Here is a 55052-nt window from a genome sequence, read left to right as displayed (position 1 = left end):
TTTTTACTGAGAACGGTATACAATCCCCAGCTAATCGCTGCTACGAACAAAATCAGGTTGCCTGCCAGGGAAGACTGGGCGTCAGCTTGATCTGGAACACCGATGACGATAATCACACCAATCGTCGCTAGCAAAATACCCGCTGCCTGCTTTAGATGGATGCGTTCTTTTAATAGCCAGACCGCAAAAATGGCAATAAAGGCAGGTGATGCAGAGGTAATCAATGCACCCATGTGGGCAGTAGACAGCTTGGTACCAAGAAATTGCGCGGCTATGGAGATCGTGACCCCGACGAAGGCGATGACTATCAGCAGAGGATAATCCTTTTTCGAGACACGCTCCTTGCGAGCAACGGTAAATGCCCCCAACACGACTAAAGCAATGCAAAAGCGCAAAATCAATAGCGTGAACGGTGGAATCACTTCCAACACGACCTTGCTGACGACATAAACACCGCCCCAGATCGCTGCGGCGAGAGTTAGGCAGACAGCCCCAAAAAACATTTGCTTCCATTGTGATTGTGACATAACAAGTCCCTCCCGGAATAATGATTTAATCATTCTAGTGTTATTCCGTAGCCGGGAGGCAGTAAGAGAACCTCTTCCTCACCGACTAGGAGAGGAGGGTGGGCACATCATTTTCAAAAAGGCGACGGTTCATATCGTTCACCTCCTTACTTTGTAGGGGTTAGCCACTTGGCTACCAGCAGCACTGATTGTGTCAGCCGACCGACTGGTGCCTCCACCTGACGATACTGCTCATAGCCAAGCCGCCCCCAGAAAAGAAGAGCGGGTTCATTATGCGCAATGACACCGTGATGAACATGCTGACTACCATGCTGGATGCAGTAGGCTTCCATGAGTGTAACTACCTCTTTTCCAAAGCCCTGCTGCTGATAATCGGCATGCAGAAGCAAGAGACTAATCCAGCTTTTTGGATCGTGTTCACTGGAGAGGACGATATGGATGACTCCGATGATCGTACCTTCACGAGTAATGGCGAGCCAATGCCCGGAAGGTATGCTTATCGTGGCGTCATATTCGGCTTGCAGTTCAGCAAGACTTACTGTGCTCGTGCCGTTTCGAAGCTGATTGTACCTTGGGTTACTGTTGTAGGTGGCGAGTAAGTCGGGTAAGTCCTCGCGCAGCAATTCGCGAATGATGAGCCGCTCACCTGTCAGAATGAGACTCATTGAGATCCTCCGTACTTGCGGATAAGTCCAATCTGCCCGCCGTGGTAGCCCATATGATAGATCAGACGACCAAGTGCCTGACGGGGAGTCAACGTGGCAATTGGTGCTTCACAGGGGATGTCCCACGCGTCTTTTGGCAGGGCAGCCAAAGAATCCAGCAAGTGATGGTAGGCAGCATCTTTGAAAGCAAGCAAGGTAGACAAGTTGGTAAAATTTCCTTCATCCTTTACAGGTCCAATTGTAGTGAGGGTGATTTCGGACGGGATTGCTCTTCCGAAAAACATCATACAAAATCGATATTCAACTTCCGCGATGTGATGAATCAAAAATCCGATGGAATTGGAGCCCGGAGCCAGCTTCCTGCCAAGCTCGGCTTCTTTCAAATGGACGAGTGCATCCTGATACCGGGAGCGAGCTGTTTGCAAGGTCGGCAATAGTTCTTGTTCGAACATCCAATCTTCCTTTCTGGCGTTTATTTTTATTATAGGAAAAAGTTCAGGAAAGAACAGCATGATCATTCGGAATATTTTGAATGAATGTTCACTCAGCTACCTGAATTCGTTATACTGAAGAAAAACAAGGAGTGAGAACGATGGCTCATCGCTATCATCTAACTGTTCGTTCTACTGATATTGACGTAATCGGACATGTGAACAATGCCAAGTATTTAGAGTACATGGAGTGGGCGCGTTTTGAGTGGATATGGGAGCAAGGATTTACGCTGGATGAATTGAGGCGACGGGCGATCATGCCGGTAGTGGTCAATATAAACATTAACTACCGCAAAGAGTTGAAGATGCGTGAAGAGGTAACGGCGATTACTACGGTGGTCAAGGTGGGTGAAAAAAGCTTCGTCATCCGCCAAGAGCTGTACAACGCTGCAGATGTATTAGTGGCGGACGCCGATGTGACAATGGTCATGATCGATGCGAATACACGCCAGTCTATTTCTTTGCCAGTTGAGTTGAAAGAGACACTGCTTGTGGAATTGCCTAAAAGCTAAAGGTATCAGGATGACTTGCGAATGAAATCGCGGCGGAAATTATTCCATTCGAGAGCACGCAGCGCCAATGTCTCCAAGATACGCTCATGGCGATCTTGACCTTCCTTTAACTCAGAAACATCCTGCTTTAACTCAGCAACATCTTGCTTCAGTTCGGCAACGTCGGCTTTTAACAGGTGAACGTCCATAGTCAAAGCGTCCATCTTGGCATCCAATTCGTCCTGCCGATCCATAAGAGCATGAGCAACCAGACGCAACTCATTCATACCCTCTATCAAAATATCCAGTTTTTCGTTAGACATGTTTCCACCTCCTTTTTCCGTTACAATGATCATAACAAAAGACAGAGTCATATGCACAATGAAAACAGCAAGAAAAAAAGGAAGGGGAAGCAATCCAGCCATGTCCAAATTTACGACAATCCTATTTGATCTCGACGACACTCTCTTCGATTTTTTAGCTTGCTGGGAGAAAGGGATGCAGCAGACGATTGCGACCCATGCACTTACAGCAGAACTAGACCAAGAGAAATTTCTTGAGGCTCTGCGGCGCCACGGAGATGATTTGTGGGTCGATGTCATTGCCAAACGCTACGATTTTACGCAATACAGAAGGTTGCGTTTTCAGCGAGCCATGGCTGAATGTAACCGACAGATTGAAGCGGAGCAGGTCGACGATTTTCAACGCGTCTATCAGGTGGCATGTATGGATGCAGTCCAGCCAGATGCCACTGTTCAGTCTACCATTGCGAAGTTGGCAGAAGAGCATACACTAGGGATTGTCACCAATGGTCCTGTCGATATGGCATTTATCAAGCTGGAGCGGTTGGGATTGCCTACGTATTTTCCTCGGGAGCGGGTGTTTATCTCCGAAATGATCGGACATCATAAGCCTGATCTACGCATATATGAACATGTTCGTGAAAAGCTCGGTGTTGAGAGTAAGCAGGTGCTGTTCGTTGGAGATACGTGGGAGGCAGATGTAGCAGGCGCGATGGACGCAGGCTTCTCAGCAGTCTGGATCAATCCTCGAGGGAAGAAGCCTACTTCCGAGCATCAGCCACTCGCTGTCATTGAACGGCTGGATCAGCTTCTCGCAATCTTGTAGAAAAAAGCAGCCCATTGCCCCATAGCCGCATAACTTGCAGGCTGTTTTCGGTGGCAATCAAGCTGCTTTTTTCTAAATATTTTCTTGCTTCTTTTGTTCCTGGCGTTTTGCGTACTGCTTTCTCATGAAAAGGATGAGAGTAACAATAATCAGCCCAATTAAAATCCCGATAGCTCCCGGTGTAAGATTACCCCAAAAGATTTTATACAACAAAATCCCTGTCAGGATAATGGCAAACTCCAGATACCTACTGGCCATGCGAATCTTCCCCCATTTACATGAGCCTGATTATCGTTCGTATCTACTAACCTGATCTTTCATTTTTTCATGCTGACTCTTCCTATACTTTGTGATGAAAAAGATGAGATTGAGGACAATCAGGCCAATTGTGATTGACATACTTCCGGTGGTCATGCTTTTTCCTATCGAGATGTTGAAAAGCAGCATCCCGGATAGGAGCAGGGCAAAAACGAGATTAAGCATCATGAGACTCTTCCCCCATAAAAATTCGTTCGAGCGAAGGGACTTCAACGTTCACGCCATAAATATCCACGCGTGCCTGAACAAGAGCACGAACGAGAGTGGCCACTTTTTGATCATCATCGACCTGGATCGAGAGACGACCGTCTTCCCAAATCGTATTGCGCCCGAGGGACTCAATAAAGGTGCGCAGGTTTCCAGAATCCTCCGTAGCAAAAGCCGAGTGACGCACATGCACAGATCGCCATGCCTGATGGGCAGCTTGCAGCTCATCGAGTGTGCCGAGTGAACTGATTTTTCCGCTTTTCATGATAGCGATCCGGGTACAGATTTTCTCGACTTCATTCAAATTGTGCGAGGTCATGAAGATCGTTTTTCCTTGTTGATGGAGCTTGCGCAGCAAATTTTGAATATGCAGGCCTGATTCGACGTCTACGCCAGAAGTAGGTTCATCAAGGAAGATGAGCTCCGGGTCTCCGACTAATGCTTGGGCAATACCCAGCTTCTTTTTCATCCCGAAGGAAAAGGTTTTGGCTTTGCGGGATGCATGCTCCTCAAGCTCAACGTCTGTCAGGATGCGCATGCATTCTTCCTTTGTCAGTGTGACGCCTTTTACCTGAGCGAAATAGTGCAGGTGCTCCGCAGGAGATAAATGGTCGTAGAAGGTGGAGTAATCTGGCAGTACGCCAATTCGTTTTTTCCATCCCTCTGTATGGGCATCTTCTCCAAACATGCGAATGGTGCCCGCAGTCGGAATCAGAATGCCTGTCAGCATATTGATAAAGGTCGATTTACCTGCGCCGTTTCGACCGAGGAATCCGAAAATCTCCCCGCTGTGCACAGTAAGACTGACGTCATTCACGACCGTGCGATTGCCAAAGCGCTTGTTCAACTGTATGGTCTCGATCATTGCCATTAACAATCCCTCCGTCGGAATAGGTACATAGAAGCGATCAGGAAAGCTGCTGCATAGAGCCAAATGAAGCCGGTCCAGGCGCCGCCTTTTTCCATAAATGAAAAGGGTGTCAAATATTTAATCCATGCTGCTGCTGGGTGACTGGAGAAGGTGCTCCACAGTCCGAGACCCGGCAAGATCAGTGCGATCACAATTCCCAAAAACATCGTGTAGCTGGGGCGAGGTATCACGAGCGAAAGCAGCAGTGCCAGTGAGATGCAATAGATAAGCAGGGATACGCAGAGGTAAAAGGTCTTCGCGTCAAACGTTTGCACGGTGGCGAAAACTACGCCAAACGTAATAATCATGCAGGTTAGCCAGAAGAACGCGACGCCGAGAAATTTCCCTAAAATGATCTGATTGCGTGAAGTCCGGGTGACAAGAAAGCGAATCGTCCTGCCCGCTAGCTCACGATTTATGACATCATGAGACAGGCTGAATACAAACAAGGGCCCGAACAGCATGATGAGTACAAAGATACCAAGCGCGTGTCCCTGCGCCAGCTCCTGTTGTGGGAGAAAGCTTGCTGCCTGATTGACGAGGTCAGAAACCAAGTACGAGATGCCGACGATAAAGGCAACGGTAATTAACGATTTGATACTTTTAAACAACCGAAAAAATTCGTGTTGGCAAATAGCCCACATAGGTGAATCCGCTCCTTTCTTCTTCATCATAATGGCCAGACCTTTCCCCTACTAAAACGCTACCTTACCATTTCCTTATCTTTTTTGTTGGCATCGTTTCTCATGGTAGAATGAATGACAGCAAGGGAGGGAAGGGATATGGAGAAAGAAGCAAGAATCCTGCTGGTAGATGATGAAGAAGCGATTTTGCAGATGCTTCAAACAGTGCTGAAAAAGGAAGGCTTTGTCCAGATCGATACATGTACGACAGCAGCAGAGGCGATTCGTCTCGTGGAGGAGAAGACATACGACCTGTTGATTCTGGATGTCATGCTGCCTGATAAAAATGGATTTGAGCTGTGCGGAGCCGTGCGCCAGCGAACGAAGGCACCGATCTTTTTTCTGACAGCAAAGGGCACGGATTTTGATAAATTAAGCGGATTCGCGTATGGAGCGGATGATTACATAACGAAGCCATTTCATCCACTAGAGATCGTTGCCCGGATGAAGGCTCATCTGCGCAGAACCTTGGGGGGATCTGCTCCAGCCCAGGAAGAAAAGCGCTTTGATTTTGGACGTTTTCAAGTAAATGTGGAGGCAGCCGAGCTGTTCGTGAACGGAGAACGAGTGGACTGCCCGGCGCAAGTATTTTCATTGCTCGTCTTTTTCTGCCAGAATCCGAACCGGGTATTTACGAAAGAACAAATTTACGATCATGTATGGAAAGACGAGTACGGGATGTTTGATGAAAATACAGTCATGGTGCACATTCACAAGCTGCGCCAGCGTATAGAAGAAAATCCGGGACAGCCAAAGCTCCTGGTCACGGTGAGAGGGCTGGGCTACAAGCTGGTTAGTCCGGCAAGACAGTCATGAATTTGCGGAACAAGCTGATCTTTCAATATGTCCGACAACTGTTCGGGTTTCTCCTCGTCTTGCTGCTATTTCTGATTATCGCGATGCTGGGGTTAGGCTGGCGGATCATGAACGAGCAATTGTCCATCGATTTGTCCAGGCTGGATGCGTCTGATTTGACGTTGAAGATTGATTACGAGGGGGAGCGTATTCACGTCAATCCGGAAATCGAGAAGAGCGTGGCGAGACATCAAGGCTGGTTGCAGATCATCGACAAGCACGGAAAAATCCTGTACAACTATCGGACACCTGCTGATGTTCCCAGTCAATTTGGGCCAGGGGAGTGGATCGCTTATGTAGAAAATCGCGATGCTTCTCGTTATCACATTACACATTGGGTCATTAACCAATTTGACGAGAACATTATCATCCTTTATGGAACACCCGCTCCCGAAAAAGAAATGATGAAGCGCCTGATCGCAGCAAAAACGGGAACGAGCAAGGAGACATGGGATGAGTTGAACAATAACTTTTCCCGGGAAAAGGCATGGTACTTGGTATACGATCGTGCGGGGAAACTCATCCATCAATGGAATCACCCAAACGCTTCCACCCAGTTAGACATGGCGGAAGTTCTTCTTAATGGTGAGACAGCCAAAAATGTTCCTGTTCATATCACTAGTAGATATGACAAAAATAGCGATTTGACATACGTAGTGGGCACTCCAAATCTAACCTATCAGTCTGGTGTCCAAGAGACGTCTGAGGATGCCATGGTCAAGCAAACGTTCCTCCAGATCGGTATTCTTTTGATCCTAGTCGTTTTATTCGCAGGCAGCTGGTATGCGTGGCGAGTAGGCAAGCCGCTCTTGCATATGGTGAATTGGCTGGAACGACTGGCCCAAGGCCGCTATGAGGAGCCCATCGGGAAAAAAGGGAAACCAATCGGAAGGAATTGGCGCGGGAAAGAAAAGAAGTCATTTCGTGTGTTCAAGGATGTGTTTGACGCTCTCCGGCATCTGAGTGAAACCTTGCGTTCCAATGAAAAGCTTCAGCAAGAGATCGAGCAGACGCGAGAGGAATGGATTACCGGGCTCTCCCATGATCTCAAGACACCGCTGAGCTCGATTTACGGTTATGCTACCTTTTTGGAGTCCGAACAGTATGAGTGGGACAGAAAAGAAGTCAGCGAATTTGGGAAAACGATACGGGAAAAGTCAGACTACATGAACGGGCTGATTGAGGATTTGAATTTGACCTATCGACTTAAGAACCAAGCTTTGCCGATGGTCAAACAACCTGTCGCGATTGTAGAAACCATTCGCAGGATTGTGGTGGATATGGTGAACGATCCGAGCTCTTCTTTGCATGACATCGAATTTTCGGCGAATGTCCAATCGATAACGGCCGAGGTTGATCCAATCTGGTTTCGCCGCATCATCGTCAACATTTTGACAAACGCGATCAAGTATACCCCGGCAGGCACACACGTGCTCGTAGAGGTACAGTCGATTGCAGCCGATCAGTTTGTGGTCAAAATTGCGGACAATGGGCCGGGTATGGATGAGACGACGCTGGCCAATCTGTTCGAAAGATACTACCGAGGTGGGCATACAGGAGAGAATACCAGTGGAACGGGGCTGGGCATGGCGATAGCTAAGCAGCTTGTCTTGGCTCACGGGGGAGAGATTACGGTGGAGAGCAAGCTGGGTAGCGGAACTGTTGTCGTGATGCCCTTTCCTGCGGTCACCAGCTAGTTAGTTTTCTTAATAAAAGCCAAGGGATTTGCGCTGTCCCTTGGCTTTTTTCTGCTATGGTCTCGAAAGGAATGTTTGTATGACTTTGCCATCCTCTTGACGCTCTTGATAGAGAGTGGCTGTGTAATCGCGGATGCTGGCACGCCAAAAGCCGATGGCAGGCATGTTGTTTTCCAATTGAAAGACTTCCCAGGCACCCGGGAACATTTTGAAGATTTGATGGGAGGCCGCTTTTCCGATCCCCAGTCGACGGTAGCGCTTCATGATAAAAAATTCAGCAATGGAGTGGATTGATGGCAAATCTGGATCAGGGCTTGTGAGCATGCGGACGAGGACAAACCCGGCTAGCTTACCATTTACTTTGATGAAAAAGGGATGGCGTTCTGGTTCGACCCAATACTTCTCAAAATAGTCATAGCCAAACAAGCCGTCGTCATCTACTTCGAAAGGCTCAAACTCAGTGAAGTCGTACGTATACAGCTCCAACAGTTGCTTGAGAGCGTGCTTCTGTTCAAAAGAAACTCGTTCTATCGAGAATGCTTGATTCACTGAGAAAACCTCCTTTTTCCATGAGATATACGAGTATCGTACTCTATTTTTTAAGTTGTGGAAACATATGGAATACACTTCTTTACAGAACCTCACACGAGCGTTCATTTTGCTCGAGATGGTTACACCCCAATCGAGTATCTAATTACTCCTTTGGGGTTTTCTTCTTTTAAAAGAAAATTTGTAGCCGAATTTGCTGTAAAAGGGACTTCCTTTCATACGTACATACAAAAAAATACCCTATAGACAGACGTTCCCAAACGCCCACTCTATAGGGTACACTTTTTTTCCCTTTAATGAATCGCTTTCTTCTTAAACTGCCCGCCACGTACATCGTGAATATTACCGACAGCCAAGAAGGCATTCTCGTCAACTTCTTCTACGATCAGCTTCAGCTTGGCTTCTTCTAATCGCGTAATGATGCAGAAAATTACTTTCTTGTCGTCTCCAGTATAGCCGCCCTCACCATTCAAATAGGTAACGCCACGGCCCAGACGAGCAACAATCGCATCTCCCAAATCCTTGTGATTGTCACTAATGATCCATACCGCTTTAGACTCCTGGAAGCCTTCGATGGTCAGATCGATCATTTTGAATGCAATGTAGTAGGCGATCAGCGAGTACATCGCGCGATCCCAACCGAATACAAATCCGGCACTGCTCAAAATGAATAAGTTCATGAACATAACGATCTCACCAACGGAGAACGGAGATTTCTTGTTAAGCAGTACAGCGACGATCTCTGTACCGTCCAGAGAGCCTCCATAACGAAGAACGAGTCCTACACCAATCCCGAGAAGTATGCCGCCAAAAACAGCTGCAAGCAGGGGATCATCCGTTAGCCCTTTGACAGGGTGAAGGAGTGTCGTTCCAATTGACATGATCGTAACCCCAAAGAGGGTCGAGAGTGCAAACGTTTTTCCGATTTGCTTGTACCCTATGATTAAGAAGGGCAAGTTAAGCACGAAAAGGAAAACGCCAAGAGGCAACCCAGATAGATGCGAGGTAATAATCGAGATACCTACGATTCCACCGTCGATAATATTGTTCGGTACGAGAAAAATCTCGAGTGCTACCGAAAACAGGGAAGCACCAATCAGGATACCGAAGACCCTCTTGAGCAATTTTCCAATGGGTAATTTCTGATGAGCCGATTTTGCAAGTGGTTGTTCCATCGTTCCTCTCCCCATTGTGAAATTTTTTACTTACTTAGCTATTATAGCATTCATTCTTATGCGATTACTGCATAATTACACTTTTTAGTAAAAATTATTCCATTCAGACTTGTTCAGACTCATTAATACGCTTGAAATCTCGTTCAGGCGTGAATGTTGAGTACAGCGAGTGTTCTGTATTGACTGGTTATACAGAAATTGCTATTTTCAAACTGTTAGGAAAATAGTTGGGGGGAAGCACAATGGGTTTCTTGAAAGCGGAGATAGAAGTATCATCATCTATAGAGCTGGTTTGGTGGGCATGGACACGAAAGGAACGGCTTGTTCAGTGGTTTGCGCCTGATGCAACGATTGAGCCGTATCTGGGTGGAGCGTACGAATTGTACTTCAATCCAACCAATCGCGACCAGATAGGGACGAAAGGGTGCATCATTACCCATTTTGAACCGAAGGAGCGCTTGGGCTTTACATGGAAGGGACCGGATGAATTTGCAGATACCATGAATCACGAGGATGCCTTGACTTACGTGCTTGTCACCTTGTCTGAAGCAGAGGGGAAAACGCAAGTATTGGTCGAGCATTTCGGTTGGAAAGAGGGAGAGGAGTGGGAAAAGGCTCGGGGCTGGCACGAAATGGCTTGGTCTCATGTTTTGGGGAGCCTGAAATCTGCACTTGAATCCGGCAAAGGAGATCTGTGCTGCTCTCCCCAGGCTGTTCATCAAGGGTAGAATTTGAGGATTTGTCCGTCATGGCGAGCTAATGTGATGATTACATATACAGACTATGAGAGACAATCAGATAATAGAAGTGATCTATGCACCTTCTCGTTTTGCTAGGAAAAGAGAAAACATGCGCTTCCAAGCGTCCCTTCCTTCGGGCGGGTATATGCCGCCTGTGGGTGCTATCATCTGCCTGATCGGAGTGAGCGTCATCTTGTGGGCGCCGCGCCACTAACTTTGGAGTGGAGGCTGAAATGAAAAGCTTCGAGGAATTGTACTGCGAAGAGGATTCAGCGATAGAAGAAATAAAAAAATGGCAGTCAGCATCAGACCGAAAGATTACCCTTCTGCCGTCTGAACAGGAGAAAGGGAAAAAACAGCTTGTTGATTTACAAGTAACAACGAGGTCAACTTTAGGTGCTGTTGCTTTCGAAACAGGTGGGATTCTGATTCACCAAGGATGGCTACGGATTCTAGGGTCCGGCCATCCTCATTTACCTCGTTCCATCACTTCTTGGAATCAGCAATGTGCCTTGAACGAGATGTTGTTGGTAGCAGACGATGTCATAGGAGGGTTCTTTGCGATTAATGGTGGAATGTTTCCGGATTCGATAGGCGGTATATGGTATTTCGCTCCGGACAGTCTTGCGTGGGAAGACCTTGAAATTGGCTATACCGACTTTTTGAACTGGGCAATGACGGGGGATATCCATACGTTTTATGCGACATTTTTCTGGAAGGATTGGGAGAAGGACGTTTCCAAGCTAAAAGGCGATGAAATGTTCGCGATCTATCCTTTTTTGTGGTCAAAAGAAGCGCGTGAATTAACGATGGAGGGGTGCTCAAAAAAGCCGGTTCCTGCATGGGAAATTTGGGAGATGAATCAGAAAGTTGTATAGAAGAAAAAAGAGCGGCCCACGAAGGACCGCTCTTTTGCTTTTATTGTTTGGTTGCTGCAACTTCAGCTTGCGCGCTATTATGATGATCCAAGTACTCGTCTGGACCGATAATTCCCGCAGCACGATCTTGTTTTTCCAGTTCAAGTGCTTTTGGAACGGAGAGCCAGTAAGCAAAAGCAATACCGATAATACCTGCACCCAATTTACCAATCATGACTGGCAAGATAATGTTTGGTTGGAAGTTAGCCGAGAAGGACAAGTGGTCACCCAGCAAGAAAGCTGAACAAACCCCGAAGGAAATGTTGATAACTTTGTCTTTCGGCGGCATGGAACGAATGAGACGGAACATCGCCAGGATGTTCGCGCTAGTCGCGAGCAAGCCTGCACTACCAGAAGGGCTCATGCCCAGCTTGTTACCCAATACTTCGAGCGGCTTCGCTGCATATTTACGCAGCATGTATACCATTGGGAACGCACCTGCGAGCATGATACCGATGTAACCAGCGGTCTCCAACGCACGGTATTGATCGGTTGGATCGGCGATGATCGGATCGAAGCCCCAAGCTCCGAAAATCTTCGTGAAGATGCCAGTAAAGTGTTGCACGATCGAGAATACGAGTACGAGCTTGATAGCTGCATCCATTGTCTTTCCGAAAATCATGAAGCCTTTAATCATCAAGTCTGGCAGGAAGCGCAGACCAGCAGCAATCGCTAATACGAAGAACAAAATTGGTGAAAGGTTCAACAGTACCTGACCGAAACCAATAGCAAAAGCATAAGTGGATTCAGCGTTTGTCGAGATTTCATTGCGAACCTCTGCATTTGTCAAAACAAGAATGGCACTGGAGATAAAAGCACCAATCGGAACTGTCAAAATACCGGACATTACGCCAAGCGCCATGTATTTATGGTCGCGCTTGTCCAACATAGCAAGACCCATTGGGATGGAGAACACGATTGTAGCACCGGCCATCAGACCGACGATCATCGCCATAATCCAACCTTCCGTGGAGGTTTTCAGGAGGTTTGCCAACTGATAGCCGCCCATGTCAGATGCGAGAATCGCAGTTGCCGCAATCGCAGGATCTGCTCCAATTTTGTTGAAGATGGGTGATACCGCTTTTTCTACGAACCAAGAGATATACGGGAGGGACGCCATAATACCGGCAGCAGGAACGAAGATGTAACCTGTTGAGTGAATCCCTTCCATGAACTCCTTACCGAGACCCTCATCGCTGTTGCGGATCGCGGCAATGGCACCAATTACTGCACATAACATGATGATGTAAATAATGACGCTTCCAATGTGCTCCATGGATATCCCACCTTTTTGCGGATGTAAACAATAAAAGCACTTAGGATCTCATGAATGAATGAGATATACCCTAAGCGCCTTTGCTTATTTCGTATGAACTTTTGTTTACAGGTAATGTCAATAACAACCAACTGGAACCGCTTTCATAGCTCGCTAAAAATAAACGAAAAAGGCAAGTCGCGTTTATTTCGTTGTGTACATTTTAAAACTTATGCTAGAAAGCGCCGTTGCTTTACTCTGCATTATAAAGTGATTATATGGGGAGGCATGGCTAATGTCAACTGCTCTTTAGGAACAAAGAACGAATTTTGTGAGGAAAAATAGCTGGAAAAAAAAGCCACCCTTGTTATTCGCAAGGGCAGCTTTATGTGTAATTTACAGTTTTGTTACGTTCTCAGCTTGTGGACCACGGTTGCCTTCAACCACGTTGAATTCAACGCGTTGGCCTTCTTCGAGGGTTTTGAAACCGTCGCCTTGGATTGCGCTGAAGTGAACGAATACATCGTTACCGCCTTCAACTGCGATGAAGCCATAACCTTTTTCTGCGTTGAACCATTTAACTGTACCTGTTTGCATGGGTGTTACCTCCAACAAAATAAAATGAATATGTAACTTTTATTTATATAAAATAAAATTCACACATTGCAAAAGGTTCAAACATAAGTGTAAACCCTTTACAATATGTGAACGCTTTAAATAAGAATCTTTTGTTTAAGCTAATACTATCACAGACGATAGAGGAAAGCAATCGCTCAATAAACGAAAGAACGGCCCGAGTAGGAAATCTCTGAGCCGTCCATTACGAACATGGAGCAAAATGTTACTTAGGAAAAGAACTTCACTCTCTCATCCAACGATTGGAATTGTTTTTCACCTGGTTGAGCGGTTGGTTTGCCAAAAGGCATTTGTGCTCTCAGTTTCCATGTGCTAGGGATCTTCCATGCTTGTTGGACTTCTTCATCGATGAGTGGATTGTAATGCTGCAAGGAAGCACCGAAGCCCTCGATTTCCAGCGCAGTCCACACAACATATTGAAGCATACCGGAAGATTGCTCGGACCAAATCGGGAAATTATCTTTGTACGCTGCGAATTGCTGCATGAGGTTTTCGACGACGCTCTGGTCTTCAAAGAAAAGAACAGTGCCGTAGCCGCTACCGAAGGCATTCATTTTTTCTTCCGTGGCCCCGAAATTTTCAGCGGGAACGATTTTACGCAAGGTTTCTTTGGTAATGTTCCATAGCTTATCGTGCTCCGCACCCAAGAGGACAACAACGCGAGCGCTTTGGGAGTTGAATGAGGATGGTGTATACTTTACTGCTTCCTGAACGATTTCTTTAATGCGCTCATCAGATACAACATTTTCTTTGCTGATCCCATAGTACGTTCTTCTGTCTTTTACAGCTGCAATAAAATCCTTACCCACTCTGCATTCCTCCTGCAACTTGTTTTTACACTAACATGATGCATTGAAAGGGAGAAGCTTATTCAATGTTTTGTTCCTTACATTTCGTAATTAAATATAAATTCATGTGCAACTACTGTCAACATTTGGGTATGCTGATAGCGATAAGTATACTTTTTTTCGGTTAAAATGGGATGATCAGGTTCGAGTTAGTAAGGAGGATATCATGATTACCAAAATGGCAACGGTAGCTGTTTACGTAGAAGATCAACAACACGCAAAAGTGTTCTGGACAGAAAAGGTTGGATTTGAAGTCAAGCAAGAGCACCCGATGGGACCAAACAGCAGTTGGCTGGAGGTAGGACCAGCAGGTGCCCAGACTGCTTTGGTACTCTATCCGAAAAGTATGATGAGCAACTGGCAGGAACAAAAAGCCTCGATCGTTTTTGAATGTACAGAAATTGAAAAGACGTACGAAACGATGCGCGCGAACGGTGTTGTTTTTCAAGGAGAACTGAACAAGATGCAGTGGGGGACCTATGCGACTTTTCAGGATGAAGATGGCAACAGCTATTTGCTAAAAGGATAAGCGTAGTGACGACCTCTGGCCAAATACGGCTAGAGGTTTTTTAACAGGAAGAATCAAACAATCGCGCGAACGAGGTAATACATATGCGTAGTTGGCAGACCGTCAGAAGTCGCATAGTGGTCAAAAATCGGCATAACACTCTCCATGTGTTGTTCGATGGTGGACGTGAGAATAGTGGGGCTTTGCCCGAAGCAACGCATGCGAATGACATCGAGCGGGGTCTGATAATACTCGGTGGCGATCACCGTCTGAATATCCACTCGCTGGAAAGCAGCTTGTCTGAGTCTCTCCTGCAGATTTTGTAGGATCGGAGTGTCTACTGGACGTGAACCAAATAAATGAGGAAACCATTCGAATAATTCGGCGGACAACTGATCGCTCGGATGTAATCCGATGAATGAGCCTCCTCTTTTGACGACGCGTGCTACATCTGGATAGGCGGAGGTAGGTCCCTTGCGATTGTAGGCGCAATCGAACGTATCGTCATGGAAAGGGAAGGTATATTTCGTATTGGTGACAACGAAGGAAACGTTTGCGGGTGTTTGTGTACGGGCCTTCTGCACAAAATTTTCTGTCACATCCAAGCCGACAATTTCTTTGGCAGAACGACTCCAGTGCAGTGTGAATGCGCCGTGCCCGCAGCCGATATCGAGAACGGATTGATTCGGAACCATGCGACTAATTTCTTCCATAAAAAGCGACTCGCCATTCGGTTCCGTAATGGTAGAGCGCCACGGGTATACGTATTCACCAGTCATTTCACCCAGCTGAGTGTACCAGGCCAAAGAATGGGGGGCGAGCCAGTCGGGATGGGTGTTCGGATTCGGTGGATGAAGCATAATCGGTCACCTCTTATCTAACGAAAATGCACAGCAGGTTCCATTGTAATAATTTTCCTGTCTTTTGACAAACTCTTTAAACGGCTTTACACGAACGAAAAGTAGCGATAACGTGGAAGAGGGAAAGCGGTTGAAAGGAGCCAGGGCAAATGATTTTGTCACAACAATATAGAAGCATTCTGATCGTGACCTCCGTTGACGCAGAACGGGATGCAGTGATGCGCGGTATTCAAGGGGATGAGCGTTTCACAGTTATCGCTGGGGGAGTAGGACCAGCAGCCGCCGCAGCGAGTACAGCCAGAGCGCTTGCTTGCGCGGACTACGATCTGGTCATTTGTGCAGGAATATGCGGCGGATTCGTGGGACAAGCAGAGATTGGGTCGCTCGTTGTCGCGACAGAGATTATTTGTGCGGATTTGGGGGCAGAAACGCCTGAGGGCTTTTGTAGTGTGGACGAGCTCGGATTTGGATCAGCTCGGGTAAGTGTCGATCAGGAGTTGGTCGAAAGGGCAACGGAAGCAATGAGGGCAGCAGGCTTGACCGCCAAAAAAGGCATTGTACTTACACTATCGACTGTGACGGGCACAGCGGAAACAGCGGCGGCTTTGGCACAGCGGATGCCAGACGCGCTAGCAGAAGCGATGGAGGGGTATGGCGTTGCGACTGCTGCCCAGGCTGCCAGACGACCTGTTCTGGAAATTCGCACGGTATCGAATGCAATTGGACCGCGGGATAAATCAGCTTGGCGGATAAAAGATGCGTTGGAATCTCTGGAAAAGGGAAGCTCTGTACTACGGGAGGTACTATCATGAAAATTGCGTTTTCACCATGTCCGAATGACACTTTTGTTTTTCATGCTTGGGCACATGATTTGATTCCGGGAGCGCCAAAGCTCGATATTATGTACGCAGATATCGATATTACGAATACACTTGCTGCACAGGGGGAAGGCCCTGAAGTAATGAAAATCTCCTATGCGGCATTGCCATGGGTGATGGACAACTACTCGTTGCTCCCTTGCGGCGGTGCACTGGGCAGAGGCTGCGGGCCACTCGTTTTGACCCAAGGAAATTCTGGTGAGAGTGCGAACGATCCAGCACGCCTGTCCAACAAAACTGTAGCAGTGCCGAGTGAGCGCTCCACAGCTTATTTACTGTTCCGGCTCTGGGCTGCACAAAATGTCCCAGGTGGTGTAGGGGAGATCGTCGTCATGCCGTTTCATGAGATTATGCCTGCTGTACGTGACGGCAAGATCGATGCGGGACTCGTGATCCACGAGGCGCGTTTCACGTATCAAAACTACGGGCTGTCTCTTATGACTGACTTGGGCAACTGGTGGGAGTCTGATACTAATTTGCCAATTCCGTTGGGGGCCATTATCGCGAAAAAATCAATGGACATCGAGGCTCTGACCAATTGGACGCGCTCCTCTGTGGAATATGCATGGGCGAATCCGACCGCATCACAAGAATATGTCATGTCCCATGCCCAAGAGCTGTCTCTGGAGGTAGCGCAAGCGCATATTAACTTGTACGTGAATGAGTTTACGAGAAATTTGGGTAACGATGGTTATGCAGCTGTTGAGGCGTTGCTCGGTCGTGCAGCCGAGGAAGGGCTTGTACCAGCATTTGATTTGTCGACATTACGGCGATAGCTGAATTAATAATGGGAGGGGGTAGCTTACAGGGCTGCCCCCTTTTCCTGTTCGAGTGAAGCGTTAGCCAGCGTAGATCAATCCACATGCCAGTCGTTTTCCGCTATTTCCTGCCGGTTGCGAATGGAAGTCATCAGGACTTTGATGGATGATCACGCTTTTGCCGACCACATCTGCTGCACTGATTTTGTTTGTGAAAAAAGTCATTCGTGCATAGCCGTCATTGGAAAACAGCACGGGGAAGTCGCCTACGTGGTTGCCATGTGGCTGATGCGTAGGGTTCCAGTGACTGCCTGCTGTGGTAAAGGGATCATTCGGATTTCCTACCGTACAGACGCCATGCTCATGCAAATGAAAACCAAATGGCCCGATTTGCGGTTGATTGCCAGCGGCTGGCTGGAAAGCGGGGAGACCGCTGACTTCCACGAACACATCGGTACCGTAGGGGACATCGGTAAACACAACATATCCATTCAGATTCGGCGCCAGTGGACCGCCTTGAATTTCGGCAAAAGATTGTCCTGTTCTCCGCCCATGCTGTGAGGACACAGCTCGTAAGTCATATTCATATGGGTATTCATAAGGTTGATATCCGTACATGTTACACCACCTTCGTTCATGATCCAGTTTGACATATCTTATGTAAGTAGTGGGCGCATGGTTACTGGGCTGCGTAGGAGAACATTGACGCTGATAATTATTTTCATCTACAATCAGGTGGAATTCCCCGGCATGGGCAAAAGGGTGGGCAAAACGTGAAAAGAGTGCTGCTAATAGAAGATGAGATCAATATGGCCCGATTTATTGAGCTGGAGCTGCGCTACGAATCGTTTGCGATTACAGTCGCGCATGATGGACATAAAGGACTCGAGCTCGCTTTACAGGAAGAATGGGATGTCATATTATTGGACGTCATGCTTCCGGGGCTTGATGGTATTGCGGTTTGTCAAAAAATTCGTAGCGTGAAAAAAACGCCGATTATTATGCTGACAGCAAGAGACAGTATTACGGACCGTGTCTCAGGCTTGGACAGTGGGGCCGATGATTATATTCCGAAGCCATTCGCGATCGAGGAGTTGTTGGCACGCATACGCGTTGTGTTTCGCCGTCAGGAAGAGCAGGAGAATGTCCCCCGAACCATGCTCGCGCACCGAGGGCTGGTAGTCCAAATGGAGGGACGTATCGTCACCAAAAATAATCAACCTGTTGAGTTGACCAAAAGAGAGTATGACTTGCTCGTGACGTTCATGAAAAACATCAATCGAGTCCTGCCTCGCGAGGTGCTACTCGATACCGTGTGGGGATTCGAGGCGGCTGTCGAGACCAATGTTGTCGATGTGTACGTTCGGTATTTGCGCAATAAAATCGATTCTCCCAATGAGGACAGCTTTATCTCGACTGTACGTGGGATTGGCTATGTGATGCGAAAATGAGCGGACCATCGAGATTCTTAAAGCTCCCGATCAAATGGAAGCTGACACTCTGGTCGTCACTTCTGCTTTTTCTCGTATTCATTGGCTATAATAGCTTCCAATATTTTTTTGTAGAGAAGTGGATGTTTAATCAGGAACAACAGGTTGTGCAACAGACGATGCGAGAGTTCCTCAACTACACGCTGGAAAAAGAGCAATCTTTTGAGGGGGAGGACCTCACAGAGCTACGCAGCTTCCTGGAGAAAATCAATCAACGAAACCAGATGATTCGCATTCTGGACGAAGAGGGTAAACCGATTGTCGTTGTCTCGGAAAACTTTCAAGATATCACACTGCCACCGCTTCCGCCTGTTCAGTCGATTCGCACCCAGACCCAAGAAGTGCGTGGTGACTTGTTGATCATGAGCAGTCCTCTTACGATCTTTCAATTTAACGGGACAGTCATGATTCTGAAGAATATGAAAGAGTTTGAGCAATTGAGTGGTGCGCTCTTTCAGGTCATGGCAATTGGGTGCTTGACCGCTGTGATCATAAGCGGTCTCGGTGGCAGATTGCTCGCGCGGCAGTTGCTTAGGCCTCTGCAATCGATGAATGAAACGATGAGCAACGTCCGGCAAAAAGGATTCCATGAACGCGTGCAGTTTCACGATAATCAGGATGAGATTGCGACCTTGATGAAAATGTTCAATAAAATGATGGATCAGGTGGAGCGGTCCTTTTTGCAGCAGAGACAATTCGTCGAAGATGCCTCACATGAGCTGCGGACGCCAATCGCGATTATCGAAGGGCATCTGGGAATGCTGCGGCGTTGGGGAAAAAATGATCCAGCTGTTTTGGAGGAATCCTTGCAGACTTCGATTCAAGAGCTCGCCAGACTAAAAGGACTGGTGCAGGAGCTGCTCGTTTTGACGAGAGCTGAGCATGTGGAGATCGAAGAGGATGTCGCGCTCCATAATCCGGATCAGGCTGTCTGTCACATGATCAAGAAATTCGCCACGATTCAGCCGACATTTACGATCGAGCAAGAACTAGGGTCTTTGGCTGGAAAAATCCTTGCCATATCAGAAGAACATCTGGAGCAAGTGCTACTGATCCTTTTGGATAATGCGGTCAAGTATTCCGGGGAGAGCAGGAGAATCTGCGTGAGGGCCATGGTGCAAGAAAATGTAGCCTGTATGGAAATCATAGATGAAGGAATCGGCATACCTGAGCAGGATTTGCCGTATGTCTTGGATCGATTGTATCGGGTAGACAAAGCCAGAAACAGCGGGGAGAGCGGATATGGACTGGGGCTTGCCATCGCCAAACGATTGCTTGCGCGTTACAACGGCAGCATAACAATTCAGAGTGTGGAGCAGAAAGGGACGACTGTGACTGTTTTTGTGCCGCTTCGTCAGTGAATTTCAACCGATCCACATCTCACTAAAAATAATTGGGGATGTTTTTTTATTTTCACAGCATTTTCTCATTTTTGTTCGTTACAATAAGCCTTGTCAATTGGCAATGATATTCATTATCAATAATCACTGCGATAGAGAGGGAGAATCAAAATGAGAAAAAAATCGATGCTGGCGGTCATGCTGAGTACGATGCTGACGTTGCCTTTACTTGCTGCATGCGGAAACGGTGCGAATACTGCCCAACCGCAAACAGAAGCGCCAAAGGCACAGGAGCCGGCTGCCACAGAGCAAGTCGTGAACGTATTTACTGCGCGCCATTACGATATTGATAGCAAATTGTTCGCAGAATTCACGAAGCAAACAGGCATCAAGGTAAACGAAGTGAAGGGTACAGCAGAAGAGCTGGTTGAGCGCTTGAAGCGTGAAGGAGAGAGCTCCGAAGCGGATTTGTTCATCACGGTTGACGGTGGTGTTCTGAACTACGCGAAGCAAAATGGCGTTCTGCAACCGATTCAATCTGCTGAAGTAGAGAAAAACGTACCGAAAGAACTGCGTGATCCTGACAACCAATGGATCGGTATGGCTACCCGTGCACGTGTAATCGTGTATGCGAAGGATCGCGTGAAGCCAGAGCAGTTGTCTACGTATGAAGATTTGGCTACGGATAAATGGAAGGGCAAAGTATTGGTACGCTCTTCTTCCAACCTGTACAACCAGTCCCTCGTTGCTTCTTTTATTGAGCTGAATGGCGAGCAGGCTGCATTGGATTGGGCAAAGGGTCTGGTAAACAATTTCGCGCGCAAGCCTGAGGGTGGAGACCGTGATCAGGCAAAAGCTGTCGTTGCAAAAGTCGGTGACGTTGCGATCATGAACACCTACTATGTTGGACAAATGCTTAACTCCAAAGATGCAGAGGAAGTAAAAGTCGCGCAAAACATCGGCGTTTTCTTCCCGAACCAAGAAACGACAGGTACACACTTGAACATCAGCGGTATTGGTTTGACCAAGCACGCGAAAAACAAGGACAATGCCGTGAAATTGATTGAGTTCGTCACAGGTAAAGAGGCTCAAACGATGCTGACAAACGGAAGCTACGAGTTCCCTGTTAATGCAGAGGCTGACAAGCCTGCTCTTTTGAAAGAGTGGGGAGAATTCAAAACGCAAAAGCTCGACTTTGCTAAGCTCGGCGAGTATAACAAAAAAGCGGTAGAACTGCTGAATCAAGCAGGTTGGAAATAAGCATGACGGGAGCACTTTTGCGTAGAAGCCTGAGACGAAAACTGAACGGGTGGGTAACGCTGAGCGTGATAGGGGCCATTTTGGCCCTTCTCCCGTCTCTTTATATTTTTTTCGGACTCTTTCAAAAACAAAATGAAAACTGGCAGCATATCCAAGAGTACATGCTACTGGATTACGCGCTGCAATCGTTATGGCTCGTGCTCGGTACCGGAGCCTGTACGATCATCGTAGGTGTGACCTTGGCCTGGTTGGTAGCTGCCTACGATTTTCCATTGCGTCGCTTTTTTTCATTTGCTTTCGTGCTGCCGCTAGCAATTCCTCCGTATATCGCAGCATACACGTACGGCTCCATGCTCAGCTACACGGGGAGCATTCAGACGATTTTACGTGAAACATTCGGGCTGACGCTTGATCAACGCTACTTTGACATTATGTCGATGAAGGGCGCTATTTTTATTTTTACTCTGTTTTTGTTCCCGTACGTCTATTTGATTACGAAAACCTTTCTTGAAAAACAGAGTGCTGTGTTCATTGAAAATGCCAGATTGCTCGGAAAAAACCAAACGCATATCTTTTTTCGCATCGTCCTGCCTATGTCGCAGGCAGCTATTGTGGGTGGCGCGAGTCTTGTAGCATTTGAAGTGCTCAATGATTTTGGGGTGACGAAGCATTTTGGGATTCAGTCTTTTACAGCGGCGATTTTCAAGACGTGGTTTGGCATGTATGACGTAGAATCGGCCATCCGTTTGTCCGCCTGGCTCATGACGTTGATTATCGGGATCTTTATCGTCGAACGTCTCGTGCGTAAAAGAAAAAAATTCAGCTCGCCTACGAACAGGAGCACGCCGCTCACACGCAGAAAATTGCGCGGAATCCCGATGTACGCTGCCGTAATCTTCGGATTGGTTATTGTTTCGTTTTCATTTGTGATCCCTGTTGGGCAGTTGATTGTCTGGGCGACGTGGACGTATGGGGAAGTGTTGAACGAGACCTTCTGGAAGCTCTTGAGCAATACGCTATTCATCTCCTGTATCTCAATCACCATCTTGATGCTACTCGCGGTAATCGTAACGAATGTCATCCGATTCTCCCGAGGCTCGATATTCGCGGTGGCACTGACGCGTTTGATTTCCATGGGCTATTCCATTCCGGGAGCAGTCTTGTCCATCGGTGTGATGGCGGTGGTGATGTCCGTAGATAAAGAACTGAGTTCCTTCTATAGCTGGCTGGGTTTGGGTGCAAACAAGCTGGTACTCAGCATGTCCTTGTTCATGCTGACGTTTGCCTACATCATCCGCTTCCTTGCAGTCGGATTCAATGCAGTCGAAGCGGGGTTTGAGAAGACGGGAAACCGCTATTCAGAAGCGGCACGTATGCTCGGGATGAGCATGACACGAACCTTTTTCAAGGTGGATTTGCCATTAATCAAAGGGGCTGTGCTCACTGGTTTTATTCTGGTGTTCATGGAAATCGTGAAGGAATTGCCGCTTACCTTGCTCCTTCGTCCCTATAACTTCGAGACGCTGGCAACAAAGGCGTATCAATATGCAAGCGATGAACAAATTCATCAGGCCGCGATTCCTTCGCTCTGTATCATTGCAGTGGGGATCGTCTCCGTTATTTTCTATCACTGGTTAGGAGAGAGACAGGCAAAATGACTTTTTTTGAAGTGAAAAACCTGACGTTTGGTTATGCAAGCGGGAACGGTAGCGTCATCCGGGATTTTTCCTTACAGATGGAGCAGGGGGAAGTTGTCGGGCTGCTCGGGAATAGTGGTTGTGGAAAAAGTACATTGCTTCGCTTGATAGCCGGACTGGAGTCCCCGAAGAGCGGGCGCATCCAGATCGATGGGAAAGTGTTGGTCGATCAGGGGCAGTTTGTGGAGCCTGAGCAACGCGGGATCGGCATGATTTTTCAGGATTATGCGCTGTTTCCGCATTTGACTGTCGAGCAAAACATCTTGTTCGGTCTGCATCGCTTATCTAAAGCAGAGCGTCTGGTTCGTTTGAAAGAGATGTTGGCGCTTGTACAGCTCGAAGGCTACGGCAAGCGATATCCACATGAGCTGAGCGGGGGACAGCAGCAGCGTGTCGCATTTGCGCGTGCGCTGGCACCTAGACCGGCTATCTTGTTGATGGATGAGCCGTTCAGTAATCTGGATGCCGAGTTGAAAACGAAAATACGCGATGACTTGAAGCGAATGCTGCGAGCTGCCAAGATGACTTCGATCCTGGTCACGCATGACAAAGCAGATGCGGAAACAATATGTGATCGCATCATTCGCATGACTCGCTAAGGGCAAAGTGCAGCTTTCAGCCTCCAAAGTGCATAGTCGTACCGTGTGTTGTTGTATAATGTGCATACGACGAATTTTGCAGTGTGCGGTCTGCTGTCTTTTGGTCAGCACCGTTCAAATAGAGGAGGATGGAACATGAAAATTGAAATCTGGTCTGATTTTGCCTGCCCGTTTTGCTATATCGGAAAGCGCCGTCTGGAAGGAGCGCTGTCTCAATTTCCGCATAAGGATCAAGTAGAGGTCGTATATCGCAGCTTCCAGCTCGACCCGCAGATGGAACGCGATACTGATATGGACATGCATGAAGTACTGGCAGCCAAGTATAGCATTCCGCTCGCACAGGCCAAGGGGATGAATGACCAAGTAACCCAAATGGCAAAAGGCGTCGGTCTCGACTATCATTTTGACACGATGATTCCGACCAATACATTCGATGCGCATCGCTTGACGCACTTTGCTCATGCCCATGGAAAAATGAAGGAAATGAAGGAGCGTATGCTGAAGGCGTACTTTACGGAATCGCTCCATCTCGGTGACCACGAGGTGCTGGCACAGCTTGCTTCTGAGGTAGGTCTGGACAAGGAAGCGACGCTCGCCATGCTGGCAGGCGACGACTACAGAGAACAAGTACAAGAGGACAAACAAAGAGGCAACGATTTGGGTGTCACAGGTGTACCGTTCTTTGTCATTAATAACAAATATGCAGTCTCTGGCGCGCAGCCAGGAGAAGTCTTTTTAGGCGCATTGAATCAGGTATGGGAAGAAGAAAGCGCCGCTCCTGCTCTGAAATTCGTGCAGAACGACGAGAAAAAAGACGAGCAATCCGGCGACAATTGCGTGGACGGCTCCTGCAAAATATAAGCGACACGAAAACCTAAGTGAAGTGGCTAGCTATCAAAGGACAGGTACCCCTTACCAGTAAAATCTCAAAAGCCGATCCTCCTGAATGAAGGGGAATCGGCTTTTCTCATGAAAAGTTGCTTTGAGAAGTAATAGAGGGAAAGAGTTGTTGCTCATCCAGTTCAACAGCAGTGCTGATTTCGATGAAAGGGAGCTGTTTTACTGGGTATCCAGCAACTTGTAGGACGGAGCATCGCTCAGACAGTATTTTTGGGCACCCGACAAATTTACGATCCCCTGAAATCACTGAATAACGAGAGTAGTTCCTGTTACTGTGAACTGTTTACCAATAGAATTAGCAAATCGAGATGAAGCAGCGCTAACGCTTCCAATTTGCTTGCCAGAGCTGAAGTCATGACTTCCTTGGAGAGTAATATTCTCGAGACCATAAAAGAAAAGTGTCAATGTGAGCATTGCCGTATTCTGCGCTTCAGTTCCCTGATGCACGGTGCGCTTCGTACTCGCGTAATTGGCTATATGGTTATTTCCCTCAAATACTTTACCACCTTCATATTGCCACCCACCAGCAGAGTCATCCACATTTGTCAGACTGAGTCGAGTTAATGTGAAGTTCATGTTAGGTACCTCCCGTAGTAGTCTAGTGCCTTGTTTCTACTGGTCATCATATGCCCTGGCAGCCCAAAGTTGTCGGCATAACACGCCTATTTCCATGTGATTCATTATTTGGTGTTATATGGATTATATAAAATCCTCCCCATCGATTAAAGAACACGCAACGAACCTCCATGAAAAGACGCTTCATGGAGGTTTTGTTTCTTTACTGACGTGCAAGCTGTTTCTGTAGTGCAAGCGCGAGCTCCAAAGACTCGACAGCATGATCAACATCGATGATCGATTGTGTATGATCCGCAAAGCATCGAATGGCATGACGTAAGCTATCTTCATACGGATTGACGGGTTGGAGAACGAGCTCATTCTTGCCTGAGGATGTGTATTCCCATAAGAAAGATTCCGTTTGACCATGGCTGTCAGCTTCCTGAAAGACGAGCTTTGCTTTCTCAAAGTACGCCTCGTAACCGACAGTGAATGGGTACGAGATCGGCATCTGCGAGGAGGCGACTATTTCAGCATGCGTATCAGGGTAATGAAAGTGCGAGTGGACGATGGACTGTTTTTTACACGATGATTCTACCCCCCATGCGCTCATACTGGCGTTGCGACCGAACAGCCACGTGACGAAGTCCAGCTCGTGGATCATCAGATTGGTTGTAATGGAGGACAAGCCTAGATCCCCCCATAAAGGAGCTGTTTCTCTTTTGAGCGAGAGGGAGAGGAGCTGTCCGTACTTGTTTTCTGTCTGAGCGTTGCGAAGGTAGGCATACGCCGGGTCAAATTTGATAAACTGATTCACCAACAGCTTTTTCCCTGAGCGGTCCCTTGCGTGCTTCATGGCTTGTGCATCGTCTAGCGTATAACAAACCGGTGTTTCGCAGAATACATGCTTTCCGTTTTCGAGTGCTTCTACTGCGAATTGCCGATGCAGCTGCGAAGGTAAGCAAATGTCCACGACATCGATAGTAGGATCGCGCATGATCTCGTCAATATGCACTGTAATCTCCACTTGCAGCTCTTCCTGTAGCTTTTGCAGCTTCGATTCATTTCGACCGAAAACTACCACTCTATCCACACCATCCATTTTTTTCAACAGATGTGCATGGTACGCACCAAAGCCGGTTCCTAATACAGCGATATTCATCCTGCATCCCTCCCATAATGATAGCTCTATGATATCTTTGTATTGTTGACAGCATCGTGTCATCAATTTGGCCGCGTTGAAAAATAGAGTGGTCGTTTTGTCGTGGAGGTTGGAGATGAGACTGCATCGATTGATTGCGATTTTGCTGCTGATCGAATCAAGAGGAAAAATGAAAGCAAAAGAACTCGCTATAGCGCTGGAGACGTCTGTTCGCTCGATTTATCGAGATATTGACGCACTGTCCCAAGCAGGGATTCCGATCGCGGCAACCTCGGGGCCAGGTGGTGGAATTTACTTGATGGAAGGATATACGGTCAATCTGAAGCAGCTGTACGTCGATGATGTTGTGCACTTGTATTTGACCGGGATGGGGATTCATGTCGGACAGGATACCGAGACTGGACACAAATTAACGTCTGCTTTGCTCAAATTGGAAAAGACGTTGCCACAGACTTATCGGCCAGATATTGAGAAAGCGAAGAAGCGTTTCTATTTCGATGAGACGCCGTGGTGGGAAGAGAGAGTAGCCATACCGAGTCTGGAGGTTTTGCGGGCAGCGGTTTGGCGATCAAGCAAAGTCGTCATTGCCTATCGCAAAATGGATGGGAGCAGCTCGTCACGCACGGTATGTCCCTACGGTCTCGTCGTGAAAAAAACGGAGTGGTATCTCGTTGCTTACTGTGAAAACGCGCAGGAGGTTCGAACATTCAAGTGCGAGCGGATTCCTTCTGTTCATGTACAGGAGGAGACATTCGAGATTCCAGAGAGCTTTTCGTTGGCAGGCTATTGGACGAATCAGGAGGCGGCGTTCAAGCAGGCTTGTCGTGGAGTCGAATATTTTCCTGTAGTGATCAGGTTGCATGCTGAAAAGCTGGCAGTGCGAGAGAGGCTGGAGGTGATCTCCGCTGTGCAGCAGGGAGAGTACGAGCAATTGACGGTTAATTTGTACAGCTATGAAAGAGCATGTCGCGATATTTTGGATAGGATCGGACATATGGAGGTAGTGGAGCCAGCGGAATTAAGAGCTTTTGCAAAAGAGAGACTGCGAGAATGGATGGCACTCTATACGTAGCATACGCCAAAAGGCTTCGCACCAAGTCGATGCGAAGCCTTTAGCGGGAAGGCATGGGATAACTCGCATGCACATGCTGTTTGAAGCTTTCATAGTCCGAGGCATGTATATGAGAGTCGTGGTCGCTTATACAGACATGCTTCATGCAAAGGCGCTGAGCGAACCGATTGCCTGCTTCTGTGATATTATCCATGATGATCGATTGGATGCGGCAGCCACTTTGCTCAACATGAGCCAGCACATCGAGATAATGATGCAGCATCATGCGCAAGGCAGGGCTTTTCCGATAAGATTGATCGACAACGACACAGGACAGAAAATAATAGACTTGCTCGGGAGAAGTAGTTAAATCTTCGATATCCGCAGTCGTCATCAGGCTGTCTTTAAACGTCCCTTGCGCGATTTGCAGGTAGATATGCGGCTTGACGGGAAGTAGGTTCATAAAAGCGATGATGCGCTCATTCTCTTCGATCGCAACGACCGAATCGGGACGAAACAAATACCAATTGTAGCTCTCTTCATAAGGTGTAATAAATTCAGCATCATAATATTGAAGCTCGAGTTGTTCCATTTGTCTAAAATGCTCAAGGTGCAAATGCTCCATGATCTTCATAAGTAAATCTCCTTCCTTACGCAAAGCGGCTTTGTCGGAGAGCTTCGGCTCGCTGTACGCTTTCTTTGGTCCAAGGTGGTGTCTTGCGATGATCTGTGCGCCATTACTTTGAGGGGTGTTATTCCGTCTTACTAGGCGACAGCTCGCAAATATAGTGTATAAATCTCTGAGTTTCCTTTGCCCGCTTAATTCTGTTCGAAAATAAAGATGGTTCGTTTGATTGGTATCGTATTCGCAAGGATTCTTTCAGTAAAAGATGCCATTCACTGGGAAGTTCTTGCAAAGCCTGTTCTACGGCTTTTCTCTTCGGAATAATGCTCTCATGGATGAGCGCGTAATAGATGCGGCATAAGGTGAAAACGGCGAATTCTACCCACTCATCGAGCATGAATTTCACCATGCTTTTTCCTTTCGGCGACCAATAATCATGTACATTGTATTTCATCGTTTCCCCGACATCAAACCACTGGGTAGGGATGTGTAATGCTTCAACACTTTTCCCCATAACGGCAATGCCCTGTTGCTTGAGGATCCACCACGTCACATGATTGACATCATAGTGGCCAGATGATTTGAATGTCCCACTGTCAACATAAGGATAAGGCTCCAGGAATGGATTGGTTTTTCCGATGTCATCCAGCTTGATATACATGCCATCCATTCTTTTGGCTAATGGGTTGGCGTTTTGGAGAGCATGATGAATGTTTTTGAGCGTTTCTATTTCTGTATTCGTTAACCCTCTATGTAAAAGTGTTACAAAATCAATATCGCTGTTATCTTCCTCGAAGCCTGACAGCGCAATAGAACCATACAAATACACACCGGAGATGACTTCAGGCAGTTCTAACATGAGTCGTTGCGTGTAGTCGTGTAAGAAAAGTCTAACACTTTCTGGGATTCTCGTGTCCATAAGGTAACTCCTTCTCCTCAACTTTTTCGAAGACACCTGTGAAATTGATCATTTCCATAATTTTCATACCTACAGTAAATGAGGTAAAGTTTACTTGGTTTTTGATTTTCTCGCAAGATGAATTCCTCCTGATCGTTCACCAGCAAATAAGCATTCGATCTACGTAAATCGGTTCGATTCCAGATTAATAAAGAAGAGGTCCGGTACTATACAGAATTGAAATAAGAAAGACGGAAAGAGGGAGCGCTAAAGGGGCTTCCCTCTTTTGCTATTACACTGAAGGATGCTTAGCACTCCTCTTGCAAGAATTACAAAGATAAGGTAAATGTTGGGTGTATCTCATGCCGATACAATAGAGAGGACCCAGCGTCTAAATGATGAGAAGGTGAGGATTTACGATGAATTTTTTCAAGAAGCTATTCGGCGGTACGAACAACGGAGAAAAGTCAAAGGACGGCACTACGATTTACACATATAACGAACAAGCTGATTATGAACCCCCAGCTCCCATGGAATATGTAGAAGAAATTGTTGCCCACTTTGAAACGGTATTTGCGGGAAGAGAAAGCAGTGTTTTTCACGAAATTATTTCCGATATGATACATATTGATGTGAATGTAATGAGTCCTACAGAAGAAGAACCATTTTGGGTTCTGTATACGACTGGGATGAGTGATTTACCGATGACGATCCCGGATGAAATACAGGAGCAGATGGAAGAGAATTTCGATCGAGCAGAAATGATGATATTTTTGCCGGCTTCCTGGGAGCTGACACAAGAATCGCTACAGGATGAAAACAACTACTGGCCGATCAGGCTGATAAAGCAAATGGCTCGTTTTCCTCACCAGTACAATACCTGGTTGGGATACGGACATACGATACCGAATTATGAGGACTATGAACCGTATGCGGATGGCACGGGCTTAAATGGAGTCGTTCTGTTTCAGCTATCCGAAGAAATCAGCGTCATTCCCACCAAGGATGGGAACAAGGTTCATGCCTATTTCTTGATTCCTTTGTATAAAGAAGAGATGGAATATAAATTGGAGCATGGCTTAGATGCGCTGTTGGATAAATTGTTTGAGCTGGACGATGATGCGCTGATTTTGAATCCGAATAGAAGAAACACCTGCAAGTAAAAATAGACGAATTCCCCACCCCTTTTAGCTAAAGGGGTTTTCTTGTAAGATGTTAGAATAATCGCGCAACAAATTCAATTGGAGGCAAACGATGATTCATTTTCGAGTCGCAACAGCAAAAGATCTGAATAGAATTGTGCAAATGCTTGCGGATGATGAATTAGGTAAGACGAGAGAGCGTTACGAAACCCCGCTACCCGAAAGCTACATAAAAGCGTTTGAATCCATTGATGCAGACCCCAATAATGAATTGATTGTGGCGTGCCGTGATGAGGACATTATTGGTGTGCTACAGATTACGTTTACTCCTTATCTGACACATCAAGGTAGCTGGAGAGCGACGATTGAGGGGGTTCGGACTGCATCTACGGAAAGGGGTCAAGGAGTTGGGAGCAAGTTAATCGAATGGGCGATTGCACGGGCCAAAGAGAGAGGCTGCCATCTTTTTCAGCTAACGACAGATAAACAACGAGAAGATGCGTTGCGCTTTTATGAACGATTAGGTTTTAAAGCGACGCATGAGGGGCTGAAAATGAAGCTGTCGATCGACTAACGAAGTACGCTGGAAAAGGAAAACGGGTTCCATATACGAATATAGAACCCGTTGCTCCTTATTCGATTTCAATTCGATTAATATCACCAACATCCAAATTACCAAGTTGTATGGAGAAACTTGGTTTCCCTGGATTTCTCAAAATATAGCCGCCCCAGTCCCGGCCGCCGTAAGCTGTATACCCAGAGATATCAATGCCAAAAATGTCTTGAATAAGTGGCTTGGTTACAGGAATGACCTCATTTAGTGTTTTGATTTTATAGTTATCTGTTCCATGGCTCACTTCATACACTTGACCTGTATTTGCTCCGATCATTACCTCATATTTCTTTTGTTTATTAATGAGCAACCATTTCTCTTCACTTTCGTCTGAACGTTTTTGGGCTTGGGTAAAGGAAAGATTTTTTTCATTGGATAAACGCATCAAGGCTGTTTGCGCGATGGAGATGATTTTTTGATCGACGTCTTCTAGGTTGTAATTCAATGTGAAACCAGACACTTTATTTGTTGGGAAATCGACACTGACGTACTGTTTGTCTTCTGTCCAAAAGGAAAAATACGCCTGATTCTCACTTTTGAAAAAACCGGTACTTTGGAAGGTAACCTGTTGTTTCGTATCCTTAAATGCTTCTCGTGCAGTCTCTACATATTTATGATAGGGCTTTGGTAATTCGTTGATCGCAAACTTCGCGAAAACGGTAAGAACCTCTGTGGTACCAGGCTTAAAAGTTACGATAGCTTCTCTGGATTCTTGATCCTTTGCCTGTACATTATAGGAGTCTGCGTCTTTCTCAATCTCTCTAAATGGGAAGGTCTTTTGAATGCCACTCGCATCTTGTATGGCTTTTTGAGCAGCAGCAAAATACGTTTGTTCTTCAGGAGTCAAGGCTGCTGCACTGCTCGTTGATTCTGCTGGTGCAGAAAATGGTTTCATCCAGAAAAAACCGAGCAACAGGCCGCAGGTGATCAGTCCTTTTGCCATCCATCCATAGTACATTCTTCGTTTGTTCACTTTTTGAAGTCTATCTCCTTCTTCTCGTACACCCTTTAATATTGCTTGGCTTCGTTCTCGGGAAAGGATTTGCTCGGGGAATTGATTCAATTCTTCCAGAATGATCTGTTCATCACATAATGGCATCGTTCATCACCTCCGCAATCGAAACATGCATTTTGTTTTGAATCGCTTTTATTGCTCTGTGCAAAGTAAGATTGACCTTGGCTTCCGTCCATCCCAAAACCTCCGCAGTCTCCTTGCTCGATAATCCCTTGATCCCTCTGAGTACAACACGTCCCGATAAGAAACCTTTAACTGATTGATCATTTCAAAGAGCAGACGCTTGTTTTCACTTAACATCAGCGACTCTTCCGGTGTTTTGTCGTGCGAAACGAGATGCTGCAAGAAGATATCCGGTAACCAGCTGATTAGCTTTGTCTTGCGTTTTTCATCAATTGCTACGTTTCGTGCTATGGCAAACAGCCACGTTTTGGGATTCTCAACCTCTGTTCCCTGCATAGCTTTGAGGGCACGAATAAAGGTCTCTTGAACAAGATCGTCGATATCGGTTCGTCCCGTGTAATAGACGAGAAAGCGATATACATCCTGGCTGTATGAGTGAAACCATTGCTCAATTCGTGCGCCAGTATGATCCTCCACTAGTGTTCCACCTCCTTGTCACTGTATAGACGGAGTAGCTGCTGACAATCTTTCACTTTCATGAAAAAAATGAGACACCCTGGATAATCAGTCAGGTGTCTTTGTTCTCTCGTATAGATCTAGTAGGCGGGGAAGATCAGTTTGGCTCGTGTCCCTTTACCCGGTTCAGAGGAAAAGCTCAGTTCTGCCCCATGGCAATCAGCAATCTGTTTGCAAAGCGTCAAGCCTAATCCCGCCCCGCCGCCATTTCGAGTGCGGGAGGGATCTACGCGATAGAATGCCTCTGTTATGTGGACGAGATGTTCTGCTGACATTCCTTTTCCATTATCTTGGACCATTATTCCTTTTTGTCCATGATCCAGAAAAGCAGCCATCTTGATTTGTCCACCAGTACCACAAGCCTTCAACGCGTTATCTACGAAATTGACGAGCAATATATGCATGAAATCAGGATCACACTCCAACGAATCAAAGTGACATTCCGAAGTAATCCGAACGTTTTGTTCTGCTGCCATCAGAGACAGAGCTTGCTCGACGCCAAGAAACAGCTGCTTTATTTGTACAGTCGTTCGCTCGATCTTGTTTTCACGAAGGGTTGCCAAATCCAGTAAACGATACGCAATCTGTTGAAGTCTGCGGCTTTCCGACATGATGTAGGTTGTGGCAAATAGCTTGTCGTCTTCTGTGCGAGCCACCTTTTGTATGTATTCTGCATAGCCGTAAATAGTCGTGAGCGGTGTGCGGAGCTCATGTGCAAAGTTATCGATAAATTGCTGCTTCTGCTGCGCGGCTGTCCCTAATTGCTGAATTTGATTCTGAATTTCCTTTGCCATATGATTAAAGCTTTGCGCCATTTCGGTCAGCTCGTCTTGTCCAGACACAGGAAGCCGGGTATCATACGCACCAGCCGCGATTTGACGGGATGTTTGTGAAATTTGCGAGAGTGGTCTAAATAGTTTAGACAGCAATATATGAAGACCAAAAGCAAACAAAGCAGAAACCATCAAGCCCGCGAAAAACAGCATGTTTTTCATTTGCCTCCAGGCAGCAATTCCATCTGTTATGTCGTATTGGTAAACCATTGTATATAAATCATAGGGAGAAGGCAGCTTTCCTGAAACGAGGACCGAGGCGCGGTCGCCTGATTCTTGCATAGAAACGAGTCTGCTGCCGTCTCCCGGCAGCTCAGGAGACCCGTTTGGGACCGATAAGACAGACGAATTTGAATAGATCAGTTCCTTGTCTTTAAAAAGTACCAATGTCACGTTTTGATCCCCGGCAAGATAGCTGTAAGGCTGGAGCAGAGATGGGATGGAGCTGTCGATATCCGTTCCGCGGCCTTCTACCGCATGAAAATCTTGGAGGAGCGCGGAGGTGATGAAATAATGCTCACCCAAGCTTCTTTCTTGTGCACGATGGATTGTGTCTTTGAAGGTCGTGATCGATATAATGACGATCCCTAGGTTGAATGAAAACAAAAAAAGGGCAAGGGTTGTTAAAAAGGTCCGGTATTTCATAGATTTCCTTTCGTTTCACCTCTGGTTTCATGAGAGAGTTCGCAACTCATGGGAAAAAGCCGCCAGCACGGTGTGGCGGCTGAAAAGGCTCCCTTATTTTTTGGGCTCGGCGATCTCAGGATAGGATACTTTTGCGTTGGGGTGGTCCTTGTGCTTCTCTTTAGCATAATAGGTGGCGCCGATGAACTCTTTATCTCTGCGCGCTATATACACAGTGGCGATTTCACCGTTCTCGCCTGTGATCTCCATCGATATGATGGGGTCATTGTTCTCGACCATGCTTTGGATTTTGTATACAGCGGACTTGACTGGACCGTGGACAATATTGAACTTTTCTGCTGCCTTTTTGGCTAGGTCCACATACTCCTGCGGATTTTTCGCAAGTTCCTCATCATAGGTCTCTTTTTCTATGAACGTTCTCTCACGGAAGATGTTGAAAAGTTCTCCGGTAACAGCGTCGATCATGAAGTAATAATTGAGCTTGTCATTGATTTTTACTTCACCGTACCACTGTGCGCGAGGAAGGTCTTCACGTGGCTGTTGGTATCTCATTTCTACCACCTTCCCTTCTAGGCTCAGGGCATACATCCCCCAAAGGGCTTTCGCTCCGATTTCCGCCGCCGCTTCTTTTGTAAGGTCTTTACTCGTTGGCATTTGGTTGTTCATGGCTTTCACGGTATAATTCGCTTTTTTGTATCCGGGCGGCAAACTGTTTTGTGGCGTTTGGGAGGAAGTAACTGCATAATTCGCATAGCTGGTAGGGATCGTATTCGTTTTGTTGAAATCCGAAGCTGTTACGACCTGTACGAATCCTTGAAACAGCAATGTGCTGGTGCCGATAATTGCGGTGGCTGCCAAAATGGTTTGTTTGACTTTCATATGAACCTCTCCTTCATTATTTGGTTGTGATCACAGTTAGAAGTATAAGAGGGAGGAATTATCGAATCGTCATGGAGTTGTTAGCGAGTTGTAATAGTTTTTCGCTACTCTTTCGCTAATCTAGACCTCAAGACGATACCCCATTTTATAGACCGTCTTAATTCGGGATTCCATGTCCAGCTTTTTTCGCAGCTTTTGAATATGAACATCCACTGTTCGTGTATCCCCGACATAGTCATAGCCCCACGCGAGCTCCAGCAGCTTTTCCCGAGAGAGGGCGATATTGCGATTGTTCACGAGCACTTCCAGCAAATCGAATTCCTTGGGGGTGTAATCTACCGGATGATCATGGAGAAACAACTGTCTGCTCTCGAAATCGATTCTGACCCCATCCAGTTCAAACGTCTTGCTTGTTTTCTTCGTTCGTCGCAACACCGCATCTACGCGCGCTAGCAGTTCCAGCATCTCGAACGGCTTCACCAAGTAGTCATCTGCGCCGAGAGTCAGGCCCTTTACCTTGTCCGTCAAGCTGCTTTTCGCTGTCAAAAAAATAGTGGGCGTCCCACGAATTTGGCGAAAAACCTCATATCCATCAATCTCTGGCAGCATAATGTCTAGCACAACGAGATCCATCTCGTGCTTGCCCATCTCCTCCAGTGCCGCTTTTCCGTCCATTACCGAAATACATCTATGTCCCACTGCTTGCAGGTTTCTTTTGATGAGCTCATTGATTGGGATCTCATCCTCGACAATTAGGATGGTTGCCACTTTGGATCACCTCCCGTAAAGCATAGCATGGGGATGTAATCGAGTTGTAAAAAAATAGATGAGTCAAAAAACAGCCGCAATGAAAAAGCGGGACGCAGATTAGTCGCGTCCCACTCTAGTAGCGGTCTCTAGCCCATAAAAGTGATTTGAATTTGTGTGTTAAAGCGATCGGTAACAACCCAGCCTGCTGGAATCTGTTGATTATACCTGATCCATAGTTTCGCTCCCTTTGGAGCTCTTTGAATACTCGTAATTTCAAATTTTTCCGTCGTACTATCTGTAATGACCCATCCTTGTGGCATGATTTGATTGTTCCGCACCCACAGTTTATCTCCGTATCCAGCTCCTCCCGTATAAATCATTTGAAGGGAAGTACCACTGCCATCTATAACAGCCCATCCATCCGGAATTCGTTGGTTGTACTTGATCCAGAGTGTCGATCTGTAGGTAGCCCCAATCACGCATGTAATTTCGAATTGAGTACTAGTACTGTCTGTAATTACCCAGCCTTGTGGGACCAGTTGATTGTTCTTGATCCACATTTTTGCTCCATAAGAAGAGTTCGCTGATAGGGATTGTACTGATGCATGAGATGAAATATTTTGTTCGGACGATTTCGAAAGCGCTGGTTCTGCAGCCTGAGTAGGAAGTGTGAAAGTCAGGACAACTAAGAAAAGACATAGACTTGAAGCCATGCTTTTTTTAAGCATAAACAAACCACCTTTCTTTTATTTTCATCCATTATTTGTAATTTAAATCTATTTTTAACAATCGTAAAGCGACGTTTTTGTGAAATGCTCTATATTCATTAGTCTTGTCACAAAATGAAAAAGAGGGCACGAGTCCCTCTTGCGAAAACTACCTATACATTAAAAAATTCTTTCGCAGTCTTGGTAGTAGCGCTTGCCACTTCCTCAGCGCTCAAACCCATGCATTGTGCGACTGCGTGCAGTATATGTCTCAGATACATTGGCTCATTCCGACCATCTACAGGCTTTTCTTTCAAATCACGAGGGGTTAAAAATGGCGCATCCGTTTCAATCATCAAACGATTCAAGGGAATCTTTTTGACAAGCTCCCGAAGATGCTTCCCACGTCGTTCATCACAAATCCATCCCGTAATCCCGATATGGAAGTCCATTTCTAAATAGGTTTCCAATTCCTTGGAGGTTCCGGTAAAACAGTGTACAACCCCACGATTAATTTTTTGACGATGCTCTTTAAGAATCGAGACAAAATCAAGGTGAGCATCGCGTTCATGCAAAAACAACGGTAGTTGAAGTTCTGTGGCCAGGGAAATTTGTTCAATGAACCACTTTCTTTGAATATCACGCGGGGAGAAGTCACGATTATAATCCAGCCCGCACTCTCCAATCGCTACCACATGGGGAAGAGACGCCAGTTCTCTTAATTTCTTGATCGTCGATTCATCACAGCTTTTTGCATCGTGAGGATGAATCCCTGCCGTAGTGTACAGCTTTCCTTTGGAGCGACTCGCATATCGTGAGGCATCCATACTGTTTCTCAAGCTTGTCCCTGTCAAAATTAACGGGTAAATTCCTTGTTTTTCTGCTCTGGCAACGACCTCATCGCGATCTTGGTGAAAGGAGCGGTGCATCAGGTTAACGCCTATATCGATGATCTGTATATCCAAGAGAATCAATCCTTCCTAGTAAGAGGTATGCGTACGTACTAATTTTCACTGCAATTCCTATTTTTGGTTGTTTTTTATTATAGCGGATCGAGTTGTTATGTTCTAGAGACGAAAAAAACTCTCTGCGGTGACAGAGAGGACTCGTTTCTTTCTATTCTCATGAAGGAATGGCATCTAATGCTCGCCTTACTTTCCTTGCGAAAGCAAGAGGTTTATCAACTGCTTCAATATTTACATATATCAAGCGGGGACGATCGAATAACCATTCATTACGGACAGACGAGACTTTTATGCCTTGGTTCCGAATGGCTGTAATGAATGGATTGACTTCTTTCTGTAAGAACGCAGCTCTCCCTAAACAAAGGGCCTTACCCGTTTTTGGATTCAAGGATTCAAATGAAAAAGAAGACGTAACGCGAAATCTTTTCCCCAAAATGATCGCTTTTATTTGATTTCGATTGATGGTCGAGACGCATTTTCCGCCAGCAAAGCCAAATTGCCCCCTGATAATTCTGGAGAACTGCTCACAAAGCGAGACTTTTTTGGGCATTCCTCGTTTCCTCCCTGTTTTTGTTTATCGTATGAAGACAGGTAAGGGATGGAAACGGATGATGACCTATTCTGCTGGGGGATGGGGATGAAACAGCTCAGCTCATTCTACACTTTTTAAAGACTCAATCATATTTATGTTGGTTACTTTTCTCCGAAGTAGTAAGTTGGACAGAATCGTAAGCAAGTAGGCAAGAATAACAGAAACCAATAGGATAGGAAAAGTTAATTGATCCGGGATTTGTTGATGGGTACTAGACAGTGCCTTGACAATCATGGAATAAACGTAACCGCTTATCGGTAAAGCTACAAGGATCGCAAATGTTGTTAGTATCATGTTTTCAAAAAAGATAAGTCTGTTTATTTTATGTTTTTGATAGCCTAGTACCTTAAGTGTTGCAAGCTCGCGATTCCTTTCATAAATGTTGATGGAAGAGATTGTGTATATCGCGCCAAAAGAGAGGATGACGGCGCAAACAATAAACATGATAAATACAAAATTGTTTTGTTTCAAAATATACTCAGCGGTTTTCTTTAGATCATTTCTATCTGCAATCGTTTCTACATGAGGATCTTGTTCAAAGAAGTTACGAACGCTACTAAGATTTACAGAGCTATTTGCTTGAACGAAAAGCGAGGTTGGGCTGTAGTCTATGCCAAAGCTCTTTAAATAGTCTGGTGTGATATAAAACGAAGGATTCGAATACTGCGTAGATATATGTAAAACCTTCATTTCTACAGATTTATTTTTAAGCTCTGGTGCTTTGAACGTAATTTGGATGATATCTCCTACTGAAATATGATATTTGTCGGCATAGGATTTTGGTACCAGCACACCATTATGATCTAAAGTGATCCGATTTTCATTTTCGTCAAAGAAATGGATGAGAGTGTTTTCTTTTTCAGTAACTACGAGAGTGGCATTATCTTTTTCATCACCTTTTATGAATTCAACAGGAAAGGTGGATAGATAATAATGATTTTTCATACCGGAGGGGAGCTTTACCGTATCAGTAGATGTCCCCATCGTATAATCTACTCGTAAATCATACGTATAGACATCTTCAATTTGGCTAGCTACTTTTTGCAAGGCAGATTGAGTGCCAAAAGCAGTTATCAATAAGACCGTACTTACAACAACACCAATTGAGCTCGCTAAAGCTTTTTGTTTATTTAGGAAAATATTTCTTAAAATGAGCTTGTAGCTATAGGAAATATGACTCCAAATACCCGGAATTCTTTCTATCAATAGCGTTTTCATCTTCTTTGGCGATTTAGGACGCATAGCCTGAGCCGCACGTTCTTTTAATAGGGTTCTACCACTTAAGTAACACGCTAGGATTCCAAAAGCACTGGAGAAAATAATGGGAGGAATGAAAGAATAAAAAGAAAGGGAGTATGTAATGCCGGGCAGAGAGTAGGCTCTTGCACTCGATGCAGTTACGAATGGAACAAATACGAGAGCGGCAATAACACAACCGATGATTGAACCTATGATACCTGCCAGCACAGGGTATCCCATGTAATGAAGCATGATATTTCTGTTTTTGACACCTAAAGCCTTCATAATCCCTACTTGGTTTCTTTGAGAGTCAATCATTCTCGACATGGTAAGAAACAGGATAATGGCTACAATCAAAAAGAGAACGAAAGGGATAACCATACTCATCAATTTGTTATTCTGGATCGTTTCATATATTTTCGAATAGCTGAAAGTCCGTTCTTTACTTACTTGGTTTACATAAGAAAGGTGTTTGGATTGTGCTTCAATGGATTGACCCAATTTATCAATATCGTATCCTTCTGTAGCATCGATCATGATTTCATTATAGGAAAGACCACCTAAGATTTCAGAGATTGTCTCTTCGGCAATATAAGCGACTCCGTAGGTTTTATGGTCTTGTATTTCGTTCTTTTTTGCATGTTCGACATTCTCACCCAAGCCGCTAATGGTAAACATAAAATTTCTTTCATTCGCGTTAATACTGATTTCATCGCCGACTTGAAAAAGATGTTCTTTTGCATATCGAGAATCTAATAATAGCTCATTCTTTTTTGACGGGATTCTGCCCTCAATTATAGCAATCGTGTTTATTTCGTTTCTGACTGGGATGGAATGAATTTTCAAAGAAGCTTTTTCATCTTCAAAGGCTTGCGTGGCATCAAAGGTATAGCGTCCTTCCACTTTTTTAATGCCTTCTATTTCACTTAAAACAGCGACATCATTTATGGAAAGTTGATTGTAAAATACATGCAGGTCGCTTAAGTTATGTTCTTGAAAATAACCTTCTGTATAAGAACTAAGATTATTGCTATAAGTGACTAGCCCCCCATAGAAAAAGGCTCCTACTGCGATAACCAAAACAAAGGCGATAAATTGCCCGATCGATTGCTTGATATCCCTTACTAATTTTAAAAATAATTTCATCATCACCACTCAATCCCTTCCACACTTTGCTTTTCGCGATTAATGGTAACGCTTTCAATCATTCCGCTTTTCACCTTAATAATTTTGTCAGCCATAGGAGCAATGGCGGAATTATGTGTGACCAATACGACGCACTTTTTCGTTTCTTTGTTCAAATCCTGGAGAAGCTTTAAGACGGACTTACCTGTCACATAATCCAATGCTCCGGTTGGTTCATCACATAGTAAAAGCAAAGGATTTTTGGCAACAGCTCTCGCGATTGCAACTCTTTGTTGTTCGCCACCAGAGAGCTGAGAAGGGAAGTTTTTCATACGATTTTGTAATCCAACTTTATGTAAAATCTGTTTCGCATCCAGATGGTTTTTACATACTTCCGTGGCAAATTCAACATTTTCGAGAGCGTTTAAATTCGGAATTAAGTTATAGAATTGAAAGACGAAGCCAACTTTTTCACCGCGGTATTGCGTTAATCTTTTTTCGTTGAACCGGGTGATTTCTTGATCGCCAACAAATACTTGACCTGAGGTAGCCGTATCCATTCCGCCTAGCAAATTCAAAATCGTACTTTTACCAGCACCACTTGCACCCAAAATAACGACGAATTCTCCTTCTGCTATGGAAAAATCAACACCATTAAGCGCCTTGATTGGCACTTCTCCGATTTTGTATTCTTTCGATACTTTTTTGAATTCGATTAACGTCTTCACGGATTACATCTCCTCGTATCTTATTCTTGAAACTTAAGTACCATATTATACCAATGGGGAGTAGTTACATCCCGCAGTCGATGTATTTTGGCATCGGTCTCCAGTAGGAGTTTGATCTCGCATGTTCGAAAAAACCTCTACACGACCAGTATCGCCTTTCAATTCGCCTACTATTACAAATAGCAGGGCGAAGCCGAATCTTACACCTTGGTTACGAAAAAACGGAGCAACCTCTAAAGGGCTACTCCGTGTCCATACTATTTCCTCACGAGAAACCAAGGGGGGATTAACACCTCACATGTTTCCTTTTGAAGCCAAGCTGATCTTTACTTACTGCCTTTTGAATATTATCGAAAGCGTTTAGGAACTTGCTTTTTGCTTTGTCTTTTTGGACTTCTACAGGCCCTACTGCTTTTGCGATTTCGACCGCCTTATCGTGGAGTGGCAAATAGGAGGTTCCCACGGTGTAAATAAAATTATTCATAGCGTATTTCGTTCGTTCGGGAGAGTCGTGAATCGTATTTTTCACAGTTTCAAGCATATTGGCAATTTTGCTTTCGGAAAATTCACGATCCGGGCGATTGCCTAAAAGCCAGCAGTAACAACTCCAGCCCGCAGACATTCTGAGCTCTTCGCCGCTTATGATCCAGTGATCGGCAACTTCTTGGGCAATATCTGCTTCAGATAGGGTTACTGCAACCACATAATCGGACAGCATATAAAAATAAGCTGAATCCATCCACCGATCAAAATCCGCCTTGGTCATTGCTTTTGGGTCTGCGATCACACCGGCAAAGTACATAGCGTCGTAGTTCCCGGTAGCGTAAAGCTGCTCAGCCAAGGGTTGATGAATCTTGATTTTTCTCGCCATTGGCTTCATAGCGCCTGTAGCCACGCCAAAAAGTGGCTCGTGAGCGCCATTGGATAGATAAATTTTCTTGGTTCGTTCCTTGCCAAGGGATTCAAGCTCTTGCATGACCATTTTTAAATCCATCGTATATCACTTCTTTCATTGATGGGTGTTCCCTTAAGATTATAACCATCAAATCCATGACTCATGAGTCTCGATATCAGGGGTACCCGTTTAAAATTATTGACTATAGTAATAGTGATTATTATAATAACCACCATAGAACTTAGAGGTTATTACAATAATCACTAAAGATAAGTATTCAAGGTGGTGGTTTTCTTTGGATGAAATTTATAAAGAACTTCAGAAATTAGGATTTTCACAATATGAATGCAAAGCATATATCGGGCTTTTGAAGCAGTCTCCTATAACTGGATATGAGATTAGTAAAAGATCAGGCGTACCTCGTTCCATGATTTATGAAGTATTAGGGAAATTGTTAGATAAAGGAGCAGTTTATACGGTACCTTCTGAACCTCTGACCTACTCTCCTTTACCAGCTAAAGAATTAATCACGCGAATGCGTAATTCCTTCGAGCAATCATTTGATTATCTTGAAAAAAATCTATCTGCATTAGAAAGTGAACAGCAAGTAGACGTGGTTCGACGCATTAGTAGTGATGAACTGGTTATCACAGAAATGGTTGACATGATAAACAAAGCCAGAGAAGAACTATGGTTATCGATTTGGCAACCACAGGTTTCTTTTATAAAACAGGACGCAGATAGGCGGGTAAAAGAAGGTGTACCTGTATTTTCCATTTTGTTTGGAGCACCCGATATCGAGATAGGTGCAACCACTCATCATGATTACATGTCTCCTAAAGTAGCAGAGGAGCGTATGAGTGGTCGTTTAACCATTGTCTCCCGAGACAATGAAGAAGTATTAATAGCAAATTTCGCTCCAAATACCGCTGCATGGGCTATAAAAACACAAGACCCAGCACTTGTACTAGTAGCAATGGAGTACATCAGGCACGATATTATGTTTGCACAATTAGTTAAGGAAATTGGCCCCGAGAAAGCCGAAGCTCTCTGGATTAACCAACCTGACCTGTTCCATGTGGTTACAGGAAAACGGTTCAAGTAATTTGAACCGTATTTTCTTTCACTTTTTCTTAGTAGTTATGATGATAACTCCCTTAATTTAAATAAGACTACGGAGGGATAAAATGGGTTTAGCGAATGACCAAATCGAAACGGTAGCAGATTCAAGAGATAAAGATACTTTTCGCCAAGGTATTAAGGATTGTGTCCCTACGTTGCTGGGTTATTTAAGTATTGGATTTGCTGCTGGTGTTATAGAAAAGACAGCGGGTCTTAGTATAGCTGAGATAGCTCTGATGTGTTTAATTCTTTATGCTGGCTCAGCCCAATTTATCGCTGCTGGAATGATGGCAGCAAGCAGTTCGATTACCACCATTATTATTACGATTTTCTTTGTTAATCTTCGGCATCTTTTACTTAGTGCAGCCCTAGCACCATATTTTCGGCATCTTTCTCCGCTTAGGAACATGCTAGTAGGGTCTCTACTTACCGATGAGTCGTTTGGTGTTGCTATCAACGAAGCTGCAAAAAAGAATTACATTAATGAAAAATGGATGCACGGTCTAAATATAACGGCTTATCTAAACTGGTGCATAGCCAATATAGCCGGAGCATTCTTCGGACAATGGATTTCAAATCCTGAAAAATTAGGTTTGGATTTTGCTTTGACAGCGATGTTTATTGGGCTTCTGGTACTTTCGATGTTAAGTCGAAGGAAAATGAAACGTGATGTGGTTGTTGCGATAATCGCAGTTGTTATTGCTGTGGGAACCAGTTCAGTGATGTCTGGCAGTATGGGAGTTATTGTTGCTACAATTTTTGCTTCAACGATAGGGATGGTGATGGAAAAATGGAAGTAAGATGGGATGTTTTTTTGATGATTGTAGGAACAGCTATTGTGACATTCATCCCTAGAGTCCTTCCTCTTATGGTACTGAGTCGTTTTCAATTACCAGAGTGGGCAACACGATGGTTAAGCTATGTCCCCATATCTGTTATGGCTGCTTTAGTAGCTCAAGAGATATTTAAGCATAGAGATAAGATTTCTTTTTCTATTAATAACGTTGAACTTTTAGCAGCCATACCAACCTTTTTCATTGCGATAAAAACACGTAGTTTATTGGTAACTGTACTCGTAGGTATTATTGTCGTGATGGTTTTACGTTTTTTGTTTTCATCTTGATTGCTACAAGATGTTCATGTAATTCTGTTTTCTTTCCTGACCATATCTGTCAGTGAAGTTGTTTTACAATTCATTTGTACAAAACGTCATAGGGAGGGAATCACTTTGAAGGAAGTGTTCATTTTTATTACGGATGGTTTTGCTGATTGGGAGGCAAGCTACGTCAGTTCCGAGCTAAACAAGCCAGAAACAGGATATCGTGTAAAGACAATCGCCATTGATCAAGAACCGAAAGTTTCGATGGGTGGTTTAACGGTCCTTCCAGATTATAGCGTAAACGAATTCAATCCGAATTTGGATATCGCCATGTTAATCATACCTGGCGGAACGGGATGGAGAGAAGAAAAGAATCAGCAAGCAAAAGTAGTGGTTGAGTATTGTGTGAGCAAGGATATTCCTGTCGCAGCCATCTGTGATGCTACGACTTTTTTAGGGAATCACGGATTTTTGGATAATCATAGACATACAGGCAATACGTTAGCTTATTTGAAGGAAGGAGCTCCGAACTACAGAGGAGATCAACATTATGTAGAGGGTCAGTCAATTCGTGACGAGAATCTCATCACGGCGAATGGAAGCGGTGCATTGGAGTTTTCAAGACATATTTTGGAGAGATTGGGCGTATTAGAAGGCGATGAATTGAATCAATGGTACGAATTATTTAAAAAGGGCTACTTTCCCTCCTAACCGTTTGGTTTGATAGGAAAGCACGAAAGCATACATGCTTGGGTGCTTTCCTATTTTATTCAGATACTCATTTACACGATATTTATTTTCATAATGTACGAAGCCGTAATTCATAAAAATACTGCACAATTGGATGCTTTAACTTCATCTTCTCGGCCATATTTAAAATCCTCTTTTTTCCAACTCTTCTGTCCACCAAGGCTAGAATATTCAATAAGATATCATTGCTCTCTATGCTTTCCTCTATAGAAATGGATAAAAACCTATTAGCCACAACGATAAAATTTGATTTACTTAATGATGCCTGTGCTGACAAAAGCTCCTTTGCATATTCTGATATTTTTCTACTTCTTGCAATTACTTTTAGACGATCCTCCGGTACGATCCCCTTGGTATCTTTTCTGACTGCTTCAATTTCTTCATTGTTGATAGGAATTTGTATATCTGAATCATTCTTAATTTCCTGCTCCGTCTGATACCATCTGATTGAGCTAGTTATATCACTCATATTAAGTACGTTCTTTTTATCTACGGCAATATAACAAATTCCGGATTTATCAGGTAAATAACGGTAACCGGTTGCACTGTATTCGACCCTTCCATATAACGCAGGACAGAGAAAGCTCTCCAGTTGTTTTTTCAATTTGCTCCAGGACATATATCCTCCTATGTTCTCTTTTATTAACAATTATGCGTAACTTCTAGCTCATTATTGGCATAGATTGTTCCATAAGTAGCGCAAAGTAACATACCACCGCAAACCTCGCTGCTCACTTGAAAGTTTATGTTGTCTTCATATGTGTCTATGCTATCAGCTCTAATTGTATCTACAAGTTTTTTGAAATGAAGGACCGGTAAGTATTTCGCTATCATATCATAACTTGATAAGTTATCTTTATTTGCATAAGCATTATATGCTTGGATGTCTTTATAAATCGGACTTGGACTATATGGATCATGTTTCACTTGTTCATTCTCATCTTCAAATTTTTTTATTTCTTCTTTTACAATATAATCTGGGTAATCTTCACTTCCTTTATCTTCATTACCATTTTCCCAAAATGGATATTCTATATCACATAAGTGCGTTATCATCCACATTCGAAATTGCTCACTTATAAAATCCGCATGCTCTTCTAACTCTTTAAATCTATTCCCATAATATAGTGTTGCTTTTTCTAACCTCTCGTCTTGGGACATATCATCGGTTGCTCCTGTAATATCGCATCCATCTAAATTTATAAAAATACTATTGAACTTACCTAAAACACCTAAATCTACGATTAAACTCCAGTAAGCTTCACCATCTTTATCTATTTTTATCATAATGTCCTCCCATACTCATAAAACTGAGATTCGTCGTGCTATTGGTCTATATACGAAATCAAGGTAGCTTCATCCATAATATGATTATAGTCTTATAAAAAAACAGAGGGTGGCCCTCTGCTACAATAAACATTCTGTTAACACAGCTAATGTATTGAATGGATTTGAGATGAAAGGAATTGGAGCAGGCACCTTTAGGATGCCTTGCGTATATTTTAGTATGTTGAAATTGTATTATTACACTACATAATACATGTGTTTTTGGGGAAATAGTATTTTTCTAAATGTTAATTTGCATAGTTTTAACTTTGAACAATTTCAATAGGAAGGACTAATCGACCAAAAGGAAGAAGATGATTTTGATTTTTGGAATCTAAGTCTTAGTAAGCTCTTTAATAAAGGCTCTGTTAAACGTTGTTGTTGATTTTTAACCGAAACAAAACCCACAAACTAATTGTGGGTTTTATGCCTTTTATTAAGCTATCGATCCCGATAGTTCAAATCCAGTTTTTATTATGTGTTGAGAAGTTCCTTTAAAGCTTCCGTATTATTGCTTGTCAAAACGGGAATAAATTCAGTTATTTTTTCAATATCCCATTCCCACCACTTCAAAGTATTGAGAATTTCAATCGTCTCCTCGTCAAATCTATAACGTATTAATTTCGCAGGGTTCCCTCCTACAATGGAATATGACGGAACATCTTTGGTTACTACAGCATTTGTTGCGATTATCGCACCATCACCTATATGAATCCCTGGCATAATTGTAGCATTATAACCTATCCAAACATCGTTCCCTATAACTGTATCACCTTTGAATCCACCACTTAAATTCTTTAATCCGAATTCCCAATCTCCACCAAATGCCCCAAAAGGAAAAGTCGTAAATGAATTTGTATTATGATTCGCACCATTCATAATAAATTTGGCGTTGGATGCTATAGCACAAAACTTTCCGATTTTCAGTTTATCTCCTATAAAATCGAAATGATAAAGGACGTTTTTCTCAAAACCTAAAGGGTTATTCAAGTCGTCGTAATAGGTATAATCCCCAACTTCAATATTTGGATTAATGACTACATTTTTTAAAAAACAAAGGCTTCTGATATTTTTCATCGGAAAAACACTATTTATATCTGGACCCATTATTTTACCAGCCCTTCACAAAATCCAATTTTATTAGCCATATTATACCATGCGCCATTTCACAAGACTGCCCGTTAGTTTAATAATGAAAAACAACAATTAATGATAACAGAGCTTTTTACAAAAAGTCCATTAAGCATCTGTGTGTGGTTAAAATGTGGTCAATGCCTTATTTCAAGTAAGAATCTTCATGAAATGAATAATAAAGGTGGTTAAACCCCAGAAGTATCAAGAGGTTTAGCCACCTTTCTGTTTTCTATTTTTTTACCAGCAAACTGACTGCTTCCACATGCGCCGTATGCGGGAACATATCGACCGGCTGCACGCTCTTCAACTCATACCGCTGCATGAGCTTCCCAACATCCTTGGCCAGCGTAGAAGGATTACAAGACACATACACAATCTTCTTCGGCTGCACATCCAACAAAGAACGAATCAGCGCATCATCCAGCCCAGTCCGTGGCGGGTCGACTACGACGACATCCGGTCGAGTCCCTTGTTTGGCCCATTTTGGCATCAAGACCTCGGCACGACCCACGTAAAAGCTAGCATTCGCCGCTTGGTTACGCTCTGCATTGCGATTGGCATCCTCGACAGCCTCAGGAATCAGCTCGATTCCACGAACCTCGCGGGCATAAGGAGCGAGCCACAAGCCGATCGTCCCTGTACCACAATACAAATCGAGGACGAGCTCTTTTCCGGTCAGTCCAGCAGCCGTTTTCACCTGATTGTACAGCTTTTGCGTCTGCTCGGGATTCAATTGGAAGAAGGCACGAGCCGACAAGTCGAAGGACAGCTCACCCAGCTTTTCAGCAATGGAGGCCTTGCCCCACAACGATACTGTCTTGTCACCGAAAACAAGCGATGTTTTTTGCGTGTTTACGTTTTGCGCGATTCCTACGAGTTCAGGCAGTCTCGTACGCAGCTCCAAAAGTAGCTCTTTCACCCGTGGGATTTCTGGGGTAGCCGTTACAAGTGTTAATTGCGTTTCACCCGTAGCAAAAGCGACACGAGCTACGATCGTGCGGATGACGCCCGTATGTTTTTTCTCGTCGTAGATCGGAATTCCGAGCTCCTCGATGATTTGCTTCGCTGCTTGGACGATTTTCGTTGTCGCTTCATGCTGCACCTGACAGTCTTCCAAGTTGACGAGCTTGTGGCTGCCTGTTTGATACAGTCCAGCGATGAGCTTGCCTTTTTCCTTGCCCACCTGAAACTGTGCTTTATTTCGGTAGGACCACGGGTTATCCATACCAATCGTAGGGGAGACTGGTGGCTGATTCAGTCGAGCGTACTTGCGCAGTGACTCGATGACGATTTCCTGCTTGCTCGCGAGTTGTGCCGCATAATCCATGTGCTGCAAGCTGCATCCGCCACACTCCGCATAGACTGGACAGGGGGGCTTTGTTCGAGATGCTGATTTTTCAACGACTCGTAAAAGACGCGCGGTCGCGTATTTTTCTCTTGCCTCGGTTACCTCTGCATGGACGACCTCTCCAGGGAGGGCACCCTCTACAAAAACGATTTTTCTTTTAAAATAGCCGATCCCTTCGCCATTAATGCCCAAGCTCTTGATCGTGAGCGTCATTTGCTGGCCGACACGGATGCTGGCGTCTTGTTCTTTTTTATGCGTTGTCATCTGTTCCGTTCTCCTCAAGCAATTCAGTATTTCCCTATTATAGAGCATTACGAGAGAGGTTGCATGCTTGCGAGAGCGGCTCGAGTGTCTATGAAAGCCTCACAGATAATGGAAACTTCCTGTCCAGCGTTGTTTTTGTTATAATAGTGCGGAGAATAATGAGGGAGTTGTGAAGCTAGATGCAAGATCTATTTGAAAAAATGAAAGAATATCTCAATATGGATACTGAGATTTCTTTTGACGAGTTTGATGGCTACTACAAAAAGGTAACCGCGTTTCTAAACGATAGCTGGGAGACGTTGAACGAGGAAGATACCATGCACATGCTGTTCATCCTCGACAACCTCAAGTCGAACGGTGAAGATCGTTCCAAGCGCAAAAGCAAGGAAGCGAAAAAATACGCAAAAATGGCGCAGCGCACTGAGATTTGGGCAAATGCACTGATCGGCCGTCTGCGTGAAGCTGGTTTCACTGATGAAGAAATCGGCAAGCGTTACGAAGCGATTTACGAAGCAGTATAGGATGTAGCGAATAGAAAAACGGGTACCGTTTTGAGTGTAATAGCTCGAAAGGGAACCCGTTTTTTTGTCGTGGCTTTCCTGTCAAATAACAAGAAGATTGACAACTTGTGGGTTTCGGCGTAGAATGTTTAACTAATTCGAATAGTTCGTATGTATGAGCGTTGAAAAGGAAGAGTAGAAACAGTAAGCAGCGTGCAGAGAGCCGTTCCCCGTGCTGAAAGAATGGCCGCCAGCCTGTTTTGAAAATCACCTTGGAGCATTGTCCTGGAAAATCAGCTTGTCTAGCCAGTGAGTATAGGACAACGAATTCGTCCTCGTTATCGGACGGGAGTTTCATAGTGAACTTCCTAAGTCTGTTTTTCGTGAGGAAGACAGAGATGCTGAGTGGTACCGCGATGCCCTCGTCTCAGCCAGCCGTGCGCAAATTGTGCGTTGCTGGTTTGGGGCGGGGGCTTTTTGATTTGGTCTGGTCCCTACTACAAAAGAGAAGGTACTTAGGAGGAACATATATATGCATACGGTCAGAGTGGAAGACATCGTAGTAGCCAATCACGCATTGAAAGACGTGGTGGAGAAGACGCCCTTGCAAAAAAACAAAGTACTGTCTGAGCGCTACGGTTGCAATGTGTATTTGAAAAGAGAAGACTTGCAGATCGTTCGTTCCTTCAAAATTCGCGGTGCTTATCATTTTATGCGGAATCTTTCGACAACGGAGCGTGAGCGTGGTGTCGTTTGTGCTAGTGCGGGCAATCATGCGCAGGGTGTAGCCTACTCTTGTAACCATTTGCAAATCAAGGGCACGATCTTTATGCCAGCGACTACCCCACGTCAAAAAATATCGCAGGTTAAGCTGTTTGGTGGCTCCTATGTAGAAGTTGTATTGATTGGTGACACCTTCGATGATTCATTCGCAGAGGCGATGAAGTATTGCATTCAGGAAGATCGAACCTTTGTCCATCCGTTTGATGATCCATTGGTGGTAGCCGGACAAGGAACAGTCGGTCTGGAGATTATGAATGATATGGAAGAACCAGCTGATTTCGTCTTTATGAGTATCGGCGGAGGTGGATTGGCAGCGGGAGTGGGAACGTACGTAAAAGGCATCAGCCCGAACACACAGATCATTGGTGTGGAGCCGGCAGGAGCAGCTTCGATGCAAGCCGCTCTGGAACAAAACGACGTTGTCACCTTAGATGAAATTGACAAGTTTGTCGATGGTGCAGCCGTCAAGCAAGTGGGGCAGCTCACGATGAGTATTTGTCAGGAGTTGCTGGATGACATCGTGCTGGTGCCAGAAGGCAAGGTGTGCACAACCATTTTGGAGTTGTATAACAGCAATGCCATCGTCGTAGAACCTGCAGGTGCCCTGTCGATTGCCGCTCTCGATTACTACCGGGATAAAATCGCCGGGAAAAATGTAGTGTGTGTCATCAGTGGTGGAAACAACGACATTGACCGGATGCAAGAGATCAAGGAGCGCTCCCTGCTGCATGAGGGCTTGAAGCACTATTTTGTTATCAATTTCCCACAGCGTGCCGGAGCCTTGCGAGAGTTTATGGAAAAAGTACTGGGGCCACACGATGATATCACACGCTTTGAGTATACGAAAAAGAACAACAAAGAAAATGGTCCAGCGCTGGTCGGTATTGAAATGAAATGCCAAGATGACTATCAGCCATTAGTCAGTCGGATGAAGCAGCACGGTATCCGCTATGTAGAGATTACACATGATCCGTATTTGTTCAATCTGCTGATTTAAACCCTTGTGTTACAACAGATGCGGAATTTGCAAAAATGTATGAATACAGCGAAAAAAGGAGCAATGAAGAGAGAATAAGCGAGAGAGAAAGATAAATCGGCGTAATGTATTATAACAAGCTTTTATAAAACAGATGCTGTTGTAATACAATACAGATAATAACACACGGGGGGTTTTAATCATGACGCCGATCACTACTTTCTTTCGCAATCTTGAAGCAAAATGCTGTGCTGCTTGCGGTCAGATGATCCATGAACAAGCTGAATCGTATGCAACAGAATGCGTACCTTGCCAAGAGCAAGCATCCTTTGACGCTTACAAATACTATCATCAAAAACGCTAGGTCGAACATGAATACTGGATAAAACAGGTGTACCACAGGGCATGAGCCATGGGAGGTATACCTGTTTTTTGATTCAAAGAAAAAGCCGCTGTTCCATAACAACGGCTTTTTCGCATGTCAGCGCGGTTTATCGGTGTGCTTCACAGCTTCCTGCTTGACGTAATCAATCAGCCCCAATTGAAAGCCTTCCTGTGTAAGGAGACGTTTGGCTTCATACGTACCCGCATAGTAGGCTTGGACATGCGGATCGTTGTCCAGAACGTAACGACACGCCTGATCACGAGACAACTCCTGGTACCAGTCTGTCTGTTTTATTTGGGCGACGAGATCCTCATAGGCTGGTTCCGGCTTTTTCCATGGATTCAAACGATGAATAATTTCACCAAGGATTGCAACAACGATTAGAATTCCGATTAAAAACATGGCTGTCACCTCAAAGGTTGGATCACTCTCATGGTACCACTCTCTTGGAGGCGCCGCCATGGGGAAGTCGGTCTGCTTGCAAAACAAGTAGAAAGCAGGCATGCTATATACTGTAAATAGAAAGGGCCCGATTGTCTGGGAAAAGGAGGGCGCGAGATGTTTCATCCGCTTGTTTTTGACAATATCAGAGTTGTGTTGGAAGGTGCGGTATACGACCGGGACTTCGAAGGGGCAATCACGATTACGAACCGTTCGGATGTCATGGATATGGCTACGTTCCATCGACAGTTTCAGATCCAGTTCAAGCTGGCTGATCAACATGATCATACCGTAGCTGTCCGTGCTGAGATGCAGCTTCGTACCCAGTTAGCTGATATTGCAGCCGAGCAGCTAGAACAGCCGTTGACAGATCATATCGGATGTACGATTTGCATCCATTTTTTCATGCAGATGGAAAATTACAGAGATATGCCCGCAGAAGCGAGAGAAATCACATCGATTCTCAATGACATCTGGGGTCAGCGACCTTATATTACACAGAAAGTATCGGCTAAGCTAGAGGAGCATCGAATCGATTGGCCGCCGAAGCAAATAACCAATCAGGTGACGCTGGACTTTCATCGGAAAATTGATGAAGGCAATATTGATGACTTGAACGAATTAATCGATCATACGGTTCAGTCACTTCAAAAGCTGCAGCAATACATGGATCAACAAGCAAATAGGTAAGCGGACAGAACGGGGATTTACAAAAGGGCAGATGCGTATTATTATTTTGTTAACCTTATAACATTTTTAGTTAACAAAACGGAGGCTAGTACGCATGAGAAACGAACGCTTGAGATGGCTATTGCTCTCTGCCATCTTTGCCGCAATGACAGCGGTATTGTCGCAGGTGACGATTCCCTTGCCGTTGATTCCGATTACCGCGCAGACGTTAGCAGTAGGGCTGACGGCGACGATTTTGGGAAAACGATACGGGACACTGGCTTTGGTTATTTACGTTTTGCTCGGTGCAGTCGGATTGCCTGTATTCAGCGAGGCAAAAGGCGGATTGCAAATATTGGTCGGAAAATCAGGCGGGTACATATTTGGGTTTATTGCATCCGCGTATGTGACCGGGCTCTACTTGGAGAAAACAAGATTCACCTTGAAAAACGCCATCATCGCCAATATCATTGGCATGTTTGTCGCACTCGCTTTTGGTGCTGTACAGCTCAAATACGTCATGGATATTCCGTGGGATAAAGCTGTCGCTTTTGGTGTAACGCCTTTCCTTATTGTAGGAGTTGTCAAAGCAGTTCTGGCTTCTCTGATTGGCATCAAGGTACGCGAGCGACTGATTGCTTCTCGCCTGTTGCGCACAGATCAACCTGTTACACGATAAACAAAATGATTTCGTCAGCCATCCGAAGTTCGGGTGGCTTTTTTTCGCATAATCTCCTTAACGTGCCGGATACTATCGGTAGGATTTTGCATGTAAAAAGGAGGAGACGCATGAATATCACGATCACTGGCCCAAAAGGTCTTCCGATCTCAGGGAACTTGATGGCATTTCGCCGATCGCCGCTTCAGTTCATCCGCGACGCTGTAGAAGAGCATGGAGAAGTCGTCCATTTTCGCTTCGGTCCTTCCCGCCATGTTTACCTGTTAACGAATCCGGATCACATCAAAGAGGTTTTGGTTAACAAGCAGGCGCATTTTCGAAAAGGGAAAGCGTTGCAGTCTGCGCGACCTGTCGTAGGGGATGGAATTCTCACCAGTGAAGGAAAAAAACATCTGCGACAACGGCGGCTTATGCAGCCAGCTTTTCATCGAGAACGTATCGCCAGCTACGGAGATGTGATGGTCCGGCAAGCAGTTGATCTCATGTCGGATTGGAAAACCGGGGAGCTGCGTGATATTCACTCGGACATGATGAAAGTAACCCTTGCGATCATTACGGAGACTATGTTTGGCAAAACCGTCAAGGAAGGCGCCGATCAGATTGGACATGCCATCGATGTCGGTTTGAAATACGTGGCAAATAAAGGCTCCTCTTTTATCGACATTCCTTTGTCCGTACCTACCAAAAGCAATCGGGAGTTCCTGGAGTCGAGTGAGCTGCTGGACAAAACAATCTATTCCTTGATCGAAGCTCGTCGTAATAGCGAAGGAGAAGAGCATAAGGACTTGTTGGAGATGCTTTTGGCAGCGCGTGATGAAGATGATGGGCAAGGAATGACAGATGAGCAGGTGCGTGACGAGGTCATGACCATTTTTGTGGCTGGCCATGAGACGACTGCGAATACCATGTCGTGGATTTTCTATTTGCTGGCTACTCATCCCGAGGTGGAGCAAAAGCTGCATGACGAGCTGTCAACGGTGCTATGTGAAAAGCTGCCGACAGTCGAGGATCTTCCCCAGCTGAAGTATACGAATCTCATTGTACAGGAAACATTGAGGCTCTATCCTGCGGCGTGGACGATTAACCGGGAAGTGGTAGAAGAGGTTGAGATCGGCGATCACACGTATAAGCCCGGCGAAACACTGATGATGAGCCAATATGTCATGCACCGTAACCCACGCTATTATGAGCAGCCTGAACAATTCATTCCAGAGCGTTTTGACAGCGACCTCTTAAAAAGAAATCCAGCTTATGCTTATTTTCCATTTGGCGGTGGGCCGCGTGTTTGTATTGGGAATAACTTTGCTTTGATGGAGGCGGCTTTGCTATTGGCGACGATCGCACAGCGATATCGACTACGTCTGGCTGAACCGAATCAGGCAGTGGAGCCCGAGCCGTTGGTCACCTTGCGTCCCAAAAACGGACTGCCGATGCGTTTGGAGAAGAGATAGAAAAAAATGGAAATTGAGGGCAAAAAAAGAGGCATCTTATCACTACGGTTTCGCCGATTGTGTCAGATACCGAACTGGGGGTTATTTATCACTGAAAGCAACATGCTTACAAAAATTATTTTACTAGTAAAATATAAAGAAATAATTAAGTGGGAATAAATCTATATAAAGTAAGGGTAGCTTGTGAAAGCTACCCGTGGAAGAAGGGGATGGTGAAGGAGAAACTGCTTCCCATTCCCAATTCACTGTTTACCATCAGATCTCCGCCGTGAAGCCGGACGATGCTCTTGCAAATCGTTAAGCCTAAGCCTGTACCGCCACTGTTGCGATTTCGTGATTTTTCCGCCCGATAAAACTTGGTGAAAATCTTCGGCAAGTCTTCGGAGGCGATTCCTTCTCCTTTGTCGATCACAGTAAAAAGGACATGTCCTTCTCGCTGATCACAAGTAAGGTAAATGGAGCCATCTGGTTTATTGTAGTGAATGGCGTTGTTCAACAAGTTTTCCATGACACGTCGCAGCTTGGTCTCATCCGCTTCGATGTGTAGTTCATTGGAAATACGCAGCTTCCATTGAAAGGTGAGGCCTGCCTCTTTGATTCTTGGCAAATAGTCCTCAATAATTCCTCTCAAGAAGCTTTTGACATGAATGCGGTTAATGTTGAGTCGGACTTCGGAGCTTTGGGC

General features: G+C 45.1%; 62 protein-coding genes, 1 pseudogene and 1 other annotated feature (2 of these 64 cut by a window edge). Of the genes and pseudogenes, 28 read left to right on the top strand and 35 right to left on the bottom strand.

The features are described 5' to 3' along the window. The 3 genes from ACFVS2_RS18725 to ACFVS2_RS18715 all read right to left on the bottom strand — a co-directional run. Positions 1-527 carry the 5' portion of a DMT family transporter gene (locus ACFVS2_RS18725; protein ID WP_390236467.1) on the bottom strand. The gene continues 433 nt to the left of window position 1, outside the view, so 527 of the gene's 960 nt are visible here — the first part of the coding sequence; it begins with the start codon at positions 525-527; the stop codon falls past the left edge of the window. Between the two features lie 146 nt (positions 528-673). After that, a complete protein-coding gene (locus ACFVS2_RS18720; protein ID WP_390236464.1) occupies positions 674-1192 on the bottom strand; it encodes a GNAT family N-acetyltransferase in 519 nt (172 codons plus the stop codon). Then, positions 1189-1644 carry a DinB family protein gene (locus ACFVS2_RS18715; protein ID WP_390236461.1) on the bottom strand — a complete coding sequence of 152 codons (456 nt, stop codon included), beginning with the start codon at positions 1642-1644 and terminating at the stop codon, positions 1189-1191. Before ACFVS2_RS18715 ends, ACFVS2_RS18720 begins: the two co-directional genes overlap by 4 nt. A 140-nt stretch (positions 1645-1784) precedes the next feature. On the opposite strand from ACFVS2_RS18715, the gene ACFVS2_RS18710 reads away from it, so the two are divergent. Beyond that, positions 1785-2195 carry an acyl-CoA thioesterase gene (locus ACFVS2_RS18710; protein ID WP_173618100.1) on the top strand — a complete coding sequence of 137 codons (411 nt, stop codon included), beginning with the start codon at positions 1785-1787 and terminating at the stop codon, positions 2193-2195. A gap of 5 nt (positions 2196-2200) precedes the next feature. On the opposite strand, the gene ACFVS2_RS18705 is transcribed toward ACFVS2_RS18710, so the two are convergent. Beyond that, a complete protein-coding gene (locus ACFVS2_RS18705) occupies positions 2201-2497 on the bottom strand; it encodes a hypothetical protein (RefSeq protein WP_173618099.1) in 297 nt (98 codons plus the stop codon). Positions 2498-2597: 100 nt separating this feature from the next. On the opposite strand from ACFVS2_RS18705, the gene ACFVS2_RS18700 reads away from it, so the two are divergent. After that, positions 2598-3302 (top strand): HAD family hydrolase, encoded by a 705-nt coding sequence (locus ACFVS2_RS18700; protein WP_390236457.1) that lies wholly within the window; start codon positions 2598-2600, stop codon positions 3300-3302. Between the two features lie 72 nt (positions 3303-3374). Here the strand turns inward: ACFVS2_RS18700 and ACFVS2_RS18695 are convergent, their stop codons facing one another. From ACFVS2_RS18695 to ACFVS2_RS18685, 3 genes are all read right to left on the bottom strand, one after another. Beyond that, the gene (locus tag ACFVS2_RS18695) at positions 3375-3560 is read right to left on the bottom strand and encodes a hypothetical protein (protein WP_173618097.1); all 186 of its coding nucleotides are present in this window, start codon (positions 3558-3560) and stop codon (positions 3375-3377) included. A 217-nt stretch (positions 3561-3777) separates the two neighbouring features. After that, a complete protein-coding gene (locus tag ACFVS2_RS18690) occupies positions 3778-4698 on the bottom strand; it encodes an ABC transporter ATP-binding protein (protein WP_390236453.1) in 921 nt (306 codons plus the stop codon). Next, positions 4698-5411 carry an ABC transporter permease gene (locus ACFVS2_RS18685; protein ID WP_390236450.1) on the bottom strand — a complete coding sequence of 238 codons (714 nt, stop codon included), beginning with the start codon at positions 5409-5411 and terminating at the stop codon, positions 4698-4700. The genes ACFVS2_RS18690 and ACFVS2_RS18685 overlap by 1 nt, the downstream gene beginning before the upstream one ends. Positions 5412-5519: 108 nt before the next feature. On the opposite strand from ACFVS2_RS18685, the gene ACFVS2_RS18680 reads away from it, so the two are divergent. Both ACFVS2_RS18680 and ACFVS2_RS18675 read left to right on the top strand, forming a co-directional pair. Beyond that, the gene (locus ACFVS2_RS18680; protein WP_390236447.1) at positions 5520-6236 is read left to right on the top strand and encodes a response regulator transcription factor; all 717 of its coding nucleotides are present in this window, start codon (positions 5520-5522) and stop codon (positions 6234-6236) included. Next, positions 6233-7972: a sensor histidine kinase gene (locus tag ACFVS2_RS18675; RefSeq protein WP_390236444.1), complete on the top strand. Its 1740-nt coding sequence runs from the start codon at positions 6233-6235 to the stop codon at positions 7970-7972. The genes ACFVS2_RS18680 and ACFVS2_RS18675 overlap by 4 nt, the downstream gene beginning before the upstream one ends. A gap of 54 nt (positions 7973-8026) precedes the next feature. Here the strand turns inward: ACFVS2_RS18675 and ACFVS2_RS18670 are convergent, their stop codons facing one another. Then, a complete protein-coding gene (locus ACFVS2_RS18670; RefSeq protein WP_390236441.1) occupies positions 8027-8521 on the bottom strand; it encodes a GNAT family N-acetyltransferase in 495 nt (164 codons plus the stop codon). 293 nt (positions 8522-8814) lie between these two features. After that, positions 8815-9696 (bottom strand): YitT family protein, encoded by an 882-nt coding sequence (locus ACFVS2_RS18665; protein ID WP_173618092.1) that lies wholly within the window; start codon positions 9694-9696, stop codon positions 8815-8817. 242 nt (positions 9697-9938) lie between these two features. On the opposite strand from ACFVS2_RS18665, the gene ACFVS2_RS18660 reads away from it, so the two are divergent. Together ACFVS2_RS18660 and ACFVS2_RS18655 are read left to right on the top strand one after the other, a co-directional pair. Continuing rightward, positions 9939-10424: an SRPBCC family protein gene (locus tag ACFVS2_RS18660; protein ID WP_390236438.1), complete on the top strand. Its 486-nt coding sequence runs from the start codon at positions 9939-9941 to the stop codon at positions 10422-10424. A 245-nt stretch (positions 10425-10669) separates the two neighbouring features. After that, a complete protein-coding gene (locus ACFVS2_RS18655; RefSeq protein ID WP_390236436.1) occupies positions 10670-11314 on the top strand; it encodes a DUF2625 domain-containing protein in 645 nt (214 codons plus the stop codon). Positions 11315-11354: 40 nt separating this feature from the next. Here ACFVS2_RS18655 and eutH read toward each other — a convergent pair whose 3' ends face one another. From eutH to ACFVS2_RS18640, 3 genes are all read right to left on the bottom strand, one after another. Beyond that, a complete protein-coding gene (eutH, locus tag ACFVS2_RS18650; protein WP_390236433.1) occupies positions 11355-12629 on the bottom strand; it encodes an ethanolamine utilization protein EutH in 1275 nt (424 codons plus the stop codon). Positions 12630-13004: 375 nt separating this feature from the next. Continuing rightward, on the bottom strand, positions 13005-13205 hold the full coding sequence (locus tag ACFVS2_RS18645; protein WP_007725380.1) for a cold-shock protein: 201 nt from the start codon (positions 13203-13205) through the stop codon (positions 13005-13007). Positions 13206-13453: 248 nt separating this feature from the next. Further along, positions 13454-14053, bottom strand: a complete 600-nt coding sequence (locus ACFVS2_RS18640; protein WP_390236430.1) for a nitroreductase family protein — start codon at positions 14051-14053, stop codon at positions 13454-13456. A gap of 205 nt (positions 14054-14258) precedes the next feature. Between ACFVS2_RS18640 and ACFVS2_RS18635 the strand changes: the two genes are divergently transcribed. Then, positions 14259-14621 (top strand): VOC family protein, encoded by a 363-nt coding sequence (locus ACFVS2_RS18635; RefSeq protein WP_390236427.1) that lies wholly within the window; start codon positions 14259-14261, stop codon positions 14619-14621. 53 nt (positions 14622-14674) lie between these two features. On the opposite strand, the gene ACFVS2_RS18630 is transcribed toward ACFVS2_RS18635, so the two are convergent. Beyond that, entirely contained in the window at positions 14675-15460 is a 786-nt protein-coding gene (locus ACFVS2_RS18630; protein WP_390236424.1) for a class I SAM-dependent methyltransferase, read from the bottom strand. Positions 15461-15609: 149 nt separating this feature from the next. Between ACFVS2_RS18630 and ACFVS2_RS18625 the strand changes: the two genes are divergently transcribed. Together ACFVS2_RS18625 and ACFVS2_RS18620 are read left to right on the top strand one after the other, a co-directional pair. Continuing rightward, entirely contained in the window at positions 15610-16272 is a 663-nt protein-coding gene (locus tag ACFVS2_RS18625) for a futalosine hydrolase (RefSeq protein ID WP_173618086.1), read from the top strand. Further along, positions 16269-17114: a 1,4-dihydroxy-6-naphtoate synthase gene (locus ACFVS2_RS18620; protein ID WP_173618085.1), complete on the top strand. Its 846-nt coding sequence runs from the start codon at positions 16269-16271 to the stop codon at positions 17112-17114. The genes ACFVS2_RS18625 and ACFVS2_RS18620 overlap by 4 nt, the downstream gene beginning before the upstream one ends. Before the next feature lie 63 nt (positions 17115-17177). Here the strand turns inward: ACFVS2_RS18620 and ACFVS2_RS18615 are convergent, their stop codons facing one another. Then, complete coding sequence (locus ACFVS2_RS18615; protein WP_390236420.1) at positions 17178-17714, bottom strand: superoxide dismutase family protein; 537 nt, start codon at positions 17712-17714, stop codon at positions 17178-17180. Positions 17715-17869: 155 nt separating this feature from the next. Between ACFVS2_RS18615 and ACFVS2_RS18610 the strand changes: the two genes are divergently transcribed. The 6 genes from ACFVS2_RS18610 to ACFVS2_RS18585 all read left to right on the top strand — a co-directional run bounded on the left by ACFVS2_RS18610 (position 17870) and on the right by ACFVS2_RS18585 (position 24343). Continuing rightward, a complete protein-coding gene (locus ACFVS2_RS18610) occupies positions 17870-18547 on the top strand; it encodes a response regulator transcription factor (protein WP_173618083.1) in 678 nt (225 codons plus the stop codon). Continuing rightward, entirely contained in the window at positions 18544-19947 is a 1404-nt protein-coding gene (locus tag ACFVS2_RS18605; RefSeq protein ID WP_390236418.1) for a sensor histidine kinase, read from the top strand. Before ACFVS2_RS18610 ends, ACFVS2_RS18605 begins: the two co-directional genes overlap by 4 nt. Before the next feature lie 150 nt (positions 19948-20097). Next, entirely contained in the window at positions 20098-21186 is a 1089-nt protein-coding gene (locus ACFVS2_RS18600) for a Fe(3+) ABC transporter substrate-binding protein (RefSeq protein ID WP_390236415.1), read from the top strand. Between the two features lie 2 nt (positions 21187-21188). Then, positions 21189-22844 carry an ABC transporter permease gene (locus ACFVS2_RS18595; protein WP_390236412.1) on the top strand — a complete coding sequence of 552 codons (1656 nt, stop codon included), beginning with the start codon at positions 21189-21191 and terminating at the stop codon, positions 22842-22844. Next, positions 22841-23482, top strand: a complete 642-nt coding sequence (locus ACFVS2_RS18590) for an ABC transporter ATP-binding protein (RefSeq protein WP_017250075.1) — start codon at positions 22841-22843, stop codon at positions 23480-23482. Before ACFVS2_RS18595 ends, ACFVS2_RS18590 begins: the two co-directional genes overlap by 4 nt. A gap of 135 nt (positions 23483-23617) precedes the next feature. After that, positions 23618-24343 (top strand): DsbA family oxidoreductase, encoded by a 726-nt coding sequence (locus ACFVS2_RS18585; protein WP_390236408.1) that lies wholly within the window; start codon positions 23618-23620, stop codon positions 24341-24343. Between the two features lie 282 nt (positions 24344-24625). On the opposite strand, the gene ACFVS2_RS18580 is transcribed toward ACFVS2_RS18585, so the two are convergent. Both ACFVS2_RS18580 and ACFVS2_RS18575 read right to left on the bottom strand, forming a co-directional pair. Continuing rightward, positions 24626-24958 carry a hypothetical protein gene (locus ACFVS2_RS18580; RefSeq protein WP_390236405.1) on the bottom strand — a complete coding sequence of 111 codons (333 nt, stop codon included), beginning with the start codon at positions 24956-24958 and terminating at the stop codon, positions 24626-24628. A gap of 202 nt (positions 24959-25160) precedes the next feature. Next, positions 25161-26099: a Gfo/Idh/MocA family protein gene (locus ACFVS2_RS18575; RefSeq protein ID WP_390236402.1), complete on the bottom strand. Its 939-nt coding sequence runs from the start codon at positions 26097-26099 to the stop codon at positions 25161-25163. A gap of 115 nt (positions 26100-26214) precedes the next feature. Between ACFVS2_RS18575 and ACFVS2_RS18570 the strand changes: the two genes are divergently transcribed. Continuing rightward, complete coding sequence (locus ACFVS2_RS18570; RefSeq protein WP_390236399.1) at positions 26215-27171, top strand: helix-turn-helix transcriptional regulator; 957 nt, start codon at positions 26215-26217, stop codon at positions 27169-27171. 40 nt (positions 27172-27211) lie between these two features. Here ACFVS2_RS18570 and ACFVS2_RS18565 read toward each other — a convergent pair whose 3' ends face one another. Together ACFVS2_RS18565 and ACFVS2_RS18560 are read right to left on the bottom strand one after the other, a co-directional pair. Beyond that, positions 27212-27784 carry a hypothetical protein gene (locus ACFVS2_RS18565; RefSeq protein WP_390236397.1) on the bottom strand — a complete coding sequence of 191 codons (573 nt, stop codon included), beginning with the start codon at positions 27782-27784 and terminating at the stop codon, positions 27212-27214. 118 nt (positions 27785-27902) lie between these two features. After that, positions 27903-28694 (bottom strand): aminoglycoside adenylyltransferase domain-containing protein, encoded by a 792-nt coding sequence (locus ACFVS2_RS18560; protein WP_390236394.1) that lies wholly within the window; start codon positions 28692-28694, stop codon positions 27903-27905. 398 nt (positions 28695-29092) lie between these two features. Between ACFVS2_RS18560 and ACFVS2_RS18555 the strand changes: the two genes are divergently transcribed. Together ACFVS2_RS18555 and ACFVS2_RS18550 are read left to right on the top strand one after the other, a co-directional pair. Continuing rightward, the gene (locus ACFVS2_RS18555; protein ID WP_390236392.1) at positions 29093-29836 is read left to right on the top strand and encodes a suppressor of fused domain protein; all 744 of its coding nucleotides are present in this window, start codon (positions 29093-29095) and stop codon (positions 29834-29836) included. 91 nt (positions 29837-29927) lie between these two features. Beyond that, entirely contained in the window at positions 29928-30389 is a 462-nt protein-coding gene (locus tag ACFVS2_RS18550; protein ID WP_390236389.1) for a GNAT family N-acetyltransferase, read from the top strand. A gap of 58 nt (positions 30390-30447) precedes the next feature. Here ACFVS2_RS18550 and ACFVS2_RS18545 read toward each other — a convergent pair whose 3' ends face one another. The 11 genes and pseudogenes from ACFVS2_RS18545 to ACFVS2_RS18495 all read right to left on the bottom strand — a co-directional run bounded on the left by ACFVS2_RS18545 (position 30448) and on the right by ACFVS2_RS18495 (position 41539). After that, positions 30448-31527 carry a hypothetical protein gene (locus ACFVS2_RS18545; protein WP_390236386.1) on the bottom strand — a complete coding sequence of 360 codons (1080 nt, stop codon included), beginning with the start codon at positions 31525-31527 and terminating at the stop codon, positions 30448-30450. Next, positions 31514-32043: pseudogene (locus ACFVS2_RS18540) on the bottom strand (RNA polymerase sigma factor). The gene ACFVS2_RS18545 and the pseudogene ACFVS2_RS18540 overlap by 14 nt, the downstream one beginning before the upstream one ends. 119 nt (positions 32044-32162) lie before the next feature. Next, positions 32163-33560 (bottom strand): sensor histidine kinase, encoded by a 1398-nt coding sequence (locus tag ACFVS2_RS18535; protein WP_390236384.1) that lies wholly within the window; start codon positions 33558-33560, stop codon positions 32163-32165. 93 nt (positions 33561-33653) lie between these two features. Next, positions 33654-34439 carry a hypothetical protein gene (locus ACFVS2_RS18530; RefSeq protein WP_390236381.1) on the bottom strand — a complete coding sequence of 262 codons (786 nt, stop codon included), beginning with the start codon at positions 34437-34439 and terminating at the stop codon, positions 33654-33656. 120 nt (positions 34440-34559) lie between these two features. After that, a complete protein-coding gene (locus ACFVS2_RS18525; protein ID WP_390236378.1) occupies positions 34560-35207 on the bottom strand; it encodes a response regulator transcription factor in 648 nt (215 codons plus the stop codon). Positions 35208-35335: 128 nt separating this feature from the next. Beyond that, a complete protein-coding gene (locus ACFVS2_RS18520) occupies positions 35336-35917 on the bottom strand; it encodes a hypothetical protein (protein ID WP_390236375.1) in 582 nt (193 codons plus the stop codon). Between the two features lie 152 nt (positions 35918-36069). Continuing rightward, positions 36070-36870: a TatD family hydrolase gene (locus ACFVS2_RS18515; protein ID WP_390236372.1), complete on the bottom strand. Its 801-nt coding sequence runs from the start codon at positions 36868-36870 to the stop codon at positions 36070-36072. Between the two features lie 148 nt (positions 36871-37018). Next, a complete protein-coding gene (locus tag ACFVS2_RS18510; protein ID WP_007721609.1) occupies positions 37019-37411 on the bottom strand; it encodes a DUF1259 domain-containing protein in 393 nt (130 codons plus the stop codon). A 102-nt stretch (positions 37412-37513) separates the two neighbouring features. Beyond that, positions 37514-39838 carry an ABC transporter permease gene (locus ACFVS2_RS18505; protein WP_390236894.1) on the bottom strand — a complete coding sequence of 775 codons (2325 nt, stop codon included), beginning with the start codon at positions 39836-39838 and terminating at the stop codon, positions 37514-37516. Positions 39839-39840: 2 nt separating this feature from the next. After that, on the bottom strand, positions 39841-40545 hold the full coding sequence (locus ACFVS2_RS18500; RefSeq protein ID WP_390236368.1) for an ABC transporter ATP-binding protein: 705 nt from the start codon (positions 40543-40545) through the stop codon (positions 39841-39843). 286 nt (positions 40546-40831) lie between these two features. Continuing rightward, positions 40832-41539, bottom strand: a complete 708-nt coding sequence (locus ACFVS2_RS18495; protein ID WP_390236366.1) for a DNA alkylation repair protein — start codon at positions 41537-41539, stop codon at positions 40832-40834. A gap of 196 nt (positions 41540-41735) precedes the next feature. Between ACFVS2_RS18495 and ACFVS2_RS18490 the strand changes: the two genes are divergently transcribed. The 4 genes from ACFVS2_RS18490 (at position 41736) to ACFVS2_RS18475 (ending at position 44372) form a co-directional block, all read left to right on the top strand. Continuing rightward, positions 41736-42545, top strand: coding sequence for a TrmB family transcriptional regulator (locus ACFVS2_RS18490; RefSeq protein WP_390236363.1), 810 nt, complete (start codon positions 41736-41738; stop codon positions 42543-42545). Between the two features lie 82 nt (positions 42546-42627). Next, positions 42628-43362 (top strand): AzlC family ABC transporter permease, encoded by a 735-nt coding sequence (locus ACFVS2_RS18485; protein WP_390236361.1) that lies wholly within the window; start codon positions 42628-42630, stop codon positions 43360-43362. Further along, a complete protein-coding gene (locus ACFVS2_RS18480) occupies positions 43353-43685 on the top strand; it encodes an AzlD domain-containing protein (RefSeq protein ID WP_390236358.1) in 333 nt (110 codons plus the stop codon). Before ACFVS2_RS18485 ends, ACFVS2_RS18480 begins: the two co-directional genes overlap by 10 nt. Before the next feature lie 105 nt (positions 43686-43790). Continuing rightward, entirely contained in the window at positions 43791-44372 is a 582-nt protein-coding gene (locus ACFVS2_RS18475) for a type 1 glutamine amidotransferase family protein (protein ID WP_390236355.1), read from the top strand. Between the two features lie 88 nt (positions 44373-44460). Here ACFVS2_RS18475 and ACFVS2_RS18470 read toward each other — a convergent pair whose 3' ends face one another. From ACFVS2_RS18470 to rlmD, 4 genes are all read right to left on the bottom strand, one after another. After that, positions 44461-45030, bottom strand: coding sequence for an SF0329 family protein (locus ACFVS2_RS18470; RefSeq protein ID WP_390236352.1), 570 nt, complete (start codon positions 45028-45030; stop codon positions 44461-44463). A 23-nt stretch (positions 45031-45053) separates the two neighbouring features. Further along, a complete protein-coding gene (locus tag ACFVS2_RS18465) occupies positions 45054-45698 on the bottom strand; it encodes a hypothetical protein (RefSeq protein ID WP_390236350.1) in 645 nt (214 codons plus the stop codon). Positions 45699-46211: 513 nt separating this feature from the next. Next, positions 46212-46844, bottom strand: a complete 633-nt coding sequence (locus ACFVS2_RS18460; protein WP_390236347.1) for a CatB-related O-acetyltransferase — start codon at positions 46842-46844, stop codon at positions 46212-46214. 256 nt (positions 46845-47100) lie between these two features. Continuing rightward, positions 47101-48483 carry a 23S rRNA (uracil(1939)-C(5))-methyltransferase RlmD gene (gene rlmD / locus ACFVS2_RS18455; RefSeq protein ID WP_390236344.1) on the bottom strand — a complete coding sequence of 461 codons (1383 nt, stop codon included), beginning with the start codon at positions 48481-48483 and terminating at the stop codon, positions 47101-47103. Positions 48484-48662: 179 nt separating this feature from the next. On the opposite strand from rlmD, the gene ACFVS2_RS18450 reads away from it, so the two are divergent. From ACFVS2_RS18450 to yhfH, 3 genes are all read left to right on the top strand, one after another. After that, complete coding sequence (locus tag ACFVS2_RS18450; protein ID WP_390236343.1) at positions 48663-49004, top strand: hypothetical protein; 342 nt, start codon at positions 48663-48665, stop codon at positions 49002-49004. 152 nt (positions 49005-49156) lie between these two features. Then, positions 49157-49416 (top strand) — a binding site (T-box leader). A 99-nt stretch (positions 49417-49515) separates the two neighbouring features. After that, positions 49516-50763, top strand: coding sequence for a threonine ammonia-lyase IlvA (gene ilvA / locus ACFVS2_RS18445; protein ID WP_390236341.1), 1248 nt, complete (start codon positions 49516-49518; stop codon positions 50761-50763). Positions 50764-50944: 181 nt separating this feature from the next. After that, on the top strand, positions 50945-51106 hold the full coding sequence (gene yhfH, locus ACFVS2_RS18440; RefSeq protein ID WP_082195876.1) for a protein YhfH: 162 nt from the start codon (positions 50945-50947) through the stop codon (positions 51104-51106). 117 nt (positions 51107-51223) lie between these two features. Here the strand turns inward: yhfH and ACFVS2_RS18435 are convergent, their stop codons facing one another. Continuing rightward, positions 51224-51529 (bottom strand): hypothetical protein, encoded by a 306-nt coding sequence (locus tag ACFVS2_RS18435; protein WP_228088361.1) that lies wholly within the window; start codon positions 51527-51529, stop codon positions 51224-51226. A 156-nt stretch (positions 51530-51685) separates the two neighbouring features. Here ACFVS2_RS18435 and ACFVS2_RS18430 point away from each other — a divergent pair, with 156 nt between their 5' ends. From ACFVS2_RS18430 to ACFVS2_RS18420, 3 genes are all read left to right on the top strand, one after another. Continuing rightward, entirely contained in the window at positions 51686-52258 is a 573-nt protein-coding gene (locus ACFVS2_RS18430; RefSeq protein ID WP_390236339.1) for a hypothetical protein, read from the top strand. A 94-nt stretch (positions 52259-52352) separates the two neighbouring features. Continuing rightward, entirely contained in the window at positions 52353-52916 is a 564-nt protein-coding gene (locus ACFVS2_RS18425; RefSeq protein ID WP_173618050.1) for a biotin transporter BioY, read from the top strand. Positions 52917-53026: 110 nt separating this feature from the next. Beyond that, on the top strand, positions 53027-54367 hold the full coding sequence (locus ACFVS2_RS18420; RefSeq protein ID WP_173618049.1) for a cytochrome P450: 1341 nt from the start codon (positions 53027-53029) through the stop codon (positions 54365-54367). 190 nt (positions 54368-54557) lie between these two features. Here the strand turns inward: ACFVS2_RS18420 and ACFVS2_RS18415 are convergent, their stop codons facing one another. Continuing rightward, positions 54558-55052 carry the 3' portion of a sensor histidine kinase gene (locus tag ACFVS2_RS18415; RefSeq protein WP_173618048.1) on the bottom strand. The gene runs 891 nt beyond the window's last position, so the window shows 495 of its 1386 coding nt (coding positions 892-1386); its start codon lies beyond the right edge, outside the window — the gene reads right to left on this strand; it ends in the stop codon at positions 54558-54560.

Origin of the sequence: Brevibacillus sp. NPDC058079, from assembly GCF_042885155.1 — a bacterium.
GTDB lineage: Bacteria > Bacillota > Bacilli > Brevibacillales > Brevibacillaceae > Brevibacillus.
The sequence above is the reverse complement of the archived record's forward strand: the minus strand, read 5'-3'. Positions and strand labels throughout refer to the sequence as shown.

Excerpts from the sequence above, each read along its gene's own strand:
- ACFVS2_RS18585 (WP_390236408.1), top strand. The coding sequence starts at position 23,618 with ATGAAAATTGAAATCTGGTCTGATTTTGCCTGCCCGTTTTGCTATATC.
- ACFVS2_RS18625 (WP_173618086.1), top strand. The coding sequence starts at position 15,610 with ATGATTTTGTCACAACAATATAGAAGCATTCTGATCGTGACCTCCGTT.
- ACFVS2_RS18480 (WP_390236358.1), top strand. The coding sequence starts at position 43,353 with ATGGAAGTAAGATGGGATGTTTTTTTGATGATTGTAGGAACAGCTATT.
- ACFVS2_RS18700 (WP_390236457.1), top strand. The coding sequence starts at position 2,598 with ATGTCCAAATTTACGACAATCCTATTTGATCTCGACGACACTCTCTTC.
- ACFVS2_RS18550 (WP_390236389.1), top strand. The coding sequence starts at position 29,928 with ATGATTCATTTTCGAGTCGCAACAGCAAAAGATCTGAATAGAATTGTG.
- ACFVS2_RS18710 (WP_173618100.1), top strand. The coding sequence starts at position 1,785 with ATGGCTCATCGCTATCATCTAACTGTTCGTTCTACTGATATTGACGTA.
- ACFVS2_RS18450 (WP_390236343.1), top strand. The coding sequence starts at position 48,663 with ATGCAAGATCTATTTGAAAAAATGAAAGAATATCTCAATATGGATACT.
- ilvA (WP_390236341.1), top strand. The coding sequence starts at position 49,516 with ATGCATACGGTCAGAGTGGAAGACATCGTAGTAGCCAATCACGCATTG.
- ACFVS2_RS18695 (WP_173618097.1), bottom strand. The coding sequence starts at position 3,560 with ATGGCCAGTAGGTATCTGGAGTTTGCCATTATCCTGACAGGGATTTTG.
- ACFVS2_RS18420 (WP_173618049.1), top strand. The coding sequence starts at position 53,027 with ATGAATATCACGATCACTGGCCCAAAAGGTCTTCCGATCTCAGGGAAC.
- ACFVS2_RS18560 (WP_390236394.1), bottom strand. The coding sequence starts at position 28,694 with ATGGACACGAGAATCCCAGAAAGTGTTAGACTTTTCTTACACGACTAC.
- ACFVS2_RS18715 (WP_390236461.1), bottom strand. The coding sequence starts at position 1,644 with ATGTTCGAACAAGAACTATTGCCGACCTTGCAAACAGCTCGCTCCCGG.
- ACFVS2_RS18570 (WP_390236399.1), top strand. The coding sequence starts at position 26,215 with ATGAGACTGCATCGATTGATTGCGATTTTGCTGCTGATCGAATCAAGA.
- ACFVS2_RS18590 (WP_017250075.1), top strand. The coding sequence starts at position 22,841 with ATGACTTTTTTTGAAGTGAAAAACCTGACGTTTGGTTATGCAAGCGGG.
- ACFVS2_RS18600 (WP_390236415.1), top strand. The coding sequence starts at position 20,098 with ATGAGAAAAAAATCGATGCTGGCGGTCATGCTGAGTACGATGCTGACG.
- ACFVS2_RS18580 (WP_390236405.1), bottom strand. The coding sequence starts at position 24,958 with ATGAACTTCACATTAACTCGACTCAGTCTGACAAATGTGGATGACTCT.
- rlmD (WP_390236344.1), bottom strand. The coding sequence starts at position 48,483 with ATGACAACGCATAAAAAAGAACAAGACGCCAGCATCCGTGTCGGCCAG.
- ACFVS2_RS18435 (WP_228088361.1), bottom strand. The coding sequence starts at position 51,529 with ATGTTTTTAATCGGAATTCTAATCGTTGTTGCAATCCTTGGTGAAATT.
- ACFVS2_RS18675 (WP_390236444.1), top strand. The coding sequence starts at position 6,233 with ATGAATTTGCGGAACAAGCTGATCTTTCAATATGTCCGACAACTGTTC.
- ACFVS2_RS18470 (WP_390236352.1), bottom strand. The coding sequence starts at position 45,030 with ATGTCCTGGAGCAAATTGAAAAAACAACTGGAGAGCTTTCTCTGTCCT.
- yhfH (WP_082195876.1), top strand. The coding sequence starts at position 50,945 with ATGACGCCGATCACTACTTTCTTTCGCAATCTTGAAGCAAAATGCTGT.
- ACFVS2_RS18495 (WP_390236366.1), bottom strand. The coding sequence starts at position 41,539 with ATGGATTTAAAAATGGTCATGCAAGAGCTTGAATCCCTTGGCAAGGAA.
- ACFVS2_RS18530 (WP_390236381.1), bottom strand. The coding sequence starts at position 34,439 with ATGAAAGTCAAACAAACCATTTTGGCAGCCACCGCAATTATCGGCACC.
- ACFVS2_RS18705 (WP_173618099.1), bottom strand. The coding sequence starts at position 2,497 with ATGTCTAACGAAAAACTGGATATTTTGATAGAGGGTATGAATGAGTTG.
- ACFVS2_RS18505 (WP_390236894.1), bottom strand. The coding sequence starts at position 39,838 with ATGAAATTATTTTTAAAATTAGTAAGGGATATCAAGCAATCGATCGGG.
- ACFVS2_RS18565 (WP_390236397.1), bottom strand. The coding sequence starts at position 27,784 with ATGAAGATCATGGAGCATTTGCACCTTGAGCATTTTAGACAAATGGAA.
- ACFVS2_RS18535 (WP_390236384.1), bottom strand. The coding sequence starts at position 33,560 with ATGAAATACCGGACCTTTTTAACAACCCTTGCCCTTTTTTTGTTTTCA.
- ACFVS2_RS18520 (WP_390236375.1), bottom strand. The coding sequence starts at position 35,917 with ATGCTTAAAAAAAGCATGGCTTCAAGTCTATGTCTTTTCTTAGTTGTC.
- ACFVS2_RS18485 (WP_390236361.1), top strand. The coding sequence starts at position 42,628 with ATGGGTTTAGCGAATGACCAAATCGAAACGGTAGCAGATTCAAGAGAT.
- eutH (WP_390236433.1), bottom strand. The coding sequence starts at position 12,629 with ATGGAGCACATTGGAAGCGTCATTATTTACATCATCATGTTATGTGCA.
- ACFVS2_RS18575 (WP_390236402.1), bottom strand. The coding sequence starts at position 26,099 with ATGAATATCGCTGTATTAGGAACCGGCTTTGGTGCGTACCATGCACAT.
- ACFVS2_RS18465 (WP_390236350.1), bottom strand. The coding sequence starts at position 45,698 with ATGATAAAAATAGATAAAGATGGTGAAGCTTACTGGAGTTTAATCGTA.
- ACFVS2_RS18645 (WP_007725380.1), bottom strand. The coding sequence starts at position 13,205 with ATGCAAACAGGTACAGTTAAATGGTTCAACGCAGAAAAAGGTTATGGC.
- ACFVS2_RS18660 (WP_390236438.1), top strand. The coding sequence starts at position 9,939 with ATGGGTTTCTTGAAAGCGGAGATAGAAGTATCATCATCTATAGAGCTG.
- ACFVS2_RS18460 (WP_390236347.1), bottom strand. The coding sequence starts at position 46,844 with ATGGGTCCAGATATAAATAGTGTTTTTCCGATGAAAAATATCAGAAGC.
- ACFVS2_RS18635 (WP_390236427.1), top strand. The coding sequence starts at position 14,259 with ATGATTACCAAAATGGCAACGGTAGCTGTTTACGTAGAAGATCAACAA.
- ACFVS2_RS18510 (WP_007721609.1), bottom strand. The coding sequence starts at position 37,411 with ATGCCCAAAAAAGTCTCGCTTTGTGAGCAGTTCTCCAGAATTATCAGG.
- ACFVS2_RS18545 (WP_390236386.1), bottom strand. The coding sequence starts at position 31,527 with ATGCCATTATGTGATGAACAGATCATTCTGGAAGAATTGAATCAATTC.
- ACFVS2_RS18720 (WP_390236464.1), bottom strand. The coding sequence starts at position 1,192 with ATGAGTCTCATTCTGACAGGTGAGCGGCTCATCATTCGCGAATTGCTG.
- ACFVS2_RS18690 (WP_390236453.1), bottom strand. The coding sequence starts at position 4,698 with ATGGCAATGATCGAGACCATACAGTTGAACAAGCGCTTTGGCAATCGC.
- ACFVS2_RS18430 (WP_390236339.1), top strand. The coding sequence starts at position 51,686 with ATGTTTCATCCGCTTGTTTTTGACAATATCAGAGTTGTGTTGGAAGGT.
- ACFVS2_RS18685 (WP_390236450.1), bottom strand. The coding sequence starts at position 5,411 with ATGATGAAGAAGAAAGGAGCGGATTCACCTATGTGGGCTATTTGCCAA.
- ACFVS2_RS18655 (WP_390236436.1), top strand. The coding sequence starts at position 10,670 with ATGAAAAGCTTCGAGGAATTGTACTGCGAAGAGGATTCAGCGATAGAA.
- ACFVS2_RS18605 (WP_390236418.1), top strand. The coding sequence starts at position 18,544 with ATGAGCGGACCATCGAGATTCTTAAAGCTCCCGATCAAATGGAAGCTG.
- ACFVS2_RS18615 (WP_390236420.1), bottom strand. The coding sequence starts at position 17,714 with ATGTACGGATATCAACCTTATGAATACCCATATGAATATGACTTACGA.
- ACFVS2_RS18595 (WP_390236412.1), top strand. The coding sequence starts at position 21,189 with ATGACGGGAGCACTTTTGCGTAGAAGCCTGAGACGAAAACTGAACGGG.
- ACFVS2_RS18620 (WP_173618085.1), top strand. The coding sequence starts at position 16,269 with ATGAAAATTGCGTTTTCACCATGTCCGAATGACACTTTTGTTTTTCAT.
- ACFVS2_RS18665 (WP_173618092.1), bottom strand. The coding sequence starts at position 9,696 with ATGGAACAACCACTTGCAAAATCGGCTCATCAGAAATTACCCATTGGA.
- ACFVS2_RS18680 (WP_390236447.1), top strand. The coding sequence starts at position 5,520 with ATGGAGAAAGAAGCAAGAATCCTGCTGGTAGATGATGAAGAAGCGATT.
- ACFVS2_RS18630 (WP_390236424.1), bottom strand. The coding sequence starts at position 15,460 with ATGCTTCATCCACCGAATCCGAACACCCATCCCGACTGGCTCGCCCCC.
- ACFVS2_RS18425 (WP_173618050.1), top strand. The coding sequence starts at position 52,353 with ATGAGAAACGAACGCTTGAGATGGCTATTGCTCTCTGCCATCTTTGCC.
- ACFVS2_RS18555 (WP_390236392.1), top strand. The coding sequence starts at position 29,093 with ATGAATTTTTTCAAGAAGCTATTCGGCGGTACGAACAACGGAGAAAAG.